Origin of the sequence: Cupriavidus sp. 2TAF22, from assembly GCF_052115045.1 — a bacterium.
Classification (GTDB): Bacteria; Pseudomonadota; Gammaproteobacteria; order Burkholderiales; family Burkholderiaceae; genus Cupriavidus.
This window is the reverse complement of sequence record NZ_JBFRFX010000005.1, coordinates 227,091-276,423: the sequence shown is the minus strand read 5'-3', so window position 1 is coordinate 276,423 and position 49,333 is coordinate 227,091. Positions and strand designations below refer to the sequence as shown.

General features: G+C 67.6%; 48 protein-coding genes and 1 pseudogene (1 of these 49 running past the window's edge). 24 read left to right on the top strand and 25 right to left on the bottom strand.

The annotated features are described in order from the left end of the window. The 4 genes and pseudogenes from AB4Z48_RS09000 to AB4Z48_RS08985 form a co-directional block, all read left to right on the top strand. A partial coding sequence (locus AB4Z48_RS09000) for a citrate/2-methylcitrate synthase (protein ID WP_441613568.1) occupies window positions 1-268 on the top strand: 268 nt, incomplete at its 5' end. 118 nt (window positions 269-386) lie between these two features. Further along, window positions 387-2,984, top strand: coding sequence for a Fe/S-dependent 2-methylisocitrate dehydratase AcnD (acnD, locus tag AB4Z48_RS08995; RefSeq protein ID WP_441613567.1), 2,598 nt, complete (start codon window positions 387-389; stop codon window positions 2,982-2,984). A gap of 67 nt (window positions 2,985-3,051) precedes the next feature. Next, the gene (gene prpF / locus AB4Z48_RS08990; protein ID WP_441613566.1) at window positions 3,052-4,242 is read left to right on the top strand and encodes a 2-methylaconitate cis-trans isomerase PrpF; all 1,191 of its coding nucleotides are present in this window, start codon (window positions 3,052-3,054) and stop codon (window positions 4,240-4,242) included. A gap of 68 nt (window positions 4,243-4,310) precedes the next feature. Beyond that, window positions 4,311-4,595: pseudogene (locus AB4Z48_RS08985) on the top strand (asparaginase domain-containing protein); the annotation flags it as partial. A gap of 235 nt (window positions 4,596-4,830) precedes the next feature. On the opposite strand, the gene AB4Z48_RS08980 reads toward AB4Z48_RS08985, so the two are convergent. Then, on the bottom strand, window positions 4,831-5,280 hold the full coding sequence (locus AB4Z48_RS08980; protein WP_441613565.1) for a PaaI family thioesterase: 450 nt from the start codon (window positions 5,278-5,280) through the stop codon (window positions 4,831-4,833). Between the two features lie 132 nt (window positions 5,281-5,412). Here AB4Z48_RS08980 and AB4Z48_RS08975 point away from each other — a divergent pair, with 132 nt between their 5' ends. Continuing rightward, window positions 5,413-6,021, top strand: coding sequence for a TetR/AcrR family transcriptional regulator (locus AB4Z48_RS08975; RefSeq protein WP_441613564.1), 609 nt, complete (start codon window positions 5,413-5,415; stop codon window positions 6,019-6,021). On the opposite strand, the gene AB4Z48_RS08970 is transcribed toward AB4Z48_RS08975, so the two are convergent. After that, window positions 6,018-6,491: a PaaI family thioesterase gene (locus AB4Z48_RS08970; protein WP_441613563.1), complete on the bottom strand. Its 474-nt coding sequence runs from the start codon at window positions 6,489-6,491 to the stop codon at window positions 6,018-6,020. The genes AB4Z48_RS08975 and AB4Z48_RS08970 overlap by 4 nt on opposite strands. Before the next feature lie 286 nt (window positions 6,492-6,777). Here AB4Z48_RS08970 and AB4Z48_RS08965 point away from each other — a divergent pair, with 286 nt between their 5' ends. Further along, complete coding sequence (locus tag AB4Z48_RS08965; protein WP_441613579.1) at window positions 6,778-6,963, top strand: DUF1289 domain-containing protein; 186 nt, start codon at window positions 6,778-6,780, stop codon at window positions 6,961-6,963. A 24-nt stretch (window positions 6,964-6,987) separates the two neighbouring features. Here the strand turns inward: AB4Z48_RS08965 and AB4Z48_RS08960 are convergent, their stop codons facing one another. The 4 genes from AB4Z48_RS08960 to AB4Z48_RS08945 all read right to left on the bottom strand — a co-directional run bounded on the left by AB4Z48_RS08960 (window position 6,988) and on the right by AB4Z48_RS08945 (window position 12,717). Further along, window positions 6,988-7,713 (bottom strand): MOSC domain-containing protein, encoded by a 726-nt coding sequence (locus AB4Z48_RS08960; RefSeq protein ID WP_441613562.1) that lies wholly within the window; start codon window positions 7,711-7,713, stop codon window positions 6,988-6,990. Continuing rightward, window positions 7,710-8,423 carry a glutamine amidotransferase gene (locus tag AB4Z48_RS08955; protein WP_441613561.1) on the bottom strand — a complete coding sequence of 238 codons (714 nt, stop codon included), beginning with the start codon at window positions 8,421-8,423 and terminating at the stop codon, window positions 7,710-7,712. Before AB4Z48_RS08955 ends, AB4Z48_RS08960 begins: the two co-directional genes overlap by 4 nt. Window positions 8,424-8,529: 106 nt before the next feature. Further along, window positions 8,530-10,995, bottom strand: coding sequence for a penicillin acylase family protein (locus AB4Z48_RS08950; protein ID WP_441613560.1), 2,466 nt, complete (start codon window positions 10,993-10,995; stop codon window positions 8,530-8,532). 288 nt (window positions 10,996-11,283) lie between these two features. Then, window positions 11,284-12,717, bottom strand: a complete 1,434-nt coding sequence (locus AB4Z48_RS08945) for an aldehyde dehydrogenase family protein (RefSeq protein ID WP_441613559.1) — start codon at window positions 12,715-12,717, stop codon at window positions 11,284-11,286. 208 nt (window positions 12,718-12,925) lie between these two features. Here AB4Z48_RS08945 and AB4Z48_RS08940 point away from each other — a divergent pair, with 208 nt between their 5' ends. Next, window positions 12,926-13,534 carry a hypothetical protein gene (locus AB4Z48_RS08940; protein WP_441613558.1) on the top strand — a complete coding sequence of 203 codons (609 nt, stop codon included), beginning with the start codon at window positions 12,926-12,928 and terminating at the stop codon, window positions 13,532-13,534. A gap of 123 nt (window positions 13,535-13,657) precedes the next feature. On the opposite strand, the gene AB4Z48_RS08935 is transcribed toward AB4Z48_RS08940, so the two are convergent. The 6 genes from AB4Z48_RS08935 to AB4Z48_RS08910 form a co-directional block, all read right to left on the bottom strand. Continuing rightward, complete coding sequence (locus AB4Z48_RS08935; RefSeq protein WP_441613557.1) at window positions 13,658-15,280, bottom strand: ABC-F family ATPase; 1,623 nt, start codon at window positions 15,278-15,280, stop codon at window positions 13,658-13,660. 229 nt (window positions 15,281-15,509) lie between these two features. Next, window positions 15,510-16,496 (bottom strand): muramoyltetrapeptide carboxypeptidase, encoded by a 987-nt coding sequence (gene ldcA, locus AB4Z48_RS08930; protein WP_441613556.1) that lies wholly within the window; start codon window positions 16,494-16,496, stop codon window positions 15,510-15,512. Then, window positions 16,493-17,209 (bottom strand): tRNA adenosine(34) deaminase TadA, encoded by a 717-nt coding sequence (gene tadA / locus AB4Z48_RS08925; RefSeq protein WP_441613555.1) that lies wholly within the window; start codon window positions 17,207-17,209, stop codon window positions 16,493-16,495. Before tadA ends, ldcA begins: the two co-directional genes overlap by 4 nt. 27 nt (window positions 17,210-17,236) lie before the next feature. After that, the gene (queD, locus tag AB4Z48_RS08920; RefSeq protein ID WP_441613554.1) at window positions 17,237-17,713 is read right to left on the bottom strand and encodes a 6-carboxytetrahydropterin synthase QueD; all 477 of its coding nucleotides are present in this window, start codon (window positions 17,711-17,713) and stop codon (window positions 17,237-17,239) included. 77 nt (window positions 17,714-17,790) lie between these two features. Next, entirely contained in the window at window positions 17,791-18,438 is a 648-nt protein-coding gene (gene queE / locus AB4Z48_RS08915; protein WP_441613553.1) for a 7-carboxy-7-deazaguanine synthase, read from the bottom strand. A 334-nt stretch (window positions 18,439-18,772) separates the two neighbouring features. After that, on the bottom strand, window positions 18,773-19,678 hold the full coding sequence (locus tag AB4Z48_RS08910; RefSeq protein WP_441613552.1) for a LysR substrate-binding domain-containing protein: 906 nt from the start codon (window positions 19,676-19,678) through the stop codon (window positions 18,773-18,775). Between the two features lie 106 nt (window positions 19,679-19,784). Here AB4Z48_RS08910 and AB4Z48_RS08905 point away from each other — a divergent pair, with 106 nt between their 5' ends. Continuing rightward, the gene (locus AB4Z48_RS08905; protein WP_441613551.1) at window positions 19,785-20,987 is read left to right on the top strand and encodes an MFS transporter; all 1,203 of its coding nucleotides are present in this window, start codon (window positions 19,785-19,787) and stop codon (window positions 20,985-20,987) included. 73 nt (window positions 20,988-21,060) lie between these two features. On the opposite strand, the gene AB4Z48_RS08900 is transcribed toward AB4Z48_RS08905, so the two are convergent. Next, the gene (locus AB4Z48_RS08900; RefSeq protein ID WP_441613550.1) at window positions 21,061-21,567 is read right to left on the bottom strand and encodes a DUF1993 domain-containing protein; all 507 of its coding nucleotides are present in this window, start codon (window positions 21,565-21,567) and stop codon (window positions 21,061-21,063) included. 208 nt (window positions 21,568-21,775) lie between these two features. On the opposite strand from AB4Z48_RS08900, the gene AB4Z48_RS08895 reads away from it, so the two are divergent. Next, on the top strand, window positions 21,776-22,177 hold the full coding sequence (locus AB4Z48_RS08895; protein ID WP_441613549.1) for a hypothetical protein: 402 nt from the start codon (window positions 21,776-21,778) through the stop codon (window positions 22,175-22,177). 16 nt (window positions 22,178-22,193) lie between these two features. Here AB4Z48_RS08895 and AB4Z48_RS08890 read toward each other — a convergent pair whose 3' ends face one another. Next, a complete protein-coding gene (locus tag AB4Z48_RS08890) occupies window positions 22,194-23,174 on the bottom strand; it encodes a LysR substrate-binding domain-containing protein (protein WP_441613548.1) in 981 nt (326 codons plus the stop codon). Between the two features lie 114 nt (window positions 23,175-23,288). Between AB4Z48_RS08890 and AB4Z48_RS08885 the strand changes: the two genes are divergently transcribed. The 15 genes from AB4Z48_RS08885 (at window position 23,289) to AB4Z48_RS08815 (ending at window position 38,565) form a co-directional block, all read left to right on the top strand. After that, window positions 23,289-23,837, top strand: coding sequence for a 4-hydroxylaminobenzoate lyase (locus AB4Z48_RS08885; RefSeq protein ID WP_441613547.1), 549 nt, complete (start codon window positions 23,289-23,291; stop codon window positions 23,835-23,837). Between the two features lie 3 nt (window positions 23,838-23,840). After that, a complete protein-coding gene (locus tag AB4Z48_RS08880; RefSeq protein ID WP_441613546.1) occupies window positions 23,841-24,551 on the top strand; it encodes a nitroreductase in 711 nt (236 codons plus the stop codon). A gap of 430 nt (window positions 24,552-24,981) precedes the next feature. Further along, entirely contained in the window at window positions 24,982-25,722 is a 741-nt protein-coding gene (locus AB4Z48_RS08875) for an IclR family transcriptional regulator (RefSeq protein ID WP_441613545.1), read from the top strand. Window positions 25,723-25,747: 25 nt separating this feature from the next. Next, on the top strand, window positions 25,748-26,497 hold the full coding sequence (locus AB4Z48_RS08870; protein WP_441613544.1) for an SDR family NAD(P)-dependent oxidoreductase: 750 nt from the start codon (window positions 25,748-25,750) through the stop codon (window positions 26,495-26,497). After that, window positions 26,490-27,653 carry an acyl-CoA dehydrogenase family protein gene (locus tag AB4Z48_RS08865; RefSeq protein WP_441613543.1) on the top strand — a complete coding sequence of 388 codons (1,164 nt, stop codon included), beginning with the start codon at window positions 26,490-26,492 and terminating at the stop codon, window positions 27,651-27,653. The genes AB4Z48_RS08870 and AB4Z48_RS08865 overlap by 8 nt, the downstream gene beginning before the upstream one ends. A gap of 34 nt (window positions 27,654-27,687) precedes the next feature. Next, the gene (locus AB4Z48_RS08860) at window positions 27,688-28,188 is read left to right on the top strand and encodes a MaoC family dehydratase (RefSeq protein ID WP_441613542.1); all 501 of its coding nucleotides are present in this window, start codon (window positions 27,688-27,690) and stop codon (window positions 28,186-28,188) included. Then, window positions 28,185-30,335 (top strand): acetate--CoA ligase family protein, encoded by a 2,151-nt coding sequence (locus AB4Z48_RS08855; RefSeq protein WP_441613541.1) that lies wholly within the window; start codon window positions 28,185-28,187, stop codon window positions 30,333-30,335. Before AB4Z48_RS08860 ends, AB4Z48_RS08855 begins: the two co-directional genes overlap by 4 nt. Beyond that, the gene (locus AB4Z48_RS08850) at window positions 30,322-31,092 is read left to right on the top strand and encodes a citryl-CoA lyase (RefSeq protein WP_441613540.1); all 771 of its coding nucleotides are present in this window, start codon (window positions 30,322-30,324) and stop codon (window positions 31,090-31,092) included. The genes AB4Z48_RS08855 and AB4Z48_RS08850 overlap by 14 nt, the downstream gene beginning before the upstream one ends. Before the next feature lie 37 nt (window positions 31,093-31,129). Next, window positions 31,130-32,296 carry an acyl-CoA dehydrogenase family protein gene (locus AB4Z48_RS08845; protein ID WP_441613539.1) on the top strand — a complete coding sequence of 389 codons (1,167 nt, stop codon included), beginning with the start codon at window positions 31,130-31,132 and terminating at the stop codon, window positions 32,294-32,296. Window positions 32,297-32,373: 77 nt separating this feature from the next. Further along, the gene (locus AB4Z48_RS08840; protein ID WP_441613578.1) at window positions 32,374-33,540 is read left to right on the top strand and encodes a CaiB/BaiF CoA transferase family protein; all 1,167 of its coding nucleotides are present in this window, start codon (window positions 32,374-32,376) and stop codon (window positions 33,538-33,540) included. A 77-nt stretch (window positions 33,541-33,617) separates the two neighbouring features. Continuing rightward, complete coding sequence (locus AB4Z48_RS08835) at window positions 33,618-34,358, top strand: IclR family transcriptional regulator (RefSeq protein ID WP_441613538.1); 741 nt, start codon at window positions 33,618-33,620, stop codon at window positions 34,356-34,358. Window positions 34,359-34,525: 167 nt separating this feature from the next. Beyond that, a complete protein-coding gene (locus AB4Z48_RS08830; RefSeq protein ID WP_441613537.1) occupies window positions 34,526-35,308 on the top strand; it encodes a crotonase/enoyl-CoA hydratase family protein in 783 nt (260 codons plus the stop codon). Between the two features lie 77 nt (window positions 35,309-35,385). After that, window positions 35,386-36,357 (top strand): Bug family tripartite tricarboxylate transporter substrate binding protein, encoded by a 972-nt coding sequence (locus tag AB4Z48_RS08825; protein ID WP_441613536.1) that lies wholly within the window; start codon window positions 35,386-35,388, stop codon window positions 36,355-36,357. Window positions 36,358-36,404: 47 nt separating this feature from the next. Beyond that, a complete protein-coding gene (locus AB4Z48_RS08820) occupies window positions 36,405-37,547 on the top strand; it encodes a CaiB/BaiF CoA transferase family protein (protein ID WP_441613535.1) in 1,143 nt (380 codons plus the stop codon). Between the two features lie 94 nt (window positions 37,548-37,641). Beyond that, window positions 37,642-38,565, top strand: a complete 924-nt coding sequence (locus AB4Z48_RS08815; RefSeq protein ID WP_441613534.1) for a LysR family transcriptional regulator — start codon at window positions 37,642-37,644, stop codon at window positions 38,563-38,565. A gap of 9 nt (window positions 38,566-38,574) precedes the next feature. On the opposite strand, the gene AB4Z48_RS08810 is transcribed toward AB4Z48_RS08815, so the two are convergent. The 11 genes from AB4Z48_RS08810 to AB4Z48_RS08760 form a co-directional block, all read right to left on the bottom strand. Further along, a complete protein-coding gene (locus tag AB4Z48_RS08810; RefSeq protein WP_441613533.1) occupies window positions 38,575-38,766 on the bottom strand; it encodes a hypothetical protein in 192 nt (63 codons plus the stop codon). A 16-nt stretch (window positions 38,767-38,782) separates the two neighbouring features. Then, window positions 38,783-39,553, bottom strand: a complete 771-nt coding sequence (locus tag AB4Z48_RS08805) for an SDR family NAD(P)-dependent oxidoreductase (RefSeq protein WP_441613532.1) — start codon at window positions 39,551-39,553, stop codon at window positions 38,783-38,785. A gap of 26 nt (window positions 39,554-39,579) precedes the next feature. Further along, window positions 39,580-40,683 carry an acyl-CoA dehydrogenase family protein gene (locus tag AB4Z48_RS08800; protein WP_441613531.1) on the bottom strand — a complete coding sequence of 368 codons (1,104 nt, stop codon included), beginning with the start codon at window positions 40,681-40,683 and terminating at the stop codon, window positions 39,580-39,582. Further along, the gene (locus AB4Z48_RS08795) at window positions 40,680-41,819 is read right to left on the bottom strand and encodes an acyl-CoA dehydrogenase family protein (protein WP_441613530.1); all 1,140 of its coding nucleotides are present in this window, start codon (window positions 41,817-41,819) and stop codon (window positions 40,680-40,682) included. The genes AB4Z48_RS08800 and AB4Z48_RS08795 overlap by 4 nt, the downstream gene beginning before the upstream one ends. Window positions 41,820-41,842: 23 nt before the next feature. After that, entirely contained in the window at window positions 41,843-42,613 is a 771-nt protein-coding gene (locus AB4Z48_RS08790) for an enoyl-CoA hydratase/isomerase family protein (RefSeq protein WP_441613529.1), read from the bottom strand. A 13-nt stretch (window positions 42,614-42,626) separates the two neighbouring features. After that, window positions 42,627-43,811: an acetyl-CoA C-acyltransferase gene (locus AB4Z48_RS08785; RefSeq protein WP_441613528.1), complete on the bottom strand. Its 1,185-nt coding sequence runs from the start codon at window positions 43,809-43,811 to the stop codon at window positions 42,627-42,629. A 26-nt stretch (window positions 43,812-43,837) separates the two neighbouring features. Then, the gene (locus AB4Z48_RS08780; protein ID WP_441613527.1) at window positions 43,838-44,857 is read right to left on the bottom strand and encodes an acyl-CoA dehydrogenase family protein; all 1,020 of its coding nucleotides are present in this window, start codon (window positions 44,855-44,857) and stop codon (window positions 43,838-43,840) included. A gap of 13 nt (window positions 44,858-44,870) precedes the next feature. After that, window positions 44,871-46,034 (bottom strand): acyl-CoA dehydrogenase family protein, encoded by a 1,164-nt coding sequence (locus AB4Z48_RS08775; RefSeq protein ID WP_441613526.1) that lies wholly within the window; start codon window positions 46,032-46,034, stop codon window positions 44,871-44,873. A 19-nt stretch (window positions 46,035-46,053) separates the two neighbouring features. After that, window positions 46,054-47,301: a CaiB/BaiF CoA transferase family protein gene (locus AB4Z48_RS08770; protein ID WP_441613525.1), complete on the bottom strand. Its 1,248-nt coding sequence runs from the start codon at window positions 47,299-47,301 to the stop codon at window positions 46,054-46,056. 308 nt (window positions 47,302-47,609) lie between these two features. After that, complete coding sequence (locus AB4Z48_RS08765) at window positions 47,610-48,785, bottom strand: porin (RefSeq protein ID WP_441613524.1); 1,176 nt, start codon at window positions 48,783-48,785, stop codon at window positions 47,610-47,612. 456 nt (window positions 48,786-49,241) lie between these two features. Continuing rightward, on the bottom strand, window positions 49,242-49,333 hold the end of the coding sequence (locus AB4Z48_RS08760) for an enoyl-CoA hydratase/isomerase family protein (protein ID WP_441613523.1). 745 nt of this gene lie beyond the right edge of the window; only the last 92 of its 837 coding nucleotides appear in the window; its start codon lies off the right edge, out of view — the gene reads right to left on this strand; it ends in the stop codon at window positions 49,242-49,244.

Sequence of the window (49,333 nt, the reverse complement as noted above, 5' to 3'; positions counted from 1 at the left end):
GAAGATGTTCGACATTGCCGATCGCATTGAAGCCACCATGCAGGATGGCAAGAAGATGTTCGCCAACCTGGACTGGTTCAGCGCGGTGAGCTACCACATGATGGGCGTGCCGACCGCCATGTTCACCCCGCTGTTCGTGATCTCGCGTACCTCGGGCTGGGCCGCGCACATCATCGAGCAGCGCATCGACAACAAGATCATCCGCCCGAGCGCGAACTACACTGGACCGGAGAACCTGGAGTTCGTGGCACTCAAGGACCGCAAGTAACAGTCCGCGTCCGGTTTGCTCCCTGGGCCGCCGCCATGCGGCGCCCGCGGGAGCGGGGGCAGCCTGCCGCAACGCACGGCCACTGCCCCGGATCATGATTTTCTCTCTTCCCTACGAAATGAACACTGCAAACCGCAAGCCGCTGCCGGGCACCAAGCTGGACTACTTCGACACGCGCGCCGCGGTCGAGGCGATCCAGCCGGGTGCCTATGACAAATTGCCGTACACGTCGCGCGTGCTGGCCGAGAACCTGGTGCGCCGCTGCGACCCGGCCACGCTGACCGCATCGCTCAAGCAACTGATCGAGCGCAAGCGTGACCTGGATTTCCCCTGGTTCCCGGCGCGCGTGGTTTGCCATGACATCCTCGGCCAGACCGCGCTGGTCGACCTGGCCGGCCTGCGCGACGCCATCACCGCCCAGGGCGGCGACCCGGCGAAGGTCAACCCGGTCGTGCCCGTGCAACTGATCGTCGACCATTCGCTGGCCGTGGAATGTGGCGGCTTCGACCCCGACGCGTTCGCCAAGAACCGTGCCATCGAAGACCGGCGCAACGAAGACCGCTTCGACTTCATCAACTGGACCAAGAAGGCGTTCAAGAACGTCGAGGTGATCCCGCCGGGCAACGGGATCATGCACCAGATCAACCTGGAGCGGATGTCTCCGGTGATCCATTCGGTGGGCGGCGTGGCCTACCCCGACACGCTGGTGGGTACCGACAGCCACACGCCGCACGTCGACGCGCTGGGCGTGATCGCTATCGGCGTGGGCGGCCTGGAGGCCGAGAACGTGATGCTCGGCCGCGCCTCGTGGATGCGGCTGCCGGATATCGTCGGCGTGGAACTGAGCGGCAAGCGCCAGCCCGGCATCACCGCCACCGACATCGTGCTGGCGATGACCGAGTTCCTGCGCAAGGAAAAAGTGGTCGGCGCCTACCTGGAGTTCCGCGGCGAAGGCGCTTCGAGCCTGACGCTCGGCGACCGCGCGACGATCTCCAACATGGCCCCGGAATACGGCGCCACCGCCGCGATGTTCTTCATCGACGAGCAGACCATCGAGTACCTGCGCCTTACCGGCCGCGAGGACGAACAGATCAAGCTCGTCGAAACCTATGCCAGGACTGCCGGCCTGTGGGCGGACACGCTGAAGAACGCCGAATACGAGCGCGTGCTCAAGTTCGACCTCTCCACCGTGGTGCGCAACATGGCCGGCCCGTCCAACCCGCACAAGCGGCTGCCGACCTCCGACCTGGCCGAGCGCGGCATCGCCGGCAAGTGGGAGGAAACGCCCGGCCAGATGCCGGACGGCGCCGTGATCATCGCCGCCATCACCAGTTGCACCAACACCAGCAACCCGCGCAACGTGATCGCCGCCGCCCTGCTGGCGCGCAACGCCAACGCGCGCGGCCTGACCCGCAAGCCGTGGGTGAAGAGTTCGCTGGCGCCGGGTTCGAAGGCCGTGCAGCTATACCTGGAAGAAGCCGGCCTGCTGCCGGATCTGGAACAGCTTGGCTTCGGCATCGTGGCCTTCGCTTGCACGACCTGCAACGGCATGTCCGGCGCGCTCGACCCGGCCATCCAGAAAGAGATCATCGACCGCGACCTGTACGCCACCGCCGTGCTCTCGGGCAACCGCAATTTCGACGGCCGCATCCACCCCTACGCCAAGCAGGCCTTCCTGGCCTCGCCGCCGCTGGTGGTCGCGTACGCCATCGCCGGCACCATCCGCTTCGACATCGAGCAAGACGTGCTGGGCACCGACAAGGACGGCAAGCCGGTCCGGCTCAAGGACATCTGGCCGAGCGACGAGGAAATCGACGCGATCGTGGCCAAGAGCGTGAAGCCCGAGCACTTCCGCAAGGTCTACGAGCCGATGTTCAACTTCGCGGTCGACAGCGGCGAGCAGATCAGCCCGCTGTACGACTGGCGCCCGCAGAGCACCTATATCCGCCGCCCGCCCTACTGGGAAGGCGCGCTGGCAGGCGAGCGCACGCTCCAGGGCCTGCGTCCGCTGGCGGTGCTGGGCGACAACATCACGACCGATCACCTGTCGCCGTCGAACGCCATCATGCTCGACAGCGCCGCCGGCGAGTACCTGGCGAAGATGGGCCTGCCGGAGGAGGACTTCAATTCCTACGCGACCCACCGCGGCGATCACCTCACGGCGCAGCGCGCGACCTTCGCCAACCCCACGCTGATCAACGAGATGGCGGTGGTGGACGGCAAGGTCAAGAAGGGTTCGCTGGCGCGCATCGAGCCGGAAGGCAAGGTGGTGCGCATGTGGGAAGCCATCGAGACCTATATGGACCGCAAGCAGCCGCTGATCATCGTCGCAGGGGCGGACTATGGCCAGGGCTCCTCGCGCGACTGGGCGGCCAAGGGCGTGCGCCTCGCCGGCGTGGAAGTCATCGTGGCCGAAGGCTTCGAGCGCATCCACCGCACCAACCTGATCGGCATGGGCGTGCTGCCGCTGGAGTTCAAGCCGGGCGTGAACCGCCTGACGCTTGGCATCGATGGCACCGAGGCCTACGACGTGATCGGCGAGCGCGAGCCGCGCGCGGACCTCACCCTCGTCATCCACCGCAAGAACGGCGAGCGCGTGGAAGTCCCCGTGACGTGCCGCCTCGACACCGCGGAAGAAGTGTCGATCTACGAGGCGGGCGGCGTGCTGCAGCGCTTCGCGCAGGACTTCCTCGAATCGACGAAAGCCGCGGCCTGACATAAGGCGGCTTGCGTTCCGGGCGGCACGGCGGCGTGCCGCCCGGTTTCACCAGGACACTATTTCCATGGCCCACGTACCCCAGATCAAGATTCCCGCCACCTACATCCGTGGCGGCACCAGCAAGGGCGTGTTCTTCCGCCTGCAGGACCTGCCCGCGGCCGCGCAGGTGCCCGGCGAAGCGCGCGACAAGCTGCTGATGCGCGTGATCGGCAGCCCCGACCCCTACGGCAAGCAGATCGACGGCATGGGCGCGGCAACGTCCAGCACCAGCAAGACCGTCATCATCTCGAAGAGCAGCCGGCCCGGCCACGACGTCGACTATCTGTTCGGCCAGGTCTCGATCGACCAGCCCTTTATCGACTGGAGCGGCAACTGCGGCAACCTGTCCGCCGCCGTCGGGCCGTTCGCCATCAGCGCCGGCCTGGTCGACCCGAGCCGCATCCCGCACAACGGCGTGGCCACCGTGCGCATCTGGCAGGCCAACATCGGCAAGACCATCATCGGCCATGTGCCCATCACCGATGGCGCCGTGCAGGAAACCGGCGACTTCGAACTCGACGGCGTGACCTTCGCCGCCGCCGAAGTCCAGCTCGAGTTCATGGATCCGGCCGCCGAGGAAGAAGGCGCGGGCGGTGCCATGTTCCCCACCGGCAACCTGGTAGACGACCTCGAGGTGCCGGGCGTCGGCACGCTCAAGGCGACCATGATCAATGCCGGCATCCCGACCATCTTCGTCAACGCCGAAGCCATCGGCTACACCGGCACCGAGCTGCAGGAAGCCATCAACGGCGACGCCAAGGCCCTGACCATGTTCGAAACCATCCGCGCCTACGGCGCGATGCGCATGGGCCTGATCAAGAATATCGACGAGGCCGCCAAGCGGCAGCACACGCCGAAGGTGGCCTTTGTCGCCAAGCCGGCCGACTACGTTGCCTCCAGCGGCAAGCGCGTTGCCGCCGGCGACGTCGACCTGCTGGTGCGTGCCTTGTCCATGGGCAAGCTCCATCACGCCATGATGGGCACGGCCGCCGTGGCCATCGGCACCGCCGCGGCGATCCCGGGCACGCTGGTGAACCTGGCTGCCGGCGGCGGCGAACGCAATGCGGTGCGCTTCGGCCATCCTTCGGGCACCTTGCGGGTGGGCGCGCAAGCCAGCCAGGTCGACGGCGAATGGGCCGTGACCAAGGCCATCATGAGCCGCAGCGCGCGCGTGCTGATGGAAGGCTGGGTACGGGTGCCGGGCGACGCGTTCTGAGTAGTGCCACGGCCGGAGCCCTGACTCCGGCCCGATCGTGCTGCAGTCCGCGGCCCGGCCCATGACCCGCGCGGGCCAGCGCGCCGAGCGAAGCCCGCAAGGCCAATATCGTCATCATCGGCACCGGCGGCACCATTGCCGGCGCGGGCGCCGCCGCCACCAATACCGCCGCCTACCAGTCGGCGGTGGTGCCGGTGGACAAGATCATCGCCTCGGCGCCCGAGATCTCGAAGATCGCCAACGTCAAGGGCGAGCAGGTCTTCCAGATCGGCTCGGAGAGCTTCAATAACGAACGGCTGCTCAAGCTTGGCAAGCGCGTCTCGGAGCTGCGCAAGCAGCCGGACGTGGATGGCGCGCGCCCGGTTAGCCGCGCCCCTATGGCTGGAAGCTCGCAACGCGGCTTTCCAGCCGTTTTCCAGCCGTTTTCCCTCCATTCGAGGGGCTGCCCTGCAAGCACGCACGTTGCCGGAGGTAGCGGGCCTGCACCCACCGGCAGCAACGGAGATGGCACCAACGTGGGCAGGCAAAACACTTGGCCGTTAATTGCGTTAACAGCGCGATCAATCCGCCAACGGCGCGGATGAAAGACTATTTCCCGTCGACGCTGCCCACGGGCACCAGGATGGTCTCGCCCGACGCGACCAGCCGCAGCACGCCGTCGCGCTCGGCGAACACATCGGCCCGCGCGAATATCTGCCGCCTGCCCGCCTTGACGACGCTGGCGCGCGCCACGAAGGCCTGCCCCAGCGCCGGCGCCATGCAATTCACCGAATAGTGCGAAGCCAGTACCGGCCCCGCCACGGTGGTGGCAGCGAAACCGCATGCCGTGTCGACCAGCGCGCCGAGCACGCCGGCATGGAGCAAGCCTGCGTATTGCGTGGCCTCTTCGTGCCACGGCATGCGCAGCTCCGCCTCCCCTTTTTCGGCGCGCACCACCTCGAAGCCCAGCCAGCGATTTAGCGCGGCGGTGCGATTGACGTCCTTGAGTGTCGCCAGTGAATACGCGGCCGTGGCCGGGGCTTCCATGTCTGTCGTCATTACCCTTCCCTCCTTGAATCGATCGGTCAGCAGGTGCCTTCGGCCTGGCTTTAATATAGACCAGTCTATATAATTCCAGCCGTATCGCAACCCCTCCGATGCATCAGGACACCCGCATCAGGACACCCGCCAATGCCAGCCCACGCCAAGCACCGCGACAAGATCGTCCGCGCCGCAGCCGTCCTGTTCCGCCAAAACGGCTACGCGGCCAGCGGCACCAATGACATCGTTGCACTGAGCGGCGCGCCCAAGGGATCGCTGTATCACTACTTCCCGCGCGGCAAGGAGCAGATCGCCGAGGAAGTCATCGCCTACGCCGGCGAACTGGTGCGCGCGACGCTTGCGCGGCTATGCGCCGGGCACGATTCGCCAGCGGCGATCGCAAGGGCCTACGGCACGGCCCTGGCGGGCTGGATGGCGGAGTCGGAATACCGCGACGGCTGCCCCATCTCGACCATCCTGCTGGAGCTTGCGCCCGGGGCCGAAGCCGTCGCCCAGGCCGGCAGGGCCGCGTTTGCTTCGTGGGAAAGCGTGCTGGCGGCGGCATTCGCGACACACGGCATCCCGCCCGCGCGCGCAGCCGGGCTGGCAAGCCTGATGGTCTGCTCGTGGTCCGGGGCGCTGATTCTCGCCCGGGCCGCGCGCAGCCGCGAACCGCTCCTGCGCGCGAGCGAGGAACTGGCGTGCCAGCTCGATGCCGCCGTCCGGGATGCGCGACGGCAGGCAGGCCAGCAGCCTTAGAACAGCGTGGTGCTCATCAGGGCCTTGGCCACGAGCTCGCCCTCGTTTGCACCTTCCGCGTAGAGCGACACCTCGGTAACCACCTGCCTGCGCCCGCGGCGGATCACGCTGGCCACAGCGCGCAGGTTGGCCGCCCTTGCCGCTTCGAGATACTGGATATTCAGCGAACCGGTCGCGCCACCGCGCAAGTGCTCGCCATCGCAGCCGGACACAGCCGCCGCCGCACCCGTCACATCGATCAGCGTGGCGATGACGCCGCCGTGGACAATCTCGCCGACCGTGATATTGGCCGGGCTGAACGGCAGCACCAGCTCGACATGGTCCACCGCCAGCACATCCAGGGCGATGCCCAGCGAGCGGGCCACGGGAGAGCCCATCAGGACTTGCTCCACGAACTGGCGGATGCGCGGGTCGACAGGCGCGGCGGCGGTGCCGGCAGCGCTGGACAGCGCGGTGACGAGGATAGACATGGCAGGCTCCTGGTTGGAAGATCGTGCAGCAGGTGCAGCGTAAGCCTGCCGGAGGCAGCGCTCAATTACGTGGCAGGTAATCAGGATCCGTCATCGCCGGCATCCGGCCGCCGGCATTGCGTCGCCGCACGCCGCGCGACCGGGGATCATGCCCGCCGCCGTTTATAATGTGCGGCCATCCGCCCCGCCTCACCGCCGCATGCCGTCAAACCCGCAAGACACCCGCCAGCCAGCATCGCCCGCCGGCTCTCCCGCCGGCTCTCCCGACACCCGCCGCGACGACAATCTGTCCGACCGCCCCGACAGCCCCTGCATCGGCATCTGCTCGACCCTGTTCGACGAAATCTGCCAGGGCTGCGGCCGCACCGCGATGGAAGTCAGCAACTGGGTCTTCCTGGACGACACGGAAAAGCAGGCCGTCTGGGAGCGCATCACGCGCGAGGGCACCGCGCGCCGCTTCTGCCGCAACTGAGCTTTCCTCCTCCTGCCCCCGGGCTCAGCCGCCCGCCAGCCGCCGCTCCATATCCTCGACTTCGCGCCGTTCCAGCCGCTGGCGAGCCAGCTTGCGCCAGCTTTCGGCAAGTGATGGCAGTACCGCCATATCGGCCAGCGCCACCGTATCGAGCCGATCCACGTACAGCACATGCAGCAAGCGATGCAGGCTCCAGCCGGGGCATGGCCGCTCGACCAGCGCAAGGCAGTCCCCGCCCCCCGCGTCACCCTCTTCCAGCACCCGGTAATACCAGCCGGTGCGCAAGCTTTGCTGGACCGCCCGCGCCATGCCAGCGTGGCCGAAACGGTGGTTCAGCTTCCAGCAGGGCTGGCGCGCCTGCGACACTTCGACCAGCGCCGTGCCGAGGCGGTAGCGGTCGCCGATACAGACCTCTTTCTCGGTAAGGCCGGCGCTGCTCAGGTTCTCGCCGAACGCCCCGGGCAGCGACAGCAACCCGGCGGCGGCAGCGGACAGCGGCGCAAGCTCCCGCCGCCAGGCCGCGTAGTGGTCGAAGGCATAGTGGTGGAGCGCTTTTTCGGGGCCGCCGTGATGCCGGGGGTCGCCCTGCCCGTCGCCGGCAAGGCCGAGCCTGGTGACGCGCACCACGCCCGCCGCCGGCCGCTTGTCGATGCCGCTGGGCACGCCCTTGGGCCCGAAGGGCCGCACGGCGCCGAGCAGGACCTCGTCGATGCGGGTGACCAGCGCCGGCGTTGCGGCAAACCCGCTCACAAGCCGGCCTCTCCCAGCCAGCGCCCGAACATGCGGCGCCCCGCCGCAGCCACATCCGCGCCGATCTCCGCCGTACGCGCACGGATCTCGCGCGGATCGATACCCGCCTTGCCGAGCTCGACGGTATGCCCGATCAGCCAGCCTTCCAGCTCCGCCGGACGGGCCTCGGGATGGAACTGCAGCGCCAGGACCTGGCGGCCGATGGCGTAGGCCTGGTGCGGCACCGCGGCCGTGGAGGCCAGCAGTTGCGCGCCGGCGGGCAGGTCGAAGGTATCGCCGTGCCAGTGCAGCACGTTCCAGCCGGCGCTCTCCAGTTCCGCCAGCGCCGAGTCACGCCCGGCCGCGGTAGGCTGGATCGGCGCCCAGCCGATTTCCCGCGTGCCCGGGTAGACCCGCGCGCCGCACGCACGCGCGATCAGCTGCGCGCCCAGGCAGACCCCGATCACCGGCCGCCCGCCTTCGAGCCGCGCGCGGATGATGTCGATTTCGGCATCCAGCCACGGATAGGCCTCGTTCTCGTATACGCCGATCGGGCCGCCGAGCACAACCAGCAGGTCGGCAGGCTGCGCGGCGACCACGCTCAGGTCGTCGATACCCGCGCGCAGCACTTGCAGGGCGTGCCCGCGCTCGCGCAGGGCGTCGCCCAGCACGCCGGCGTCTTCGAATGCGACGTGCTGTATGACATGGGTGGTGAACCTGGCTTGGGTCATGGCGGTCCCGTCTGGACGATGCAAAGCACCGATCTTAATGGCTTGCGGCGCAAGCCGGCAACGGCTCGCGCCATGACATGCCGCGCGCCGCGGCCAGCCGCCCCGCTCAGCGCGCGCCGCCCTCCGGCTTGAGCACCAGCGTATCGAAGACTTCGTTGCCCGGCGCGCGCCGCCCGGGGGCCATGGTGATGTATTGCACCGAGGCCCATTTGTCGGTCCAGTCGCGGTAGTGGGTGGACATCACGTTGCCCGACTGCCCGGTGGAATCCATGAACCGCGATTCGGCCAGGTCGGAGAGATCGTAGATGGCACGCAGGCTGGCCGCATGCACGCTCTCGAACGGCGCCGCTTCGTCGCGCAGGTTGTGGCGCCCCACATTGACCGTGTAGGTGTCGCCGCCGCTCGGCACCTTCACGTTGAACAGGCCCGCCAGGTAGGGATGCTTGCCGAAGGGCTTGTGCTCGGAGCGCGCAGCGTGCGCCATGCCCCATTGCCAGCGCTCGGGCTTGTCTCCGTAGCGCTGGTCCAGATCGGCAATGGCGCGGCGCCATGCCTTGGCGATGGCGTCATCGCAGTCTTCGTGGGCCGGCGTGGTGCTGTCGTCGCACCAGAATGCGCCGAGCCCGCGGGGGTTGCGCAGCACGTTGAGCATGGGCTGCTGCACGTTGCGCTGCTCCCACAGGCGATTGAACACGGCGTCGCCCACCTTGTCCTCGAACAGCACCCGCGACAGCTCGCGCAGCCAGGCCGTCGCCACCAGCGGCTGCGCCAGCCCGGGCTGCATGTCGCCGTCCCACTGGCGCAACGACTCGAGCAGCGCGCGCTCGCGCGCGGGCAGCGCCGGGCCGCCGGCGAAGGGCGCCGCCAGCAGCAGCGGCAAGGCATCGCGCACCGCCAGCGAGAGCGTGTCTTTCTGGATCGCGCCAAAGCTGTCCATGGTGTGCCGTTCGGTCGCGTCCAGCAGGGTGCGGATGCGCTGGTAACGATAGGGCACGGTCCATTCGCTGGTCAGGAAGTACGGGTAATCGTCCTCCACGATCTTGTGGTTGGCCGTGGCGATGACGCCTTCGGGCGGATTGAAGCGGCGCGGCAACTGATCGAAGGGAATGAAGCCATTCCAGTCGTAGCGCGCATCCCAGCCCGGCGCCGGCGCCAGCCCCTTCAGGTCGTTGTCGGCACGGCGCAGCGGCACACGGCCCGGCGCGATGAAGCCGATATTGCCGTCCACGTCCGCGTAGACGATGTTCTGCTGCGGCGAATGGAAATCGCGCAGTGCCGCCAGGAAGCTGTCCCAGCCGGTGGCCCGGTTCAGCGCGAGCCCGGCCTGGAAGGTGCGGTCGTCGGCGCGCAGCGCGGTCCACTGGAAGGCCACCACGAACTGCGCGCCGAGCGGCGCCGCGGCGGCGGAGACGGGTTCGGCCACGTCGGAAATCACCGGCCCGTGGCGCGTCTCGCGCACGCTCAGGGTCACGTCGGGCGCGCCCTTGACGCGGATGGTCTCGCTGCGCACCGTGAAATCGGCCCAGCCGTCCGGCGTCTGGTAGCGCCGGGTGCTGCCGGGCTGGATTCGTTCGATATACAGGTCCTGCACATCGGGCGCGGTATTGGTGAAGCCCCAGGCAATGCGCTGGTTATGCCCCAGCACCACCAGCGGCGTGCCAGGCAGCGTGGCACCGCTGACATCCAGCCCCGGCGCCTGCAGTTGCGCGAAGTACCACAGCGCCGGCGCCTGCAGGCCCAGGTGCGGATCGTTGGCCAGCAGCGGCTTGCCCGAGCGCGTATGGGCGCCCGATACCACCCAGTTGTTCGAGCCCATGCCCTCCACGTAGCCGGGCGGGGCCTGCTGTTCGACGCGCGCCATGGCGGTGGCCAGCGGCGCCAGGTGCCGGTAGAGGTTGCCGTAGTCCATGGTGCGCGGCGCCCGATCGCCCGGATACGGCGCCAGCAGTTCATTGATGCGCGCGACCGGCAACACCTGCGCCAGCCGCATGCGCAGCGTCTCCTGCGTCCAGTTGCCGCCCAGGTCCCACGCCATCATGGTCTGCCAGGCCAGCGTATCGGCCGGCTCCCAGTGTTCGGGCTTCGTGCGCAGCAGCACGAACTCCGGCGGCAGCGGGCCCTTGCGCGTGTCGATATAGGCGTTGACCCCGTCGGCATAGGCTTGCAGCGCGGCGCGCGTCGCGGGCGTGGAGCTGGCCAGGATGGCCTCGGCATTGCGTCGCACGCCGAGCGTGCGCAGGAAGCGGTCGGCATCGAGTGCTTGCGGCCCGATGATCTCGGCCAGGCGCCCCGACACGATGCGCTTGTTCATCTGCAGTTGCCACAAGCGGTCCTGCGCGTGCACGAAGCCGAGCGCGTAGTAGGCGTCCTCTACGTTGGCTGCCTTGATGTGGGGTACATCGTGACGGTCCCTGACGATGGAGACGCGCTCGCGCAGCCCCGGCAGGCTCAGCGTGCCCGCGGTCTGTGGTTGCGACGCCTGCCGGTACCACACGTAGCCGCCGAGCGCGCCGGCCAGCAGCAGCGCCGCCAGCGCCAATACCAGCCAGGCCAGCCGTTTGAACCAGCGCATCGATCCCTCTCCTCCGCGTGACGGCACGCAGCGCCCGCGGTTATTTATGTTTTTGTCCCAGTGCTGCTGTCTCTTGTCTCTTGTCGCCTTGCGCCGCGCCGGCCTTTGCTCGCATGGCGAAGCGGGCCGGCCAGCGGTCGGAACCCCGGCATTATCGCCGAAGCAGGCACCGCCAGGGCAAGCACCCGCGCCCATGAAAAATGCCCGGACCTGCCGGGCATGCTTCCCTGCTGCGGGCAGTGACGCCGGATTGCGCGCCCTGCCCCGCGCCGATCAAGGCCGGGCGCTTCAGGCCGCCGGCTTCCTCAACTGCAGCGACTTGTACTCGAGGAATTCCTCCAGCCCGTACTTGCCGGCTTCGCGCCCGTTGCCGGACTGCTTGTAGCCGCCGAACGGCGCCTGCATGTTGAACGGGCCGCCGTTGATGTCGACCTGGCCCGTGCGGATGCGGCGAGCCACGCGGATGGCGCGCGCTTCGTCGCCCGACCACACCCCGCCGCCCAGCCCGTAGATGCTGTCGTTGGCGATGCGCACGGCGTCTTCCTCCGTGTCGTAGCAGATGATCGACAGCACCGGGCCGAAGATCTCTTCCTGGGCAACGGTGGCCTTGGGGTCGACATTGCCGAGCACGGTCGGCTTGACGAAGAAGCCCTTGTCCAGCCCCGCGGGCGCTTCAGGCCCGCCCGCCACCAGTTCGGCGCCTTCGTTGAGGCCGCGCTGGATATAGCTGTTCACGCGCTCTTTCTGCGTAGCGGAAATCAGCGGGCCCAGGCGGCTGGTTTCCTGCAGCGGGTCGCCCACGGTGAAGGCATCGGCCACCTGCTTGGCGATCGCCTTGACTTCGTCGTAGCGGCCGCGCGGCACCAGCATGCGGGTGTGGGCCGAGCAGGTCTGCCCGGAATTGAGGAAGCAGGCGTTGATGGTGCCCTTCACCGCGGCCGCCATGTCCGCGTCGTCGAGGATCACCGAGGCGGACTTGCCGCCCAGCTCCAGCGCCACGCGCTTGACGCTCTGCGCGCCCAGCTCGGAGACGCGCTTGCCGGCACGCGTGGAGCCGGTAAACGACACCATGTCCACCTCGGCGTGGCTGGCCAGCACTTCGCCCACGACGGGGCCGAAGCCGGTGACCAGGTTGAACACGCCCGGCGGCAGGCCGGCGGCTTCGATCACCTCGGCCAGCACGAAGGCGTTGAGCGGCGCCACTTCGGACGGCTTGAGCACGACGGTGCAGCCGGCCGCCAGTGCCGGCGCCACCTTGAGCGTGATCTGATTGAGCGGATAGTTCCACGGCGTGATGGCCGCCACCACGCCGACCGGCTCACGCACCACCAGCGAATTGCCGACCTCCTCCTCGAAGGCGAAGCTCTCCACCAGCTTGGCAGCCTGCGCCCAGTTGTAGACCGGGCCGCCGACCTGGATCGCGCGGGCCAGCTTGATCGGCATGCCGACTTCACCCGCGATCAGTTGCGCCAGTTCCTCGCTGCGTTCCTTGAGGCCCTCCGCAACCTTGCGGATATATCCCGCGCGCACGCTGGGCGGCGTGGCCGACCAGGCGTCGAAGGCGGCGCGGGCAGCCTGGATGGCATCCTCGGCATCGCGCGCATGCCCTTCGGGGATGCGGCCCATGACGGCTTCGGTGGTGGAATGGATGACGTCGATATGGCCGGTGCCATGAGGCGCGACCCACTTACCGTTGATAAAAAGTTTGTCTCGTTGTTGCATGGCCACAGTTTTCAGTTGGGTGAATAGGCGGGTGCAAATTTTGTTACTTTTATGGTGCTCCACATTGTAGAGCGGTTTGGCGCCTCGGTTTTTTGCGGTGCGCCAGCCGCCCCGCACAACGTGGCGATAATCGGCCGACGACGAGCCGAACCCCGGCACAGCGCGCCGCATGCCGCTGCCGGCGCACAACAAGGGAGAGCAAAGAGACATGACCGACCCGGTGTTCCACAAGACCGAGCAGGGCCAGGACGAGATCCGCACGCGCGCGCGCAGACTCGACCACAAGACGCGCGCCCTGCTGCTGATCGTCAACGGCGAACGCCGGCGCAGCGATCTGCTGGCCCAGACCGGCGGCATGGGCGTGGGCCCCGAGGCCCTCGAAGCCTTGCTCGAAGCCGGCCTGATCGGCACCGGGGACGCCGCGCCGCCGGACGCACCTGCCCGGGACGCCCAGGACCTGCCCGAGCCGGCGACAACCGGCGCAAGCGGCCCCGCCGGCCATGCCGACAGCGTCTTTTCCATCTACGCCAGCCGCGGTGCGGGCGATGGCGGCGATGCGGGCGACAGCAAGGGCACCGGCAGCTACCAGGCGCTTTATCACTTCTATACGGATGTCATCGGACATCATCTCGGCCTGCGCGGCTACATGCTGCAGGTCAAGGTCGAGAAGGCCGCCAGCCCGGCTGAGCTGATGGCGCTGCGCGACACGCTGTACGCGGCCCTGCGCAAGGCCAAGGGCGAGATCACCGCGGCCGCCATCATCGACCAGCTCGACAAGATGACGCGCGACGAGGGACAGGCGCAGGCGCACGCCTGAGCACAGGCACGCGGCGCGGCAGCAGTGCGCACTTCGCAACAGAATGGAAAAGGGCCGCACTGAACTTGGCGGCCCATTTCTTCCTGCGCTTGCCGCCTGGCTGGCGGAGCCGGCGCGACGCGCTTAGCCGTCGATGCCTTGCGACTCCAGGTACTCGTCATACGTACCCAGGTAGTCGGTCAGCGTGCCGTCGGTTCGCACTTCGATCACGCGCGTGGCCAGGCCGCTGACGAACACGCGGTCGTGCGAGACGAAGATCAGGGTGCCGGTGTACTTGTCGAGCGCGATCTGCAGCGATTCGATCGATTCCATGTCCATGTGGTTGGTCGGCTCGTCGAGCGCCATCACATTGTGCCGGCCCAGCATCAGCTTGCCCCAGATCATGCGGCCCTTCTCGCCGCCGGACAGCACCTTGACCGATTTCTTGATGTCGTCGGCCGAGAACAGCAGGCGGCCCATGGTGCCGCGCAGCGACTGGTCGTCGTCGCCGGCCTGGGTCCACTGGCTCATCCAGTCCATCAGGTCGCGGTCGGCCGGGAATTCCTCGTAGGTATCCTGCGGCATGTAGCCGACGTTGGCGTTCTCGGCCCACTTGATCGTGCCGCGATCCACTTCCACGCCGCGCTGCACGCCGTTCTGCACGGCATTGTTCAGCAGGCTGCGCAGGAGCGTGGTCTTGCCGGCGCCGTTCTCGCCGATGATGGCCACGCGCTCGCCGGCCTGGATGGCCATCGACAGGTTGTTGATGATCTTGCGGTCGTAGGTCTTGGTGATGCCGTCCGCTTCCACCGCCAGGTTGTGCAGCTTCTTCTCGAACTCGAAGCGGATGAAGGGGTTCTGGCGCGACGAGGGCTTGATGTCCTCGACCTTGATCTTGTCGATCTGCTTGAGGCGCGAGGTGGCCTGGCGTGCCTTGGACTTGTTGGCCGAGAAGCGGCGCACGAAGTCCTGCAGTTCGCCGATGCGCTCCTTGGCGCGCGCATTTGCCGCCATCTGGCGCTCACGCGCCTGCATGGAGGCTTCCATGTAGTCGTCGTAGTTGCCCGGATAGACCTTGAGCGTGCCGTAGTCCATGTCGGCCATGTGCGTGCACACGGAGTTCAGGAAGTGGCGATCGTGGGAAATGATGATCATGGTGGAGTTGCGCTCGTTGAGCACTTCCTCCAGCCAGCGGATGGTGTTGATGTCCAGGTTGTTGGTCGGCTCATCGAGCAGCAGCACGTCCGGGTTCGAGAACAGCGCCTGCGCCAGCAGCACCCGCAGCTTCCAGCCGGGCGCGACGTTGCTCATGGTGCCCTGGTGCTGGTCGGTGGGAATGCCCACGCCCAGCAACAGCTCGCCCGCACGCGCCTCGGCGGTGTAGCCGTCGTACTCGGCGTACTTGGCCTCCAGCTCGGCGGCCTTCATGTAGTCTTCGTCGGTGGCTTCCGGGTTGGCGTAGATGGCGTCGCGCTCGGCGGCGGCGGCCCACATCTCGGTATGGCCCATCATGACCACGTCCAGCACGCGCATGTCTTCATAGGCGAACTGGTCCTGGCGCAGCTTGCCCAGGCGCACGCCCGGCTCCAGCATGACGTTGCCGCCCGACGGCTCCAGGTCGCCACCGAGGATCTTCATGAAGGTGGACTTGCCGCAGCCGTTCGCGCCGATCAAGCCGTAGCGGTTGCCCTCGCCGAACTTGACCGAGATATTCTCGAACAACGGCTTGGGGCCGAACTGCATGGTGATGTTTGCGGTAGAAAGCACGTCTGGAACCTTGTATGAATGATGGGGCGCGAAACTGGCGCGCGCATGGCGCGCGGCGATGCCGGCGGCAGTGCCCGTGCGGCGATGGCGCCACAAGTGCAGCGGCATGGCATCGGCATGCGGCCCCGGCTTGCGGGCCGATGGCCGGCAAGCACTGGAGCCCGGACAGGAAACCGGGAAATAACCCGTAATTTTACCATCCGCGAGCGCGCTAAAGAAGCGCCAGCCTTCAGATAGGGGCGCAAGCCCCCGCTTTCAACACCGGATAGCCCGAGAGGGACAGCGAAAAACCATCCTCGCGTGCGCTCAACTGCGCCTGGCCGCCTACCGGCAGCGTCAGCTTGCGCTCACAGTGCCCGAATGGCAGGCCGGTCAGCACCGGCACGGACAGGCGCTCCTGCAGGTAGCGCACCACCGCTGGCAGGTCGTAGCCATTGTCGTAGTCGGTCACGCGGTAGTTGGAAAAATCGCCCAGCACGATGGCGCGCTGCGCCCCCAGCACGCCGGCCTGGTCGAGTTGCAGCAGCATGCGCTCGACGCGGTATGGCGGCTCGTTGACGTCTTCCAGGAACAGGATGCCGCCGTCGACGGCCGGCATGAAGCGCGTGCCCAGCAGGCTGCACAGCATGGCCAGGTTGCCGCCCCACAGCGTGCCGGACACGGTGCCGCTGAATGGCTGGCCGCCGGCCTGGGGCGCCTGCACATCGATGGTGTAGGCCGGGTCATGCATCACGCCGAGGAAATGCTGCCACATGAAGGCGTCGACCGGCTCGGCGCCGAAATCGGCCAGCAGCATCGGCCCCGCGAACGTCACGCCGCCGCACGCCGCCAGGTAGGCCAGCTGGAAAGCCGTGAAGTCACTGTGACCCACGATGGGCGTGCACGCGCCGCGCGCCTGCTCCGCGATGCGGGCAAAGTCCACGCGCTCCAGCAAGCGCGCGATGCCATAGCCGCCGCGCACGGCCAGCGTCAGTTCGTGCGGCGTGCCGGTGCCGATGGCATGCAGGTCGGCCAGGCGCTCGTCGTCGGTGCCGCCGAAGCGCAGGTAGCGGCGTGCCAGCACGTCCGGATTGCCGACGTGCAAGCCATGCTGCCTGAGCCAGGCAACAGCACGCGCGGCGATGGCGACGTCGTGGGGATAGCCCGAGGACGCAATCAGGCGGACTTCGGTCGGCGGCGTGGCGAGGTTCGGCATCGGATCGGGGAGCTGGCTCATGCGTCGGGATCGGGGCTTGGAGCGGGGCCGGGAACGGGGCTTAACACGGGGCTGGAGTCCGGGCTGGAATCAGGCTGGCTGGCGCCGCCGGCATTATCCGCCGTCGCGCAGCGGGCGCAGCCAGTGCCCGCGGCCTGCGCCGCCGGCACGCCTTGCTGCTCGGCTTGTTGCTCGGCTTGCTGCGCGGCCTTCTGCGCAGCCTTCTGCGCGCGCCGCCTGGCACCGAAGAAGGCCTTCAGCATGCCCCCGCATTCGTCGGCCAGCACGCCGCCGGCGATGGAGGTCTGGTGATTGAGCTGCGCCTGCTCGAACAGGTTGAGCACGCTGCCCGCGGCGCCTGTCTTGGGGTCCGAGGCGCCGAACACCACGTGGCGGATGCGCGCATGGAGGATGGCGCCGCTGCACATCACGCATGGTTCCAGCGTCACGTACAGCTCGCACTCCGGCATGCGATAGTTGCCGATCACCTGCGCGGCGGCACGCAATGCCTGCATTTCGGCATGCGCGGAGGGATCCACCGAGCGGATCGGCAGGTTGTGGCCGCGCGCGATGACGGCATCGTTCCACACCACCACCGCGCCCACCGGCACTTCGCCGGCAGCCTCGGCCAGGCGCGCTTCCTCCAGCGCCGCCCGCATATAGCGGCGGTCGCGCTCGGCGGCGGGATCGAGGCCTGCTTCGCCTGCCAGGGGCGGCAGGATCGGGGCGTTCATCTCGGCTGGCATGGGCTGGCTGACGCCTCAGTCCTGCGCGGGCAGGCTGAGGGAAGCGCTGACCTCGGCCCAGCAGTTCGGCGTCTCGAACAGCACCAGGCGCGTCAGCTGCAACTGGTGGCCGAAGCAATCCTTGAATACCGGCGAGAGAATGTCGAAGGCGATCTGCGCCAGGTTTTCCACGGTGGGAATGGCGTCCAGCACGACCGTCTTGTGCCCTTCCATGGACTGCAGGAAATTCAGCAGCGCGGTGTCGCCGCGATGAATCAGGAAGGCATGGTCCCACTTGTCGACCAGATGCTCGTTGGCCAGCGCCTTGATGTCGCTGAAATCCAGGATCATGCCCTCGTCCGACGCGCCCGCGCGGCGCAGCACCTCGCCCGAGAGCGTGAGGTCCAGGCGATAGCGATGGCCGTGGATGTTGCGGCACTGGCCGCCATGGTTGGGGATGCGGTGGCCGGAGTCGAATTCCAGACGGCGGGTAATGGAGACTTGCTTGTTCATGGGTGCCGGTGTGTGCGGGTACGGTGATCGGGGCGAATCGGAACGAATCGGGGCGAATCGGGAGCGAAAGGCCGGGACTACCGGATACCTAGCAACTTGTGTGTCTGCAGCGAGAGGCGCCAGCGCGGGCGGCGCTGGCAGAACTCGACCGCGAGCGCCGTATTCTGCCGCGCCAGCGGGCCGTCCATGGCCTGCACCAGGAAATGGCGGAAATCAAGCCGCTCGTATGCGGCGAAATCCTGGCCATCCTGCGGGATGACTACCTTGAGCTCATCGCCGCGCGTGACCACCAGCTCCGCGCCCATCTTGGGGCTGACGCAAACCCAGTCGACCCCCTCCGGCACCGGCAGGGTGCCGTTGGTTTCGATGGCGATCTCGAAGCCGCGCGCGTGCAGCGCTGCGATCAGCGGCGCATCGAGCTGCAGCAATGGCTCGCCGCCAGTGCAAACCACCAGCGGCCGGCCGGCGCCGCCGGCGTCCACGTCCTGCGGCCACTGCGCCGCGACCTTGTCGGCGAGCGCCTCGGCAGTGCGGTACTTGCCGCCTTCGGTGCCGTCGGTGCCGACGAAATCGGTATCGCAGAACTGGCAGACCGCGCTCGCCCGGTCCTCTTCGCGCCCGCTCCATAGATTGCATCCGGAGAAGCGGCAGAACACCGCGGCGCGGCCGGCGTTGGCGCCCTCGCCCTGCAGTGTGTAGAAGATTTCCTTGACGGCGTAAGTCATGCTGGTGGTGAAGCGGTAATGGGTTTTTGTGGGTATGCAGTCATCATGCGCCAGCCATGGGCCGCCGGCATGCGGCATTCATGCGGCATTCATGCGGCATCCATACTGCAAAAAAATGCGACAAGCACGGTGGCGGCAAGACGGTCGGCGGCCGGGCGGACGGATTCCGGCCGGCGGGCGGCGATGCCGCAAAGGCAATCGCGCGCGCGGGGCGGCCGGGAAGCGGGCAAACAGGCGGCCACCCATGATCGATGGCCAGTGGCCAGGGTACTGCGGCTAACTCGCTATTTTCGCACAGGTCGCGAAGTCGCTCCAGCCGCCGCATCGTTCGCGCCTATACCTTGGCCCACTCCGCCGCCCGCAGCCGCGTGCCGACGAAGTCCAGGAAGCACGCGATACGCGCCGATAGCTGCGTGTTGAGGTAATAGACCGCGTTGATCGACTGCCGTTCTTCGATGGTCTCCTTCATCAGCACCTGGACCAGGTCGCCGCGGCGGCGGTCCGCTTCGGTCATGAAATCCGACAGGCACACCAGGCCCTCCCCGGCCAGCGCAAGCTGGCGCAGGGTTTCGCCGCTCGATGCGGCCAGATGCGGCGTGACCTGCACCTCTTCGCCCATGGCGCCGTGCAGCGGCCAGCGGTTGAGCGACTCCGGCTGGTTGAAGCCGATCAGGCTATGCGCGGCAAGGTCCGCCACCGATGCCGGTCGGCCGCGCGCCTTGAGATAGGCCGGGCTGGCCAGCACCCGCACGCGGCTGGTGGCCAGGGGGCGGGCATGCAGGGTGGAGTCGCGCAGCGCGCCGATGCGGATGGCCACGTCGGTGCGGTGCTCCAGCAGGTCGATGATCAGGTCGTTGGTGTTCAGTTCCAGCTCGATTTCCGGGTACTCGCGGCGGAACTCTCCTACCAGCGGCACGATCACGTGCAGCATGAAAGGCGACGCCGCGTTCACCCGCAGCCGGCCCGCCGGGCGCTGGCGGCGTACCGCCATCTGCTCCTCGGCCAGATCCACCGAGGCCAGGATGTTGCGCGCATGGGCCAGCAGCGCCTCGCCCTCCTCGCTCAGCGCCAGCCGCCGCGTGGTCCGGTGCAGCAAGGTGGTGCCGACCTTGTCCTCCAGCCGGCCGAGCGCCCGGCTGATGCCGGAAACGGTCTGCCCCAGTTGCTCGGCCGCGGCCGTGATGGAGCCGCTGTCCACCACGGTGGCGAAGGCCTGCAGTTCTTCGAGTGTGATCTTCATTGTTGAATACTAATCAAATATCTTATCCAGATCACCCTCTTAATCGGCAAGAAATGCACGGGCACACTCCCTCCATCCCGAATTTCCCGGATGTCCGGAGCCAACCATGCCCATCGCCCTGCTCGCGCTGACCATCAGCGCGTTCGCCATCGGTACCACCGAATTCGTCATCGTCGGCCTGATTCCCACCATCGCCGCCGATCTCCATATCACCCTGCCCTCCGCCGGCCTGCTGGTCAGCCTCTATGCGCTGGGCGTCGCCGTCGGCGCGCCGGTGCTGACCGCCCTCACCGGCCGCCTGCCGCGCAAGGCGCTGCTGGTGTCGCTGATGGCGCTGTTCACGCTGGGCAACCTGCTGGCCTGGAAAGCACCCGGCTATGAATCGCTGATCCTGGCGCGCGTGCTGACCGGCCTGGCCCACGGCGTGTTCTTCTCGATCGGCTCGACCATCGCCACCAGCCTGGTGCCGAAGGAGAAGGCCGCGAGCGCGATCGCCATCATGTTCACCGGCCTTACCGTGGCCCTGGTCACCGGCGTACCGCTCGGCACCTTCATCGGCCAGCACTTCGGCTGGCGCGAGACCTTCCTCGCGGTGGCCGCGCTCGGCCTGGTCGCCTTCGTCGGCAGCCTGATGTTCGTGCCGGCCGGCATCCGCAGCGGCGCACCGGCCTCCCTGCTGCAACAGGCCAGGGTGCTGGCCGAGCCACGCCTGCTGCTGGTCTACGCCAAGACCGCGATCGGCTACGGCGGCTCCTTCATCCCCTTCACCTTCCTCGCGCCGATCCTGCAGGATGTGTCGGGCTTCAGCGCCGGCGCGGTCGGGCTGGTGATGCTGGTGTACGGAGTCTCGGTGGCGGCAGGCAATATCTGGGGCGGCCGCCTGGCAGACCGCCGCGGCCCCATCGCCGCGCTCAAGATCGTGTTCCTGCTGCTGGCGCTGGTGTTGTTCGTACTGACCTTCACCGCCGCGCATCGCTGGCTGGTAGTGGCCACGGTGCTGGCCTGGGGCGCGGTTGCCTTTGGCAATGTGCCGGGCCTGCAGGTCTATGTGGTCAAGCAGGCCGAGCGCTTCACGCCGGGCGCCGTGGACGTGGCGTCGGGGCTGAATATCGCCGCGTTCAACCTGGGCATTGCCGGCGCGGCCTGGGCCGGCGGCCTGATCGTGACCCACCTGGGGCTGATGCATACGCCGTGGATCGGCGCGCTGGTGGTGCTGGTGGCGCTGGGCCTGACGGCCTGGAGCGGGCGCCTGGACCGGCTCGAGCAGCCAACCCCGGCCGGCGCCAGGCTGGCGGCCGGGCGCGCCTGACAATCCGGCGCCCGCCGCGATCCTGGCGAGGCCGCCGCGACAGAAATGCCGCGGCGGCTTCGTTGCACTTGCCTTATTTCAGGCCGAGATAGTCCCGCTTGCCGACCGGCACGCCCTTGTGGCGCAAGATGTCGTATGCGGTCGTCACATGGAAATAGAAGTTCGGCAGCACAAAGCCCAGCAGGTAGGACTTGCCGTCGAAGGTGACCGGCTCCGGGCGCAGCTTGAGCTCGATGGTGCGCGTCTCGCTGCCTTCGAGCTGGGCCGGCTCGATGGTCTTCAGGAACGCCACGGTCTTGGCGATGCGCTCCTGCAGTTCCGGGAAGGTGGCCTCGTTGTCAGTGAACGACGGCATCTCGATCCCCGCCAGCCGAGCCGCGCAGCCCTTGGCGGCGTCGCTGGCGCGTTGCACCTGGGCCGGCAGCGGATCCATGTCCGCCACCAGGCGGGTCTGGATCAGGTCGGACGGATCCATGCCCTGCGCCTGCGCGAACGCCGCGCCCTTGTCCAGGATGGCGGACAGGCTGCCGAAGGCCCGGATGAACACCGGGATCGAGACTTCATACATCGAAAGTGACATGGGGGTGTCCTTGGCTGGAAGTTGGCTGGCGCATCCGCCCAGGGGGCGGGCGCGCGAACGCGAGCATAAACCGTTTCCCCGCTTCCCGCTGGCGGCCGGCCGTGCCGGCCCGGCGAGAACGCATCCCGGGTGAACCTGGCTCAGGCATCCTGCCTTAAGATATTCTGCTTGCACCCTCCCCGGCTGAGGCGCCGGCAGCCCCGACGACATGAACGCCCCCTTTCCCATCCGCAAGGAATGCCCGCCCGGCGCCTGCATCTGCAATCGCGAGGCCCTGCTGGGCGACCCGCATGCCGACATCCGGATCCTGATGCTCACGCAGGAGGAGGAGAAAAAGCTGGTTGCGCGCCTGGAAAGCCTCTCCAGCCTTGCCGACCTGCGGAAAATGGAACAGCGCATGCAGGCGCAACTGGGCCTCGTCGTCACGATCACCCCGAGCATCCACGAAGTGCGCACCATGCGCGGGATCAACATCCGGGTGGAAGACCAGCCCGGTTTGTGCCGCAAGACCCGCCAGGCCATCCCTGCGGCCATACGCCGCTGCCTCGAAGCCAGGCCGGAGATCGCCTACGCGCTCCTCGACGCGCACGACCTGCTGGGCGGCGGCTGAGTGCGGGTCCGCCATGCTACGCGAGCGCCTCTTCGGCGGCTCGCGCTGTCGTCGCGATCATCTCGCGCAGCCAGGCGTGACCCACGTCGTGGTCGTCGCGGCCATGCCAGACCGCACGCATGGTCTCGTTTCCAGCCGGGTACGGCGGATGCCGGCGAATCAGGTCGCCGCTCCTTGTCAGCGCCATGGCGAGGGACGCGGGCACGATGGACAGCATGTGCGTATCGCGAAGCAGCGCTGGAATGGCGAGCGAGTGCGGGACGGTGACTCTCAGCCGCGGCACCTCGTTCAGTTCAAGGAGCGCCTTCTCCAACGCACGCCGGTCGAACATCTCCGACTGGCGCGCGAGGCCACGCTCAACGATGAAACCCCCTACCGCGCCTTCCTCCTCCCCGCCGACGGACAGGGTGACGAGCGGGTACTTCGCCAGGTCGCGGAGCGTGAGCTTGCGGCGGGAAGCGGGATGTCCCTTGCGCATCAAGATGGACTCTCCCTGCGACATCAGCGTTCGCGAGTTCAGGCGGGGTGGCACCTGGGAAAAGATGCCGATGGCAAGATCGATGCGTCCCAGGTCGATCTGCTCGGCCAGGTCCAGCCGCGTGGACGGCCGGATGACAAGGTCGACGCCCGGGGCGGCCTTTTGCAGTTCGCGGGACAAAGGCGCAACGATCACCTCGGTGACGTGATCGTTCGCCGCGATGACAAAGCGCCGGCTGGACTTGTCGGGAGAAAACGGCTCCACGCCGAGCGCGTCCTCGATGCGCCGCAGCGAGTCCAGCAGGGTTGACGCCATCGCCGTTGCACGGCCGGTCGGCACCATGCCCTTCCCCATGCGCATGAAAAGCTCGTCGCCGACAAGCTCGCGCAGCCTGCGCAGCGCATGGCTAACCGCCGATTGCGTGAGATTGAGGCGCTTGCCGGCCAGGATCAGATTGCGCTCCTCGTAGACGGCCTCGAACACCTTCAAGAGGTTCAGGTCGGTGCGGCCGATGCTCATGATGTCGCCCCATCAATTGAATGGCGTTCATTATGCAATTGCAGAGACATCAATTCCATTCAATTCATGGTTCGCGCATCATGACCTCCAGCCCATTTGACAGGAGACGACACCATGACGGCCGAAACCCGCATCCAGGATCGAGAGGCGCTGATCGAGCGCTGCATCCCCTTCCTTGAAGAAGTGAAGGACCTGACCACCAGCACCGCGGTCGAGCGCTGGTTGAACGAGAAGTACGGGCCCGACAGCGAGTTCTACCAGACGCTGTCCTGCTCTGTCAGGAAGGGCGTGGAGGATGGATGGGCAGCGAACGTCGAGATCGGCGGCCCAAGCTACCGCCGCAGCCGCATCGCGGAGCCCTCCGAGCGCACGCTCCACTTCAGCATCACAGCGGTGTACATGGATAGCACCGGCAATCAGCAAGGGCACCCCGACCATCGGTTCAGAGGGCAATACCACGGTCATCCCTATGGCGAGTTCAACATGGTCGTTCCGCTGGATCCCGGTGCCGCCCTGAACGGGCCGAATGGCTGGTGTTCCGGAGGCTGGACCGCCCCGGCGCCGGGCAGTCACCACTATCCGGAAGCGAAGGGTGGCGCCGTGATCGCGCTGTTCTTCCTGCCCTCCGGCCGGATTTCCTACCACGACGTGCCGCAGGAGTAGTCCATGGTACAGACAGCAATGGAATGGTCCCAGGAGGCCGTCGCGCGATGCGTCGCCACCGTCGTAACGTCTCGCCGCTCGGTTCGCGCCTTCAGGCCTGAGCCGCTTCGCCGGGAACTCATGCAGGAGATCCTGGAGGAGGCAGCGACCGCCCCGAGCGGGGCCAATATCCAGCCCTGGCGGGTGTATGTGGTCAGCGGCGCGGTCAAGGATGAACTGGCCAGCGCCCTGGTCGCCGCCTCCCGCGCCGGGACCGCACCCGCGCCCGCCCACTTCCCTGAGCCGTTGCCGGACGTGTTCCGCGCGAGACTGGCCGATTTCGGCGCGCGCTACTACGCTTCGCTCGGGATCGATCGCAGCGACACCGCGGCGCGCATGCGCCAGACCGAGCAGAACTTCTCATTCTTCGGCGCGCCGGTGGGTCTCATCTTCAGCATCGACCGCAGATTGAAGCCGCACAGCTGGATCGACATCGGCCTGTTCGCGCAGAACCTGATGATCGCCGCGAAAGCGCGTGGCATCGACACATGCCCGCAGGTTTCCTTCGCGCCGTTCCATGACGTGATCGCGGCGCATCTGCACATGCCACCGGAGGAAGTGACCGCCTTCGGCATGTCCATGGGATACGGAGACCCGCAAGCCAAGGTGAATCAAACAAGGATGCCACGGGAGCACGTGCAGGACTTCGCGCGGCTCTTCGGGTTTCCGGCCTGACCTTCCCGCAGTTCCATTCCATCGGTACGGAAGCGGCAGCCTGCGCGCATGCAGTGGCAGGCTCCTGGCACTTGGGGCCGCCCGGCACGCCTGCCGGCGGCGGCCCATAGCCTGATGCGGCGCCCGGGCAGCGCTGTGTCGCCACCCGTGCACCCTTACGAGCACCCAGCTTTTCGCACGCGGCTTCCCATGCCCGCAGGACGATTGCCCGGCAAGACCGCCGGCGCCCCCCGCCTGTCGCGCACATGGAGAGGCATATGCGCGTCAGATATGCCCATTCGTCCTCATTTTGAGGGCTGCCGGCTCGGCCATCTTTCCTACAAAATATCGTAGCATCCTCCGCCCCCTCGAAAAACGACTTGCGCACGTCGCCGATGGGTCGTACATTTGTCCCGTATATCGTAATCATATTCGATATTTCGGAGCAGATATGCCAGTCCAGATTCCCGCGGCAAGCCGCGCCATGGCCGTGTTCGAAGTCTTTGCGCGAGAAAGACGGGACTTGTCCAATTCCGAGATAGCGAAGCTGCTGGCTGTTGCCGACAGCAGTTGCTCGGACCTGTTGCACACCCTGCATTCACTCGGCTACCTGATGCGGACCACGCGCACGCGTCGCTTCTATCCGACCGGCCGCCTGTTCGAGACTGCGCGCCAGATCGCGGAACACGATCCGCTGACGCAGCGCGCGCAGGCAGCGGTACTGCGGCTGTCCCACGCCACCAGCGAGAGCGCCTTCTTCGGCGTACTCGAACCGCAGGCCGTGCGCGTCGTCGCCGTGGCACAGAGTCCCCTGCCGCTGCGCTACATCCTTGACGTTGGCGAGCGCGTCGCGCTGCATGCGTCTGCACTGGGCAAGGCCATGCTGGGCCAGCTCACCGACGATGATGCCCGCGCACGGCTGCAAGCCGCCAAGCGGCCGGCCGTGACCGCAAGCACGGTGGTGGACCTCGACCAGCTGATGGCGCAACTGACGCGCGGCCGCGACCAAGGCTGGTACGAAGCGCATGACGAAGGCACCGAAGGCGTTACCGCGCTGGCCGTTGCGGCCCGGCTGGGCGAGCGGCCGGTCGCCATCTCGGTGGCGGGGCCCGCCGAACGTATCGAAAAGCACCACGAATCCTATTTGGCGGCCCTGCGCGAAGTGCGCGATTCCCTGCTGGCCGACCATTGAATCCACACCCCCCTAAGGAGAAGACATGGACCTCGGATTGAAAGGTCGCGTGGCGGTTGTCACCGGCTCGGCACGCGGCATCGGCGCGGAAACCGCCCGAATGCTTGCGAAGGAAGGCATGGCCGTGGTGATCACGGACCTGGACCTGGATGCTGCGCGCGAGACCGCCGGCGGGATCGGGCTCGCTGGCGGGAAGGCCATTGCCGTGCAGTGCGACGTGCGCCAGGAAGACCAGGTGCGCAACATGATCGGCGCCGGCAAGGAAGCCTTCGGCAGCATCGACGTGCTGGTCAACAACGCCGGCCTGGTCAAGGACCGCACCATTCTCAAGATGGAAGAATCGGACTGGGACCTGGTGCTGGACGTCACGCTCAAGGGCGCGTTCCACACCTGTCGCGCGGCGCTGCCCTTCATGCATGAGAAGGGCTGGGGCCGGATCATCAATATCAGCTCGCGCGCGATGTTCGGCAATCCCGGGCAGGCCAACTACTCCACCGCCAAGGCGGGCATCATCGGCTTCACCCGGGCGCTGTCGCTGGAACAGGCGCGCAAGGGCGTGACGGTCAATGCCATCGCCCCGGGCTACATCGAGACCGAGTACATCAAGAGCCTGCCCAACTACGACACCATCCTGGCCAACGTGATGGCCAAGAACGCCGTGACCTTTCCGGGCCAGACCAGCGATATCGCCGGCGCGGTGGCCTTCATGGCGTCGGAGCATGCCCGCTACATCACGGGCACCACCCTGTTCGTGACCGGAGGCCGCTATGGTTGATCCCAATGTCGACATCGACGGCCTGGACGACAGCCAGCGCCTGCTGCGCGAGAACATCCGCCGCTACCTGAAGGAACACATCTCGCCGCGCATCGACCAGGCGGAGAAGGAGCGGCGCTTCCCGCAGGAAGCAATCACCGGCCTCGCCGACTTCGGCTACTTCGGTGGTTACATGAAAGAGGCCGACGGCGGCCTGGACCTCGACTACCCGACCTGGGCGGTGATGATGGAGGAAGCCGGCTACTGCTGGCTGTCCCTGCGCATCATCCTCAACACGCTGAATATCGTCGCGGGCATCATCAATGCCTATGGCACCGAGGCGCAGAAGGAATGCTTCATGCGCCCGCTGCTGCGCAACGAGCGCAAGACCTTCGTGTCGATCTCCGAGCCGGACGTTGGCTCCAACGTGGCCGAGATCAAGACCCGGGCCGACAAGCGCGGCGACCACTATGTGCTCAACGGCAGCAAGCTGTGGATCACCAACGGCATGTTCGCCGACTTCGGCATCGTGGTGGCGCGCACGTTCAGCGATACCTGCAACGGCGAGCTGTCGCTGTTCCTGGTGGAGCGCGACGTGACGCCGTACAGCGCCACGCCGGTGGAGACCATGTTCACGCGCAGCACCGGCACCGCGGCCTTCACCTTCGAGAACGCGGAGATCCCGGCCGCCAACCTGCTGGGCAAGGAAGGCCAGGGCCTGCGCCAGATCCTGATCGGCTTGAACTTCGGGCGCCTGAACGTGGCCATGGGGGCGGTGGGCGCGGCGCAATGCGCGCTGGACCTGTCGATCGACTACGCGCTGCAGCGCAAGCAGTTCGGGCGCCAGATCGGCGGCTTCCAGCTGGTGCAGAAGCACATCGTGGACATGACCATGCGCACGCAGGCCGCGCGGGCGCTGGGCTACCGCGCCGCGCGCTCGATGCAGAACGGTACGTCGCGCACGGAATGCTCGATCGCCAAGCTGTACGCCACCGAGGCCGCGTTCGAAGTCGCCAATCTGGCGTTGCAGGTACATGGCGGCATGGGCTACGCCACCGGCTACCCGATCGAGCGCATCTTCCGCGACACGCGCGGCGGCATGATCCCGGAAGGCACTACCGAAATCCAGACCCTGATCATCGGCCGCGAAATCCTGGGCATCAGCGCACTGACCTGACCCTGGCCCCCACCCAAATACGGAGACACAAGACATGACGCAGCCTGCCATCCTCGAGCAGATCGCCAATACCACGCTCTACTGGGAAGACCTGGTACCGGGCATGCAGTACAGCACCTCGTCGCGCACCATCACCGAAGCCGACGTCGCCGCCTTCGCCGCGCTGACCGGCGATTTCAACAAGGTGYACGTCGATGCCGAATACGCCAAGGGCACCATCTTCGGCCAGCGCATTGCCCACGGCATGCTGGTGGCCGCCTTCATGGCCGGCCTGACCTCGCGTTCGATTCCGAACCAGTTCTTTGAAGGTTCGCTGTTCAKCGTGCTGGAAAACCGCCTCAAGTTCCCCAAGCCCACATTCATCGGCGATACCATCCGCGTGGAAATCGAAGTGGTCGAGCAGAAGACCACCAGCCGCCCCGACCGCGGCATCATCGCCTTCCTGCGCAAGGGCATCAACCAGCGCGGCGAAGTGGTGGCGGAGATGGCAGCCACGTGCCTGTTCAAGCGCCGCACGCCGGGAGAGGCCCAATGAGCAGCCAGCCGATCTGGTTCAGCGACCTCTCGCGGCTGGTCAATCCGCGCTCGATCGTGCTGGTCGGCGCTTCCGAGAAGCCGGACAGCATCGGCGGCCGGACGCTGGAGAACCTGACCACCTTCTCCGAGTTTACGGGTGACCTGCATCTGGTCAACCCGGGCCGCGCCGAAATCCACGGCAGGCCATGCGTGGCCTCGGTCAATGACCTCAAGGAAGCGCCCGACCTGGCCATCCTGGCCGTGCGCGCCGACATGGTCATCCAGACCCTGCGCGATTGCGGCAGGCTCGGCGTCAAGTTCGCCATCGTCTTCACTTCCGGCTTCGGCGAAACCGGCGAAGACGGCCGCGCGGTGGAAGCCGAGATGCGCGAGATCGTGGCCAGCACCGGCATGCGCATCTACGGCCCCAACTGCCCGGGCCTGAACAACATGAACGCGCGGCTGGGCCTGACCTTCTCGCCGGCATGGCGCATCGACCGCCGCCCCGGCCCGATCGGCGTCGCCACGCAGGGCGGCGGCCTCGGCCGCTCGTTCATCCAGGCGATGGACCGCGGCGTGGGCGTGGGCTTGTGGTGCTCCGGTGGCAACGAGGTGGACCTGGAGGTCAGCGACTACATCCACTACATGGCCGAAGCGCCGGACATCGAGGTGATCGTCACCACGCTGGAAGGCGTGCGCAACGGCCCGCGCTTCATGGCCGCAGCGTTGCATGCCGCGCGGTGCGGCAAGCCCATCGTCGCGATCAAGGTCGGCAAGTCGGAATACGGCGCCAAGGCGGCGCAGTCGCACACCGCCGCGATTGCCGGCTCGGCGGAGATCAACAGCGCGGTGTTCAGCCAGCTCGGCATCATCGAAGTGGACGACATCGACGAGCTGATCGACGTGGCCTCGCTGCTGGCGCGGCGCAAGCCCTCCGGCAAGGAACAGCTGGCCGTGTACAGCTTCTCCGGCGGCACCGCGGCGCTGGCTTCCGACATGGTGGGACTGGCCGGGCTGAAGCTGTCGGAGTTCGCGCCGGCGACCACCGAGGCACTGCGCGCCGCCCTGCCCGGCTTCGCCGCCTTCAGCAACCCGGTGGACGTGACCGCCGAAGTGCTCGTCAATACCGAGGTCAGCTACGCCACGCTCAAGGCCACCGCCGCCGATCCCAACACCGACCTGGTGCTGGTGCCGATCCCGGTGGAGTACGGCAAGACCACGGCCATGCTGGCCGACAGCATGGTGCGCGTGCAGCTGGAGCAACCGGACACGCCGATCGTGCCGGTGTGGATGAGCGACCGCACCGGAGAAGGCCATCGCAAGATGATCGACGGCGGCCTGATGCCGATGCGCGCAGTCGGCAACGCCGTGCTCGCCATCCAGCGCTTCATTCACTACGGCCGCTGGAAAGCCCGCTTCGAGCGCGCATGGCAGCCGCTGGGCAGCGCAAGCGCTGCCGGCGCCACGGCCGCCACGGCCAACCTGTCCGAAGCGGTGACCAAGGCACTGCTGGAACGGGCCGGCATTCCGACGCCCCGTGGCGTGGTGGCGCGCACTGCTGCCGAGGCGGCCAGCGCCTTCCGCGATGTCGGCAACGGCAAGGCGGTGATGAAGATCGTCAGCGCGGACATCACGCACAAGACGGACATCGGCGGCGTGCGGCTTGGCATCGCCTCCGAAAGCGCGGCGATGGCGGCCTACGAGGAGATCCACGCCAACGGCGCGCGGGCCAGTGGCACCGCGCGGATCGAGGGCGTGCTGGTGGAGCCGATGCTGCCCGCCCCGTTCGTCGAAGCCGTGGTCGGCATCCACCGGGACCCGGTGTTCGGCCACGTCTGCACCTTCGGCCTCGGTGGCGTCAGCATCGAACTGTTCAAGGATGTCAGCCGGCGCCTGCTGCCGCTCACGCCGGACTCGGCGCGCGAGATGATCAGCGAGACCCGCTGCCACGAACTGCTCAAGGGCTATCGCGGCCAGCCGGCCTGCGACATCGACGCGCTGGTCGGCATGCTGGTCAAGCTCTCGGACTTTGTCGCCGCGCATGCCGACAAGATCGAAGAACTGGAAATCAATCCCCTTGCGGTGCGCCCGCAAGGCGAGGGAGTGGCCGCGCTGGATGCCGTTCTCTCATATCAAGGCACGGAGCCTCCCCATGGTAAAGACTGAAATCGGCTACACCACCACCGACACCATCATGGTGCGCGGCCTGAACCTCGCGACCGAGATCATCGGCAAGTTCGACTTTGTCGACATGATCTTCTTCACCACGCTGTCGCGCCTGCCGTCGCCGCGCGAGAAGGTCATGGTCAATGCACTGCTGGTGACCACGGCCGACCATGGCATCACCCCCAGCTCGCTGTCGGCCCGCCTCACCTACATTGGCGCGCCGGAAGCCCTGCAGGGTGCGGTGGCCACGGGCCTGCTCGGCGCGGGCAGCGTGTTCCTCGGCCCCATGCAGAACGCGGCCGAGATGCTCAACGAAGGCGCCAGCGCGCTGGCGGACGATGCCCCGGACGAGCAAGTGCGCGAAGCCGCCCGCGCGCTGGTCCGCCTCCACAAGGAGCGCCGCCAGCAGATCTTCGGCGTCGGCCACCCCATCCATGTCGATGGCGACCCGCGCGTGCCCGCGCTGCGCGAGCTGTCGCGCGAGCACGGCTACTACGGCCGGCACTGGCGCCTGATGGAAGCCATCGTCGACGTGCTGGTGAAGGAGCAGCACCGCAAGCTGCCGATGAACGTAGTGGGCGCGATCGGCGCGATCGTGGCGGCGATGGGGCTGGATCCGCTGATCGCGCGCGGCCTGGCGCTGGTGGGCCGCTCGGCCGGCCTGCTGGCCCATGTGCTCGAAGAGAAGACACAACCGATGGCACGCGAGGCGTGGCAGCTCGTCCTGAAAGACGACCCGCGCAACGTGCTGCCCTGAGCAGCGGCCCCGGCCGTCGCAAGCAAAGGAAGAGACGATGCAGAAACTGACCGAAGAGCGGCGCATGATCCAGGACGCCGCGCGCCAGTTCACGATGGAGCGCGTGCTGCCCATCGCCAACAAGCTGGACCCCGAAAAGGGCCAGATCCCGCGCGAACTGATCGACGAGATGGCCGAGCTTGGCTACTTCGGCATCCTGATTCCCGAAGAATACGGCGGCCTGGGGCTGGGCGCCTACGAGTACTGCCTGGTGGCCGAGCAGCTGTCGCGCGGCTGGATGAGCGTGGGCAGCCTGATCGCGCGTGGCAATGGGCTGATCGGCGCGCTGAAGGGGCTGTCGCCGCAGAAGAAGGCCGAGTACCTGCCGCGCATGGCGCGCGGCGAGTTCCTGGGCGCATTCTCGCTGTCCGAGCCCAACGCCGGCTCCGACATCGCCAATATCACCTGCCGCGCGGTGCGCGACGGCGACGACTGGGTCATCACCGGCAGCAAGTACTGGTGCACCTTTGCCGACGAAGCCGACTTCATCCTCGTGATCTGCCGCACCGACCCGGTCATGGACCCGAAGGCGCGCCACAAGGGCCTCTCTGCCTTCATGGTGGAAAAGCCGCGCGGCGCGCTGCCGGAGAACGTCAAGGGCAGCATCATCCCCAAGATCGGCTACCACGGCTGGACGACGTGGGAACTGGCCTTCGACGGCTGCCGCGTGCCGCATGCCAAGATGGTGGGCGAGCAAGGCAAGGCCTTCTACCTCGCCACCGCCGGCCTGGAGACGGCCCGTGCCCATACCGCCGCGCGCTCCATCGGCCTGGCGCAGGGCAGCCTGGAAGATGCGGTCCGGTACGCGCAGGACCGCGCGCAGTTCGGCAACCCCATCGCCAGTTTCCAGGCCATCCGCTTCAAGCTGGCCGACATGGCCACGCAGGTCGAAGCCGCGCGCGCCCTGCTCTACGCTGTGTGCGAGAAGATCGACGAGGGCGAGCGCGCGGACACGGAAGCGTCGATGGTCAAGCTGTTCGCCAGCGAGATGTGCGAGCGCGTCACCAGCGAGGGCCTGCAGGTCCACGGCGGCGCGGGCTACACCACGCACTTCGCGGCGGAGCGCTACTGGCGCGACGCGCGCCTGACCAAGATCTTCGAAGGCACCTCCGAGATCCAGATGCGCATCATCTCCGATGCCATGCTGGGCAAGCTCGCCACCTGACCCGGGAGCCCTTCGTGCCAATACAAGCCAACTCCGCGGGTGCCCTTGCCGGCCTGCGCGTGATCGATCTCACGCAGATGCTGGCGGGGCCTTTCTGTACCCAGATCCTGGCCGACCACGGCGCCGACGTGATCAAGGTCGAGGCCATGACCGGCGACGGCACGCGCGTGACCGGCCCTTTCTGCGCCGACGATACGCTGCGTGACTTCGGCGGCTATTTCCAGAGCGTCAACCGCAACAAGCGCTCGATTGCGCTGGACCTGAAGACCGACAGCGGGCGCGAGATCCTGCTCCGGCTGATCGACGAAGCCGACGTGGTGGTGGAAAACTTCCGCACCGGCGTGATGGAACGCCTCGGCCTTTCCTACGAAAGCCTGCGCCGGACCAACCCGCGCCTGGTCTACGGCACCGTGCGCGGCTTCGGCGATCCGCGCAGCGGCGCCAGCCCCTATGCCCAATGGCCGGCGTATGACGTGGTTTCGCAGGCCATGGGCGGGATGATGGGCATCACCGGCCCGGACCGCGACACGCCGACCAAGATCGGCCCCGGCGTGGGCGATACCGTGCCGGCGCTGATGCTGTGCATCGGCATCCTGGCGGCCGTCAGCCGGGCCCGCGAAACCGGCCAGGGCCAGTTCGTCGACGTGGCGATGACCGATGCCGTGCTGGCCATGTGCGAGCGCATCGTCTACCAGGCGTCCTATACCGGCGCGGTGCCGGCGCCGGAAGGCAACCGCCATCCGCTGCTGTGCCCGTTCGGCCTGTTCCGCGCCGCCGACGGCCATGTATCGGTCGCCTGCGCCACCGACACCTTCTGGCAGAAGCTGGCCATCGCCATCGGCCGTCCCGACATGGCCACCGACGACGCCTTCGCAACGAATGCCGCGCGCGTGCAGCGCCAGCAGCAGGTCATCGACGCGATCGAGGCCTTTACCGCGGTGCGCAGCAAGGCGGAAATCGCGGCCGCGCTGGGCGGAAAAGTGCCCTTCGGACCGGTCTACAACTCGGCCGAGATCTTCGCCGACCCGCACTACGCGGTGCGGGAGATGCTGGTGGAGGTCGAACAGCCCGGCTCGGCCACCCCGGTGAAGATCGCCGGCGTGCCGATCAAGCTGAGCGAGACCCCGGGCGCGGTGCGCCGGCGGGCACCGCTGCTGGGCGAGCATACCGACGAGGTGCTGGGTTCGGCCGGATATGCCGAAGAAGAGATCCATCGCTTGCGCCAGGGGGGCGTGGTGCGATAGCGCGGCGTGGTAGGCTTCCGACGCCTTACGAAATTTCGTATAGTACTGTCGATACCCGAACTCCAGCCTCCCTATCCATGCCTACCCTGATCCCAGCCGCCGGCCGTGCCATGGCTGTCTTCGAAGTCTTCGCGCGCGAGCGGCGCGAGTTGTCCAATTCGGACATGGCGCGCCTGCTGTCCTTGCCGGAAAGCAGCACGTCGGACCTGCTGCATACGCTGCACTCGCTCGGCTACCTGATGCGCACGACGCGCAGCCGGCGCTTCTATCCGAGCGGACGCCTGTTCGACGTCGCGCGCCAGATCGCCGAGAACGATCCGCTCAGCACCGTTGCCCAGGAGGCCGTGGAACAGGTGGGCGGGAAGACCAACGAAAGCGTCTACTTCGGCGTGCTCGACACCGCGGCGGTCAAGGTCGTTGCCGTCCAGCCCAGCCGGCAGCCGCTGCGCTACATCATCGAAGTCGGTTCGCGGGCCGCGCTGCATGCGTCCGCGCTGGGCAAGGGGCTGCTGAGCCTGCTCCCGCCCGAGGAAGCGCGCGCCATGCTGGCCAACAGCAACCTGCGCCCGCTGACCGAGCACACCGTTGTCGACATCGACACGCTGATGGCGCAGGTTGCCCGCGGCGCCAGGCGCGGCTGGCATGAAGCGCGCGAGGAAGGCAGCGAGGGCGTCTATGGGCTGGCGGTGACCGGCCTGCTGGGCGGGCAACCGGCGGGCATCTCGCTGGCAGGCCCGGCGGATCGCATGAAGAAAAACCACGATGCCTATCTGGCCGCGCTGATGGAGGTGCGCGATGCATTGATGGAGAACGCATAGCCGTCTTCCGACGCCACGGCACCCTGACGCGATACAGGCGGTGTATTGCGCGACATACCGAAAGTATTTTTCACATCGCCCCGCTGTCCGTAGCATCGAATGGAACCCCCTTGCGGAGCGCGTCGCTCCGGCAGGAACGATCCCAGACATTTTTATTCGATCCTCCTATGAACAGCTTCCTGGACCTCAAGCGCGAAGGCGCCGTTGCACTGATCACCATGAACCGCCCGGAAACGCGCAATGCGATTTCGGACGACGATGCCGTACAGGCCGTGGTGGAGATGTGCGAGACGCTCAATCGGGACATGTCTGTCCGCGCCGCGATCCTGACCGGCGCGGGCCCGGCGTTTTCTTCCGGCGGCAATCTCAAGACCCTGCGCGACAAGATGGGCAGCGGACTGGGCGAGCCCATCCGCTCCCGCCAGGCCTACCGCGACGGCATCCAGCGCGTGCCGCTGGCGCTGGCCGGCCTGGAGGTGCCGATCATCGCGGCCGTCAACGGACCGGCCCTTGGCGCGGGCAATGATCTTGCCTGCCTCTGCGATATCCGCATTGCTTCGCAGCAGGCGGTGTTCGCGGCCACCTTCGTCAAGCTGGGGCTCATTCCCGGCGATGGTGGCGCCTGGCTGCTGCCTCGTGTGATCGGCATGTCGCGCGCTTGCGAGCTGGCCTTTACCGGCGACACCATTGACGCCCGCCAGGCACTGGACTGGGGGCTCGTCTCGCAGGTGGTGCCGGCCGATGCGCTAGTGCAGACCGCGATGGAACTGGCCCAGCGCATCGCCCGCAACTCCGGCCATGCGCTGCGCATGACCAAGCGCCTGCTGCGCGAATCCATCCACGCACGGATGGACACCATCCTGGAGATGTCGGCTGGCTTCCAGGCCCTGGCGCATCACACGGCCGAACACGAAGCCGCGCTGGACGCTTTCCTGCAGCGGCGCGCCTGACAGGCAGCCCCCCGCCCCCGGGGACCGGTCACCGGCAGGCAATACGCCGCCGGGAAGATAACTTCCAAGGAGACAACATGGCATTTCCCACTCTGAAGCGGTGCCTGGTCGCGACATCGCTGGCGCTGACCGTGATGCCGGCCACCGCGCAGTCCGACTTCCCGACCCATCCCGTGAAGGTCATCGTCTCGCTGCCGCCGGGCAGCGGCGCGGACACCACGGCACGCTTCATTTCGCAGCACCTGGGCGAGAAGTTCAAGCAGCCCTTCGTGGTAGAGAACCGCCCTGGCGCCAACAGCTTCATCGGCGCGCGCGCGGTGGCCGAGGCCGCACCGGATGGCTACACCCTGTTCGTTGGCAGCAATTCGTCGATGGTGACCAATGTGGCTGTGTTCAGGACCCTGCCCTATGACCCGGTCAAGGATTTCGTCGCGGTCGAACGTATCGCGCGCTTTGCCATGGTGGTCGTGGTGCCGGCCAACTCGCCCTACAAGACGCTCGACAACCTTGTGGAAGCGGCTCGCAAGGCGCCTGGCAAGCTCAACTATGCCAGCGGCAGCGCGGGCTACCAGGTTGCCGTGGAGCTCTTCCATGAGCGCTTCCGCATGAAGGGCAATCCGATCACCTACAAGGGCACCGCACCGGCCATGACGGACGTCGCCGCCGGCAACGTCGACTATTCGATCGGCGAGATCAGCGCGGTGCTGCCGCTGATCCGCGGTGGCCGCCTCCGTGCGCTGGCCGTCACTGACACGCAGCGCCTGAAGGAGCTGCCGCAGGTGCCCACCGTCGCCGAAAGCGGCGCACCGGGTTTCGAGGTATTTGCCTGGACCGGCGTCTTTGCACCGGCCAAGGTGCCCGAGAAGATCGTCAAGGCGCTCTCCGATGCCGTTCGCGAAACCATGCAGCAGCGCGACAGCGTGAAATTCATCGAGAACCTTGGCGGCAGCGTGTACTCCGGCGGGCCGCAGCAACTCAGGCAGTTCCAGCTGGCGGAAATCCAGCGCACCCGCGAGATCGTCAAGACCGCCGGGATTCCGGTGGAGTGAGACTCCCTGGGCGCCAGCCGCAACACAACTACCGCAAAAGGAACACGATGGGCCCTCTCGCAGGCATGAAGATCATCGAACTGGCCGGCATCGGCCCCGGCCCCATGGCGGGCATGCTGCTGGCCGACATGGGCGCCGAGGTGCTGCGCATCGAGCGCCCCGGCGACGCCGACCTCGGCGTCAAGCGCGAGCGTCGCTTCGACCTGATGCTGCGCAACCGCAAGTCGATCGCGCTCGACCTGAAGGATCCGCAGGCCGTCGCCATCGTGCTGGACCTGGCGGAGAAAGCCGACGCGCTGATCGAAGGCTTCCGCCCCGGCGTCACGGAACGCCTCGGCCTGGGACCGGCGGACTGCCTGGCGCGCAATCCGCGCCTGGTCTACGGCCGCGTCACCGGATGGGGCCAGACCGGCCCGCTGGCGCACACCGCCGGCCATGACATCAACTACATCTCGCTGACGGGCGCCCTGAACGCCATCGGCGGGCGTGGCCAGGCGCCCGCGATTCCGCCGGCCTATCTCGGCGACTTCGCCGGCGGCGCGATGTTCCTGGTCACGGGCGTGCTGGCGGCGCTGATCGAAGCCGGCAAGTCGGGACAGGGACAGGTGGTCGATGCCGCCATCGTCGATGGCACCGCGGCGCTGGGAACCGTCTTCTATGGCATGACCGCCGCCGGCCAGTGGCAACAGGCGCGCGGCACCAATGTGCTCGATTCCGGCGCGCACTACTACAACGTCTACCGCTGCAAGGACGGGCGCTGGATCTCGGTCGGGCCGATCGAGGCGCGCTTCTACCGCGACTTGCTCGAACGCATCGGCATCGACCCCGCCAGCCTGGGCGAGCAACTCGATGCGCACGGCTGGGAAGCCGCGCGCGAACGGCTGGCCGCGGTGTTCGGGACCCGCACGCGGGACGAGTGGTGCCAGATGCTGGAGGGGACCGATGCCTGCTTCGCGCCCGTGCTCGATTTCACCGAAGCGCCGCAGCACGCCCACCTGAAGGCGCGCGAGACCTTCGTCGAGGTGGATGGCATTGCCCAGCCCGCCCCGGCGCCGCGCTTCAGCCGCACGCCGAGCGCCCCGCCCACGGCCCCGCGCGCGCCGGATGCGCGCCGCTACGATGAAGTGCTGGCCGGCTGGCTGCCGCCGGCAGCGATCGAACAGGTGCAGGCGCTCGCCACCGGCACCTGAGCCGCGCACGGGGCAATGCCGGATTGCGCATTGCCCCGCCTTCGCGCATAGTTGGCCGCGCGGCGATGGTGCCGCGCCCCACCCGTCTCATCGCATGGACCTCCGACAGATCAAACAGGCGCTGGTGCTGAGCGAAACGCTCAATTTCCACCGTGCCGCCGAGCGGCTGCACATGGCGCAGCCGCCCCTGTCCACCGCCATCCGCAAGCTGGAAGAAGAACTCGGGGTGACCCTGTTCGAGCGCCTGCCATCCGGCCTGCGCCTGACACCCGTGGGTGAAACCGTGCTACGCCAGATGCGCAACACGCTCTTTTTCGCCGACGAGATTCGCCGTGCCGCCAGCGAGGGCGAGCGTGGCGAGCAGGGCAAGCTGCGCGTGGGCTTCGTCGGCTCCGCGGTGTACTCGCTGATGCCACGGCTGATCCGCACCTTCCGCCTGCGGTATCCGCGCGTCGACCTGGTGATCGAGGAATCCACCACCGTCGAGCTGCTGCGCCGGCTGGACGAACACTCGCTGGACGTGGCGCTGGTGCGCTACCCCGTCCTGGAGCGAACCGGCGCCAGCGTATTGCTGCTGCAGCCCGACCCGATGGTGCTTGCCGTCAGCGCAGACTCGCCGCTGGCCGCGTGCGAAGCGGTGAGTCTGGCGGAGCTCGGCGCCACCCCGTTTATCGTGTATTCGCGGACCTTCGTGCCGGCCATGTATTCGATGACGATGATGGCCTTCCATGAAGCGGGCATCCAGCCTCCTATCGCACAGGAGGCAGTGCAGGTGCCATCGATCCTGGCACTGGTGGAAAGCGGCCTGGGCGTGGCACTGGTTCCCGCCGCGGCAGCCAGGCAGGCCGGCGACGGAGTGAAGCTGGTTCAGCTGACCGGCATGCCGCCCAGGCTGAACCTCGGGATTGCGCTGGTGACGCTGCCGGATACCGTCAACGCCACCACGCGCAACTTCGTTGCCATTGCGCGCGAGATCATGCCCGAGCCGCCCGATGCGCATGCGCCGGGCGAGTCCTGATCCTTGCCTTTATTCCGCCTGCGGCACGATCGCGGCGCCGTAGGCCGGATCGGCGAAGAACGCATCGCCGCACTGGACAGACGCATCGAGGTTGCTGGCCGCCTGTGCCGGCAGGTCGCAGGGATTGCGCGCGGCACCGGGGTAGGCGAAGTGCCGGGCATGCCGGGTGTGACGGGCGTGCCGGGCGTGAGGGCCCGGCACCGCCCGGAGCCGGCGCTCAGCTCGCCAGGTGATACCCGCCGTTTACGCCAAGGTGCTGGCCAAGAATGTACGACGACGCGTCGGACAGCAGGAAGCAGATCGGCTGCGCCACTTCCTCGGGCTGCGCCCAGCGGCCCATCGGGATCATCGACAGGATGCCATCGCGGAAGCGGTCGCCACGAATGGTCTCGGTCATCGGCGTTTCCACCACGCCCAGGCAGACCGAATTGGTACGCACGCCGTACTTGCCCCATTCGCGCGCGGCGCTCATGGTCATGCCCAGCATGCCGGCCTTGGCGCTGGCATAGTTGATCTGGCCGATCGAGCCGCGGCGCCCGGCTTCGGACGAGATATTGACGATCGATCCCTTGACGCTCTCTCCCTTCTTGGCGCGTTCCACCAGGTGCGCGCCCACCGCCTGCAGCCACAGGAAGGAGCCGGTCAGGTGGCAGTCGATGACCTCGTTCCAGGTCGACAGCGTCATGTTCTCGATCATCGCCGCGCGCACGATGCCGGCGCAGTTGACCAGCCCGTCCACCTTGCCGAAGTGCGACAACGCGTGCTCCATCGACGACGCGACGAAGTCGGCGTCCGACACGCTGCCCGCGTAGGCAACCGTATGGTCAGGGTAGCGCGCGCTGATCTCCTGCAGCGCCTCGCGCTTCATGTCGACCAGGCCGACCTTCGCGCCAAGCTGCAGTGCCAGTTCGGCCGTGGCCTTGCCCACGCCTTGCGCGGCGCCGGTGACGATGATGACTTTCCCTTTCAGGGACATGAGATCCGACATGGTGTTCTCCTCGATTTCCAACAGGTTCAATGGTGCCGGCGGCCTTCCAGGCAGCCGAGATGGTATTGGGTGTCGCCGTGCAGCTGGTCCAGCACCAGCACGCGGCGCAGGTAGTGCCCGACGGCGTATTCCTCGGTCATGCCGATGCCGCCATGCATCTGGATGGCTTCCTGCGTGACCTGGCGTGCCGCCTGGCCGATATAGGCCTTGGCGGCATGCGCCTGCTCCGCGCCCGTGGCCAGGTCGTTGCGACCGGCCAGCGCCAGGGCCAGCGAAAGCGACAGGCTGCGGCTCTGCTCCAGCGCCACCAGCATGTCCACCGCGCGGTGCTGCAATGCCTGGTTCGAGCCGATCAGCTTGCCGAACTGCTTGCGCGTCCTGAGATAGTCGACCGTCAGCGCATACGCGCCTTGCATGGCACCGACCATTTCGGCGCAGGCAGCGTTGATGCCAGGCGCCAGTACCCGATCGATGACGGCACTGCCGGCGTCGGCGTCGAGCAGTTCGGCATGGGCGCCATCGAGCCGCACGTCGGCAGCCGGCGTGCCGTCGATCAGGCGGTAGCCGTCGCGCTGCACGCCGACGCTGTGGCCGTTCACCAGGAAGAGCCTGACTCCGCTCCCGGCCACCTGCGCGGAGACGATCAGGTAATCGCTGCCCGCGCCATGGATCACGCAGGGCTTGCTGCCGAACAGGCACCAGCCTTCCACGCCGGCGGCAGCTTGCACGGCCACGCGTCCCGGTACGGCCTCGCCGTGGGCCCACGCCACCTTCAGCTCGCCTTGGGCGATGCGGGGCAGCAGCCGGGCCTTTTGCGCACCGGACCCTGCCGCGGCAAGCGCGGCGGCCGCCATCACAGCGGTCCCGTGGTACGGCTCCAGCGACAGACAGCTTCCCAGTTCCCGCGAGACCAGCATCTGGTCGACCGCATCGCCGCCGAAGCCACCGAATTCCTCGGGAATCGCCGCACCCAGCACGCCAAGGTCCGCCAGCGAGCGCCAGGCCCGGGCACCGTGCCCGTCATCGTGTGCCACGTACTGCTGGCGCTTTTCGAAGGAATACTCGCGGCCCAGCAGCCGCGTCAGGCTGTCCAGCAACTGCTGCTGGACGTCGTTCCGTTGCAGGTTCATCGCAGATCCAGGACAGTGGCGGAAAGAATGTTCTTCTGCACCTCGGTGCTGCCGCCGAAGATCGAGACGGCACGCGAGTACAGGAAGGACCTGGCAAGCGTGCCGGTGTCCGCGCGCAAGGCGTCGGTGCCGCTCATGAGGCAGATCACGTCGGTGATGGCCTGGAAGATCTCGCTGCCGCGCACTTTCAGCATCGGCGACAGCTTCATGTCGGCGTGGCCGCCGTGCATGCGGAACTGGGTCACCTCCAGCGCGTGCAGATCTGCCTCGATCATCGCGATACGGCCTCGCCATGGCGCCAGCATCCCGGCTGGCCGGCCTTCGGCTTGCAGGCGCGCCAGCAGGTCCCTGGCATAGGCCACGCGCTCCTTGCTGCGGCCGATGCCGGCAATATAGGCGCGCTCATGGCCGAGCAGGAACTTGGCATAGTCCCAGCCCTTGTTCTCCTCACCGACCAGGTTCCCGGCCGGCACCAGCACGTTGTCGAAGAACACTTCGTTCAGGCTGTGGCGGCCGTCGATGCTGATGATGGGCCGCACGGTGATGCCGGGCGACTTCAGGTCGACCAGGATGAAGGAGATGCCGGCCTGCGGCTTGGCGGCGTCCGGGTCGGTGCGCACCAGGCAGAAGATCCAGTCCGAGTAGTGCGCCTGGCTGGTCCAGATCTTCTGGCCATTGACCAGGTAGCCGTCCGCCGTGCGCTCGGCGCGCGTCTTCAGCGAGGCCAGGTCCGAACCGGAGCCCGGCTCCGAGAAGCCCTGGCAGACCTGGATGTCGGCGTTCAGCAGCCTGGGCAGGAAGTACTCGCGCTGCGCGTCGCTTCCGAAGTGGACCAGCACCGGGCCCAGCATGGTGATATTGAAGATATGCGGCGGCGGCACCGGTGCGCAGGCGCATTCGTCGGCGAAGATCTGCTGCTGCGCTGCGTCCCAGCCTGCACCGCCAAAGGCCGTTGGCCATGCGGGCGCGCCCCAGCCGCGCGCGTTCAGCCTGCGCTGCCACAGTTCGGTGTCCGCCTTGGAGGCGAAGCCGCCCGCCCGCAGGCGCTGGCGCATGTCGTCGGGCAGGTTCTCGGCGATAAAGTCGCGGATCTCCTGCCGGAACGCCTTGTGTTGCTCGGAATAGAGCAGGTCCATGGTTGTCCTTCGGTTGGTGGGGCTCAGCACCCCTTGAAAACAGGCGTGCGCTTGTCCGCGAAGGCGCGCAGGCCCTCCTGCATGTCGTGGGAGCGCTGGTGGTCGCGGAACTCCAGCAGTTCATGTCGCAAGGCGTCGGCCAGGGCCTTGTCGGCGGCCTCCGCCGCCACCCGCTTCATGCGCGCCAGCACCAGCGGGCTGCGGCCTGCCAGCTCTGCGGCCAGGGCCTGGGCGCACTGCGCCAGCTCGCTGTCGGCTACCACTTCATTGACCAGCCCGTGGCGCTCCATCTGCGCCGCCGTGAACGTGCGGCCCGTGAACAGCAGGTAGCGGGCCACGTTGACCGGCAGCTTGCGCGGCAACACGGCCGCGCCGCCGGCGCCGGGAAACACGCCGAAGTTGGCATGGGCGTCGCCCAGGCGCGCCGACTCGGCCGCCACCACCAGGTCGCAGGCCAGCACCAGCTCCAGCCCGCCCGCCACCGCCAGACCGTTGACCGCGGCAATGACGGGTTTCGGGAACGTGCGCAGCGTGGCAAAGAATGCCGTTGCCACGTCGATGAAGTCGGCCTCGCCGGCGGCTACCGGCGCCGACACTTCCTTCAGGTCCGCGCCGGCGCAGAAGGCACGGCCATTGGCAGTCAGTACAACCACGCGCACGGCGGGATCGTCCCGCCACAAGCGCAGTTGGGCGTCCAGCCCGCGCATCAGCTCGCGGCTCAGGCTGTTCATGGCGGCGGGCCGGTCCAGGGTCAGCCAGCCCACGGCGCCGCGAAGTTCATGCAGATGGCTCATCGGCGGGCTCCGTTCAGCACAGCTCGATCGCCACCGCCGTGGCCTCGCCACCGCCCAGGCACAGGCTGGCCATGCCGCGGCGCAGGCCGCGCTGGCGCAGCGCGTGGAGCAGCGTCACCAGCAGCCGCGCGCCGGTGGCGCCGACCGGGTGGCCCAGTGCGCAGGCGCCGCCGTTGACGTTGAGCCGGTCATGCGAAATGCCAAGTTCCTGCAGCGTGACCAGGGTCACCACGGCAAAGGCTTCGTTGACCTCGTAGAGATCGACGTCCTGCGCGCTCCAGCCGGCCTTGTCCAGCAGACGGCGCATGGCGGCGGCCGGCGCATCCACGAACTGCTGCGGCGCCTGGGCATGCGTGGCGTGGCCGACGATGCGCGCGAGCGGGGCCAGGCCCTGGCGCAGTGCATCGCTTTCGCGCATCAGCACCAGCGCGGCGGCGCCGTCGGAGATCGACGACGCGTTGCCGGCGGTCACGGTGCCTTCCTTGCGGAATACGGCCTTGAGCTTCGGCAGCCTGGCGGCGTCGCACTGGCCGGGCGTCTCGTCCCGGGTGAACAGCGTCTCGTCGCCTTTGCGCTTGAGCGTAAGCGGGGTGGTCTCGTGGTCGAACGTGCCTTCCTGCACGGCACGCTGGGAGCGCAGCAGGCTTTCACGGGCATAGGCGTCCTGCGCTTCGCGGCCAATGCCGCGCTCCTGCGCCGAGAGATCGGCGTAATAGCCCATCAGGTGGCCTTCGTAGGCATCCTCCAGGCCGTCGCAGTACATATGGTCAAGGAGCTGGCCATGTCCGAGGCGATATCCCTGGCGCCCGCGCGGCACGATATAGGGGGCGTTGGTCATGGACTCCATGCCACCCGCCACCGCCACCGAACAGGTGCCGGCCAGCAGCAGGTCGTGCGCCAGCATGACGGCCTTCATGCCCGAGCCGCACATCTTGCTGAGCGTGGTGGCCGGCGTGGAGACCGGCAGGCCCGCGCCGAGCACGGCCTGGCGCGCCGGCGCCTGGCCCAGGCCGGCGAACAGGCAGCAGCCCATCAGGGCCTCGTCGACCGAGGGCGGGTCGACGCCCGCCTCAGCCACGGCAGCGCGGATGGCCACGGCGCCCAGTTGCGGTGCCGTGTACTGCGCCAGTGCGCCGTTGAACGCCCCGATGGGCGTGCGCTTCGCGCCGACGATCACGATGGAATCAGTTTTCTGCATGTCAGGGGTTCCAGCAAATCAAGGGGTCAGGCTGCGGCAGGCGCCAGTTGCAGCCGCACGAAGTCCAGGATCTCCTGGCCGGTGCCGTTCGGCCGCGCGAACAGCGCATCGCCGAGTGCCGTGGCGCAGGCGGTTTCCGTGCCCGCGCAGGCACGCCATTCATGCAGCCGCCGCGTGAACAGGCCAAGCGCGAGTTCCTCGGTGATGCCGATGGCACCGTGCACCGCGTGCGCGATGGCGGCGACACGGGTGGCCGCCTCGCTGCAGCGCAGCTTGGCGGTGGCCGCCAGCAGCGGGCGCGGCAGGTAGCCGTCGGCGGCGCAGCCCAGGCGCGCGCCGAAGCTCGACGCGTTGGCCTGCTCGGCCAGCACGCTGAGTTCCTGCTGCATCGCCTGGAACTGCGAGATCGCGCGGCCGAACTGCTGGCGGTTGTTGACGTATTCGATGCTCATGGCCTGGATGCGCGCCATGGCGCCGGCCATGCCCGCGGCATGCACGACGTTGCAGATGGCCACCACGTCCGCCGCGCCAGCCGGCATGCGGCGGATGGCCTGTGCCGCCGACTCCCAGCGCAGCGTGGCCGATGCTTGCGCACGGTAGGCCCCGGGCGTGGCATGCGCCAGCGCGCGCGGCATCAGCAGCCACTCGCCGCGCCAGCCAACCAGCACCTGGTGCGCCAGCGCGCCACCCGGCACTTCGCGGCAGACGATGGCATCGCCCGCCAGCGCCAGCGCAGGGGCCACGGCGATGCACTCGCCCGCGCGCTCATGCCCGGCGCTTGCCAGGATGGCGCGAGCGATCGCCGTCTCGGCGAACGGATGGCTCAGGCCGGCGCGGCCGGCGGCCAGGAACAGCGGAAATGCGTCAGTCAGCGACAGGCCCGCCCCGTCCAGCTCCGCGGGCACGAGCGCGTCGGTGTAACCGAGCGCATCGATGGCGGCCCATTGCGCGTCGGCGCCCTCGCCGGACTCGCTGCGCCGCACTTGTTCGTCCGAGCACAGGCCGGTCAGCGCGCGCTCGAAGCCTTCGATCAGGGAATCAGTCATGGTGTGTGTCGTCTCAGCGAAGTCCGAGGGAGCGCGCGATGATGCCGCGCAGGATCTGGCGCGTGCCGCCGCGCAGGGAGAAGCTCGGGCAAAGCTGCGTGATATAGGCATGCGCACGCAACAGGTCTTCGGACGGATGGAAAGCGGGCATCTGCTCCATCGCTTCGCTGATCCAGCCGGGCACGGCCTGCTCGAACTCCGTGCCGAGGTCCTTGACATACGACGCATCGATCTCCGGGTTCTCGCCCTTGTCGAGCCGGTCGGCCACGGCCAGCGACATCGCCCGCAGTACCGCCATGCGGCCCGCGATACGTCCGGCGATCGCCTTGACCGAGTCCGGCACCGGCAGGCCGGATGCCTTCACCTCGGCCAGCCAGGTCTCGGCCAGCATCAGGCTGGTCAGGATGCGCTCCGGGCCGCTGCGCTCGAAGGCCAGCTCCGAGGTCACCTGCTTCCAGCCCGAGCCCTCTTCGCCCACCAGCGCATCCGCGGGCAGGTCCACGTCCTCGAACACCACCTCGCAGAAGTGGCCGTCACCGGCCAGGTCGCGGATCGGGCGCGCGGTGATGCCGGGCAGGCTCAGGTCGATCAGCACCTGCGACAGGCCCTTGTGGCGGTCGCCATGCTGGCCCGAGGTGCGCACCAGCGCGCACATGTATTGCGCGCGGTGGGCATTGGTCGTCCAGACCTTGCGGCCGTTCAGGCGCCAGCCGGTCTCGGTGCGAACCGCGCGGGTGCGCACCGAGGACAGGTCGGAGCCCGTGTCCGGCTCGCTCATGCCGATGCAGATAAAGATCTCGCCGCGGATCAGCTTCGGCAGGAAGAACTGCTTCTGCGCTTCGCTGCCGTAGCGCAGCATCAGCGGCGCGGTCTGGCGGTCGGCGAACCAGTGCGCGGATACCGGCGCGCCGGCGGCGATCAGTTCTTCCACCAGCACGAAGCGGGCAAAGGCGCTGCGGCCGGCGCCGCCGTACTCGGGCGGCAGCGCCAGGCCGATCCAGCCCTGCTCTCCGAGGGCCCGGCTGAATCTGGCGTCAAAGCCCATCCAGGTGCGCGCGCGCACGGGTGCCGGCACGTCGCGCAATGCAGCCTGCAGGAATTCGCGGATGGGTGTCCGCAGCGCCTCATCCTCGGGCGGGATGCTGACGAGCGGAAGGGAATCGTGGGTCGAGTTCAATGTAGCTCCCGGTTTGATTTCAGGGATTCACGGATGCGGCGGCCGGCGCGCCGGCGTCGGCGGCCTCCCCGGCAAGGCGCGTGGCGCCCTGGCTGGCCAGCGCGCGGATCTGTTCCTGGCTGTAGCCGGCCTCGGCAAGCACTTGCGCGCTGTGTTCGCCCAGGCGCGGCGCCTGGCGCGTGACGCGCGGCTGCGACCTGGACCATTGCGACGGGATCGCCATCGAGCGGATCGCACCTTCGCTGGGGTGCTCGACGACATCGAAGAAGCCGACCGCGTCAAGGTGCGGATCCGCCATCAGCGAATCCACCGTATGCAGCTGCATCACCGGCATGTCGGCGGCTTCCAGCACCGTGATCCACTCCGCGGTGGTCCGCGTGGGCATGACTTCCGCCACCATGCGATACAGCGCATGGATATGCTTGTTGCGCTCGACGATGGAACTGAAGCGCGGATCGCTGTCCATCAGGTCGGGCTGGCCGATCAGCGCCAGGAACTTGCGCCACTGCTTGTCGTTGTAGAGCAGCACGCACAGGTAGCCGTCCTGCGTCCGGTACGGACGGCGGTGCTCGTTGAGAATGCGCGAATAGCCGCTGGGGCCGATGGGCGGCTCGAAGGTCAGGCCGCCCATGTGGTCGCCCAGGATGAACTGCGCCATGGTTTCGAACATGGGCACGTCGATCGACTGGCCTTCGCCGGTGCGCTCGCGGTGATAAAGCCCGGCGGTGACCGCATTGACCGCCGCCAGGCCGACGATGCGGTCGGCGATCGCGCTGGGCGCGTAGCGCGGCACGTCGCTGCCGGCCAGCCTGGCCAGCGTCGGGATCGCCACCGCGCCCTGGATCAGGTCGTCGTAGGCGGACTTGGCCGCGTACGGGCCGCCCTGGCCGTAGCCGTACAGGCCCACGTACAGGATGCGCGGGTTGACCTTCGCCACTTCCTGGTAGCTCAGGTTCAGCCGTGCCATCGCCTGCGGGCGCACGTTGTAGATCAGCACGTCGGCGTCGGCGGCGATGCGCAGCAGCGCCTCGCGCCCGGCCGGCGTCTTCAGGTCCAGCACGATGCTGCGCTTGCTGCGGTTGGCATGCAGGAAGATGCCCGACATGCCGGCGTGGCGGCGCGGGCCGACGTCGCGCACGGTATCGCCGTCCGGCGGCTCGACCTTGATCACGTCGGCGCCAAGGTCGCCCAGGATCTGCGTGGCGTAGGGGCCCATCAGCACCGTCGTCATGTCGACGATGCGCACACCCTGCAACGGGCCGCTCATGCGGGGCTCCCCGCCCGCGTGGCGGCGGAAGAATGGAATGCGGTGAGAGTCATCATGCCTCCTTGGATCGTGTTGAAGGACATGCTACGGAAGCACGGACCCCGAGAAAAATACTTTGTGTATGTCGCTCAATACATGGCTTGTATCGGCACCCGCCAAGGCCGGGCGCGGTGGCAAGGCATGCTGAAATTCGCGCTCCTTGATGCTCGCGATGTCAGGCGCGGCGCCGGACGGCGCCGCCGGATAAGCGCGGGAAACGCCGCTGTCGCAGGTTCCCCGCCGTTACTGCATGTGGCCGCCAGGAGCCGTCAGAAGACGTGACGAATGCCTGTGGTCACACCGACCATGCCCTTCTGCCCGGCCATCATCGGATAGCCGTACAGGAACAGCGTCTGCGACGAATCGAAGTTCAGGCCCGCATTGCGCGAGTAGGCCACAGACACATAGACATCGGTGCGCTTGGACAGGCTGTAGTCAGCCAGGAACGAGACCTGCCACGGATTGGCCGGATTGCTGGCGGCTGCGGTCGGGCCCAGGCTGAGGCGCTTGAAGTCGGCGTAGTAGTAGGCCAGCGACAGGCCCAGTGCGCTGGTAGCCTGGTAGTTGACGCCAGTCCAGTAGTAGTCGTCGCGCGCCAGCGTATTGCCGTTGGCGAAGTCCACCTTGGCCCAGCGGTAGCCCATCATCGCCTTGAACGGGCCGGTGGCGTAGCTCACCGCACCGCCTGCCTTGCGGCTGTTGCCTTGCTGGCCGGAGGTCACCGTCGGATGCCACTGGTCATAGGCGATGGTGGCGCCGAAGCCGTTGCTCAGGTAGGTCAGCGAAGCGCCGTAGCCATTGTTGTCGCGGAACGATCCCGGGGTTTCGCCGCTGCCGCTGTTGGCCAGCGGCGTCGAGCCGATCGCCGGCACGCCTACGCCGAACGAATAGTGCGCCGCGGCCTGCAGCGGGCCGAACTGGCCGACGTACTTGACCACATTGTCTTCACGGTAGTTGGTGCCGAGCTGCCACGCCACCGGTTCATAAGTCGTGGCGAAACGCATCGGCGCGAAGTTGGCCATGCCCTCGAAGAAGGACGTGTACTGGCGGCCCAGCATCAGTTTGCCGTAAGCGCTGTTCTGCAGTCCGACGAAGGCCTGGCGTCCGAACAGCCGACCTGATTGCGCGACGCCGGTATCCGGGGCGAAGCCGTCTTCCAGCACGAATATGGCGCTATTGCCGGCACCGAGATCCTCGATACCGCGCAAGCCCCAGCGCGATGGCGAAAGGCCACCCAGCGTTGGCATCGACACACGGCTGCCGCCAGTGGTGGCAGAGACGGGTTGTCCGTTCACGACCGTAGGCTGCGCAGACGCGACGCGATTGACGTATTCGATAGAGCCGTCGATCACGCCGTACAGCGTCACGCTCGAATCCGCCCGCGCTCCCGCACTAAATCCGCCAAGGGCGCCAAGGGCCGCCAGGGCGAAAATTGTCTTCTTCATCTCTTGTCTTCTCCATATAAGTCATCTGCGCCAGACGCAAGCCTGCCGCGCCCCGTCTGGTGCGGGCCACGCCTCCTCCTGAAGCGCGGCGCACAACGGCTTGCCGTGTGCGCACTTGCAAGGAGAACACTGCAGGGACAACTAGCGCCCCCCTGTCGGGAGGCGTTGGCCCTCCCCACACCCCCCCCTCATGTCGAGGGGCGACAAAACCGGCGGGCGGAAGGCCAGGGCGCCGGCCATGGGCAAAAAAAAGCTCCGGCATCACGCCGGAGCGAACACCCCGCCACATTTGACCGTGACGGGCGTGGAGACAGCCTGGTTGCGGCGCTGCGAACCGCGCCCGCGCCGGCTTACACACCATCTCTCGCGAAACGGGCCGCCGGCAGCGGGCAGATATGCGCCGACACGGCGCGGCCTTATGGTCGGTTTGATGCGCAAGCGCCGGCCGCGCGCCCATCAGGCACGCGTATCGCGATCCCAGTCGAAGCGCGCCGGCTTGCCCTGCAGGAACGCGTCCACCGCCTCGGCGTAGTACGGCACCGCCGACG

Bases quoted from the DNA above. Each gene is read 5' to 3' on its own strand.
- acnD (WP_441613567.1), top strand. From the start codon at position 387: ATGAACACTGCAAACCGCAAGCCGCTGCCGGGCACCAAGCTGGACTAC.
- AB4Z48_RS08805 (WP_441613532.1), bottom strand. From the start codon at position 39,553: ATGTCGGATCTCATGTCCCTGAAAGGGAAAGTCATCATCGTCACCGGC.
- prpF (WP_441613566.1), top strand. From the start codon at position 3,052: ATGGCCCACGTACCCCAGATCAAGATTCCCGCCACCTACATCCGTGGC.
- AB4Z48_RS08850 (WP_441613540.1), top strand. From the start codon at position 30,322: ATGGTAAAGACTGAAATCGGCTACACCACCACCGACACCATCATGGTG.
- AB4Z48_RS08845 (WP_441613539.1), top strand. From the start codon at position 31,130: ATGCAGAAACTGACCGAAGAGCGGCGCATGATCCAGGACGCCGCGCGC.
- AB4Z48_RS08900 (WP_441613550.1), bottom strand. From the start codon at position 21,567: ATGTCACTTTCGATGTATGAAGTCTCGATCCCGGTGTTCATCCGGGCC.
- AB4Z48_RS08835 (WP_441613538.1), top strand. From the start codon at position 33,618: ATGCCTACCCTGATCCCAGCCGCCGGCCGTGCCATGGCTGTCTTCGAA.
- AB4Z48_RS08980 (WP_441613565.1), bottom strand. From the start codon at position 5,280: ATGACGACAGACATGGAAGCCCCGGCCACGGCCGCGTATTCACTGGCG.
- AB4Z48_RS08790 (WP_441613529.1), bottom strand. From the start codon at position 42,613: ATGAGCCATCTGCATGAACTTCGCGGCGCCGTGGGCTGGCTGACCCTG.
- AB4Z48_RS08865 (WP_441613543.1), top strand. From the start codon at position 26,490: ATGGTTGATCCCAATGTCGACATCGACGGCCTGGACGACAGCCAGCGC.
- AB4Z48_RS08780 (WP_441613527.1), bottom strand. From the start codon at position 44,857: ATGACTGATTCCCTGATCGAAGGCTTCGAGCGCGCGCTGACCGGCCTG.
- AB4Z48_RS08890 (WP_441613548.1), bottom strand. From the start codon at position 23,174: ATGAGCATCGGCCGCACCGACCTGAACCTCTTGAAGGTGTTCGAGGCC.
- AB4Z48_RS08970 (WP_441613563.1), bottom strand. From the start codon at position 6,491: ATGTCTATCCTCGTCACCGCGCTGTCCAGCGCTGCCGGCACCGCCGCC.
- AB4Z48_RS08770 (WP_441613525.1), bottom strand. From the start codon at position 47,301: ATGAGCGGCCCGTTGCAGGGTGTGCGCATCGTCGACATGACGACGGTG.
- AB4Z48_RS08880 (WP_441613546.1), top strand. From the start codon at position 23,841: ATGGTACAGACAGCAATGGAATGGTCCCAGGAGGCCGTCGCGCGATGC.
- queE (WP_441613553.1), bottom strand. From the start codon at position 18,438: ATGACTTACGCCGTCAAGGAAATCTTCTACACACTGCAGGGCGAGGGC.
- tadA (WP_441613555.1), bottom strand. From the start codon at position 17,209: ATGAACGCCCCGATCCTGCCGCCCCTGGCAGGCGAAGCAGGCCTCGAT.
- AB4Z48_RS08885 (WP_441613547.1), top strand. From the start codon at position 23,289: ATGACGGCCGAAACCCGCATCCAGGATCGAGAGGCGCTGATCGAGCGC.
- AB4Z48_RS08950 (WP_441613560.1), bottom strand. From the start codon at position 10,995: ATGCGCTGGTTCAAACGGCTGGCCTGGCTGGTATTGGCGCTGGCGGCG.
- AB4Z48_RS08785 (WP_441613528.1), bottom strand. From the start codon at position 43,811: ATGCAGAAAACTGATTCCATCGTGATCGTCGGCGCGAAGCGCACGCCC.
- AB4Z48_RS08895 (WP_441613549.1), top strand. From the start codon at position 21,776: ATGAACGCCCCCTTTCCCATCCGCAAGGAATGCCCGCCCGGCGCCTGC.
- AB4Z48_RS08820 (WP_441613535.1), top strand. From the start codon at position 36,405: ATGGGCCCTCTCGCAGGCATGAAGATCATCGAACTGGCCGGCATCGGC.
- ldcA (WP_441613556.1), bottom strand. From the start codon at position 16,496: ATGAGCCAGCTCCCCGATCCGATGCCGAACCTCGCCACGCCGCCGACC.
- AB4Z48_RS08855 (WP_441613541.1), top strand. From the start codon at position 28,185: ATGAGCAGCCAGCCGATCTGGTTCAGCGACCTCTCGCGGCTGGTCAAT.
- AB4Z48_RS08795 (WP_441613530.1), bottom strand. From the start codon at position 41,819: ATGGACCTGCTCTATTCCGAGCAACACAAGGCGTTCCGGCAGGAGATC.
- AB4Z48_RS08875 (WP_441613545.1), top strand. From the start codon at position 24,982: ATGCCAGTCCAGATTCCCGCGGCAAGCCGCGCCATGGCCGTGTTCGAA.
- AB4Z48_RS08840 (WP_441613578.1), top strand. From the start codon at position 32,374: ATGCTGGCGGGGCCTTTCTGTACCCAGATCCTGGCCGACCACGGCGCC.
- AB4Z48_RS08765 (WP_441613524.1), bottom strand. From the start codon at position 48,785: ATGAAGAAGACAATTTTCGCCCTGGCGGCCCTTGGCGCCCTTGGCGGA.
- AB4Z48_RS08945 (WP_441613559.1), bottom strand. From the start codon at position 12,717: ATGCAACAACGAGACAAACTTTTTATCAACGGTAAGTGGGTCGCGCCT.
- AB4Z48_RS08825 (WP_441613536.1), top strand. From the start codon at position 35,386: ATGGCATTTCCCACTCTGAAGCGGTGCCTGGTCGCGACATCGCTGGCG.
- queD (WP_441613554.1), bottom strand. From the start codon at position 17,713: ATGAACAAGCAAGTCTCCATTACCCGCCGTCTGGAATTCGACTCCGGC.
- AB4Z48_RS08910 (WP_441613552.1), bottom strand. From the start codon at position 19,678: ATGAAGATCACACTCGAAGAACTGCAGGCCTTCGCCACCGTGGTGGAC.
- AB4Z48_RS08815 (WP_441613534.1), top strand. From the start codon at position 37,642: ATGGACCTCCGACAGATCAAACAGGCGCTGGTGCTGAGCGAAACGCTC.
- AB4Z48_RS08955 (WP_441613561.1), bottom strand. From the start codon at position 8,423: ATGACCCAAGCCAGGTTCACCACCCATGTCATACAGCACGTCGCATTC.
- AB4Z48_RS08830 (WP_441613537.1), top strand. From the start codon at position 34,526: ATGAACAGCTTCCTGGACCTCAAGCGCGAAGGCGCCGTTGCACTGATC.
- AB4Z48_RS08940 (WP_441613558.1), top strand. From the start codon at position 12,926: ATGACCGACCCGGTGTTCCACAAGACCGAGCAGGGCCAGGACGAGATC.
- AB4Z48_RS08905 (WP_441613551.1), top strand. From the start codon at position 19,785: ATGCCCATCGCCCTGCTCGCGCTGACCATCAGCGCGTTCGCCATCGGT.
- AB4Z48_RS08800 (WP_441613531.1), bottom strand. From the start codon at position 40,683: ATGAACCTGCAACGGAACGACGTCCAGCAGCAGTTGCTGGACAGCCTG.
- AB4Z48_RS08870 (WP_441613544.1), top strand. From the start codon at position 25,748: ATGGACCTCGGATTGAAAGGTCGCGTGGCGGTTGTCACCGGCTCGGCA.
- AB4Z48_RS08975 (WP_441613564.1), top strand. From the start codon at position 5,413: ATGCCAGCCCACGCCAAGCACCGCGACAAGATCGTCCGCGCCGCAGCC.